The organism is Allobosea sp. P4_H5 (assembly GCF_056400825.1).
The window spans coordinates 165,309-220,415 of the sequence record NZ_JBFUKM010000003.1 but is presented as its reverse complement, the minus strand read 5'-3'; the positions used below and the strand labels follow the sequence as shown (position 1 = coordinate 220,415).

At 67.2% G+C, this 55,107-nt stretch carries 52 protein-coding genes and 1 tRNA gene (1 of these 53 cut by a window edge); 27 read left to right on the top strand and 26 right to left on the bottom strand.

Annotation, left to right across the window (positions count from 1 at the left end; translation table 11 throughout):
* Positions 1 to 295 carry the 5' end (the start) of a flagellar hook assembly protein FlgD gene (locus AC1DS0_RS07565; protein WP_476813759.1) on the bottom strand. 383 nt of this gene lie to the left of the window's left edge, so only the first 295 of its 678 coding nucleotides appear in the window; the start codon lies at positions 293 to 295; its stop codon lies off the left edge, out of view.
* 14 nt (positions 296 to 309) lie between these two features.
* Positions 310 to 1,986 (bottom strand): flagellar hook-length control protein FliK, encoded by a 1,677-nt coding sequence (locus AC1DS0_RS07560; protein ID WP_476813758.1) that lies wholly within the window; start codon positions 1,984 to 1,986, stop codon positions 310 to 312.
* A 249-nt stretch (positions 1,987 to 2,235) separates the two neighbouring features.
* On the opposite strand from AC1DS0_RS07560, the gene mnmA reads away from it, so the two are divergent.
* The 3 genes from mnmA to AC1DS0_RS07545 all read left to right on the top strand — a co-directional run bounded on the left by mnmA (position 2,236) and on the right by AC1DS0_RS07545 (position 4,213).
* The gene (mnmA, locus tag AC1DS0_RS07555) at positions 2,236 to 3,420 is read left to right on the top strand and encodes a tRNA 2-thiouridine(34) synthase MnmA (protein WP_476813757.1); all 1,185 of its coding nucleotides are present in this window, start codon (positions 2,236 to 2,238) and stop codon (positions 3,418 to 3,420) included.
* Entirely contained in the window at positions 3,417 to 4,046 is a 630-nt protein-coding gene (locus tag AC1DS0_RS07550; protein ID WP_476813756.1) for a class I SAM-dependent methyltransferase, read from the top strand. Before mnmA ends, AC1DS0_RS07550 begins: the two co-directional genes overlap by 4 nt.
* Positions 4,047 to 4,136: 90 nt before the next feature.
* Positions 4,137 to 4,213: transfer RNA gene (locus AC1DS0_RS07545), tRNA-Met, on the top strand.
* A gap of 39 nt (positions 4,214 to 4,252) precedes the next feature.
* Here AC1DS0_RS07545 and AC1DS0_RS07540 read toward each other — a convergent pair.
* Positions 4,253 to 5,185 (bottom strand): hydrogen peroxide-inducible genes activator, encoded by a 933-nt coding sequence (locus tag AC1DS0_RS07540; protein ID WP_476813755.1) that lies wholly within the window; start codon positions 5,183 to 5,185, stop codon positions 4,253 to 4,255.
* A gap of 99 nt (positions 5,186 to 5,284) precedes the next feature.
* On the opposite strand from AC1DS0_RS07540, the gene katG reads away from it, so the two are divergent.
* Positions 5,285 to 7,462, top strand: coding sequence for a catalase/peroxidase HPI (gene katG, locus AC1DS0_RS07535; RefSeq protein WP_476813754.1), 2,178 nt, complete (start codon positions 5,285 to 5,287; stop codon positions 7,460 to 7,462).
* Between the two features lie 103 nt (positions 7,463 to 7,565).
* Here the strand turns inward: katG and AC1DS0_RS07530 are convergent, their stop codons facing one another.
* Positions 7,566 to 8,897 carry an ATP-binding protein gene (locus AC1DS0_RS07530; protein WP_476813753.1) on the bottom strand — a complete coding sequence of 444 codons (1,332 nt, stop codon included), beginning with the start codon at positions 8,895 to 8,897 and terminating at the stop codon, positions 7,566 to 7,568.
* Complete coding sequence (locus AC1DS0_RS07525) at positions 8,894 to 9,556, bottom strand: response regulator (protein WP_476813752.1); 663 nt, start codon at positions 9,554 to 9,556, stop codon at positions 8,894 to 8,896. Before AC1DS0_RS07525 ends, AC1DS0_RS07530 begins: the two co-directional genes overlap by 4 nt.
* Positions 9,557 to 9,732: 176 nt before the next feature.
* Between AC1DS0_RS07525 and AC1DS0_RS07520 the strand changes: the two genes are divergently transcribed.
* Together AC1DS0_RS07520 and AC1DS0_RS07515 are read left to right on the top strand one after the other, a co-directional pair.
* The gene (locus tag AC1DS0_RS07520) at positions 9,733 to 10,353 is read left to right on the top strand and encodes a DsbA family protein (RefSeq protein ID WP_476813751.1); all 621 of its coding nucleotides are present in this window, start codon (positions 9,733 to 9,735) and stop codon (positions 10,351 to 10,353) included.
* A gap of 16 nt (positions 10,354 to 10,369) precedes the next feature.
* Positions 10,370 to 11,041 carry a L,D-transpeptidase gene (locus AC1DS0_RS07515; RefSeq protein ID WP_476813750.1) on the top strand — a complete coding sequence of 224 codons (672 nt, stop codon included), beginning with the start codon at positions 10,370 to 10,372 and terminating at the stop codon, positions 11,039 to 11,041.
* A 36-nt stretch (positions 11,042 to 11,077) separates the two neighbouring features.
* Here the strand turns inward: AC1DS0_RS07515 and ccoS are convergent, their stop codons facing one another.
* The 9 genes from ccoS to AC1DS0_RS07470 form a co-directional block, all read right to left on the bottom strand.
* A complete protein-coding gene (ccoS, locus tag AC1DS0_RS07510) occupies positions 11,078 to 11,248 on the bottom strand; it encodes a cbb3-type cytochrome oxidase assembly protein CcoS (protein ID WP_476813749.1) in 171 nt (56 codons plus the stop codon).
* Positions 11,245 to 13,434 carry a heavy metal translocating P-type ATPase gene (locus AC1DS0_RS07505; protein WP_476813748.1) on the bottom strand — a complete coding sequence of 730 codons (2,190 nt, stop codon included), beginning with the start codon at positions 13,432 to 13,434 and terminating at the stop codon, positions 11,245 to 11,247. The genes ccoS and AC1DS0_RS07505 overlap by 4 nt, the downstream gene beginning before the upstream one ends.
* A gap of 1 nt (position 13,435) precedes the next feature.
* Positions 13,436 to 13,981 carry a FixH family protein gene (locus AC1DS0_RS07500; protein ID WP_476813747.1) on the bottom strand — a complete coding sequence of 182 codons (546 nt, stop codon included), beginning with the start codon at positions 13,979 to 13,981 and terminating at the stop codon, positions 13,436 to 13,438.
* A complete protein-coding gene (gene ccoG, locus AC1DS0_RS07495; RefSeq protein ID WP_476813746.1) occupies positions 13,978 to 15,432 on the bottom strand; it encodes a cytochrome c oxidase accessory protein CcoG in 1,455 nt (484 codons plus the stop codon). Before ccoG ends, AC1DS0_RS07500 begins: the two co-directional genes overlap by 4 nt.
* A 1-nt stretch (position 15,433) precedes the next feature.
* A complete protein-coding gene (gene ccoP / locus AC1DS0_RS07490; protein WP_476813745.1) occupies positions 15,434 to 16,318 on the bottom strand; it encodes a cytochrome-c oxidase, cbb3-type subunit III in 885 nt (294 codons plus the stop codon).
* Positions 16,319 to 16,321: 3 nt separating this feature from the next.
* The gene (locus AC1DS0_RS07485) at positions 16,322 to 16,477 is read right to left on the bottom strand and encodes a cbb3-type cytochrome c oxidase subunit 3 (protein ID WP_091837401.1); all 156 of its coding nucleotides are present in this window, start codon (positions 16,475 to 16,477) and stop codon (positions 16,322 to 16,324) included.
* An 8-nt stretch (positions 16,478 to 16,485) separates the two neighbouring features.
* Entirely contained in the window at positions 16,486 to 17,250 is a 765-nt protein-coding gene (gene ccoO, locus AC1DS0_RS07480) for a cytochrome-c oxidase, cbb3-type subunit II (RefSeq protein ID WP_476813744.1), read from the bottom strand.
* Positions 17,251 to 17,259: 9 nt separating this feature from the next.
* Entirely contained in the window at positions 17,260 to 18,873 is a 1,614-nt protein-coding gene (gene ccoN, locus AC1DS0_RS07475) for a cytochrome-c oxidase, cbb3-type subunit I (protein WP_476814020.1), read from the bottom strand.
* 181 nt (positions 18,874 to 19,054) lie between these two features.
* Positions 19,055 to 19,711 carry a helix-turn-helix domain-containing protein gene (locus AC1DS0_RS07470; protein WP_476813743.1) on the bottom strand — a complete coding sequence of 219 codons (657 nt, stop codon included), beginning with the start codon at positions 19,709 to 19,711 and terminating at the stop codon, positions 19,055 to 19,057.
* Between the two features lie 220 nt (positions 19,712 to 19,931).
* Between AC1DS0_RS07470 and AC1DS0_RS07465 the strand changes: the two genes are divergently transcribed.
* A complete protein-coding gene (locus tag AC1DS0_RS07465) occupies positions 19,932 to 20,396 on the top strand; it encodes a hypothetical protein (RefSeq protein WP_476813742.1) in 465 nt (154 codons plus the stop codon).
* Positions 20,397 to 20,597: 201 nt separating this feature from the next.
* Here AC1DS0_RS07465 and AC1DS0_RS07460 read toward each other — a convergent pair whose 3' ends face one another.
* On the bottom strand, positions 20,598 to 20,795 hold the full coding sequence (locus AC1DS0_RS07460) for a hypothetical protein (protein ID WP_476813741.1): 198 nt from the start codon (positions 20,793 to 20,795) through the stop codon (positions 20,598 to 20,600).
* A gap of 247 nt (positions 20,796 to 21,042) precedes the next feature.
* Between AC1DS0_RS07460 and AC1DS0_RS07455 the strand changes: the two genes are divergently transcribed.
* Positions 21,043 to 22,077 (top strand): LLM class flavin-dependent oxidoreductase, encoded by a 1,035-nt coding sequence (locus tag AC1DS0_RS07455; protein ID WP_476813740.1) that lies wholly within the window; start codon positions 21,043 to 21,045, stop codon positions 22,075 to 22,077.
* Positions 22,078 to 22,091: 14 nt separating this feature from the next.
* On the opposite strand, the gene AC1DS0_RS07450 is transcribed toward AC1DS0_RS07455, so the two are convergent.
* From AC1DS0_RS07450 to AC1DS0_RS07440, 3 genes are all read right to left on the bottom strand, one after another.
* Positions 22,092 to 23,177 (bottom strand): SMP-30/gluconolactonase/LRE family protein, encoded by a 1,086-nt coding sequence (locus AC1DS0_RS07450; protein ID WP_476814019.1) that lies wholly within the window; start codon positions 23,175 to 23,177, stop codon positions 22,092 to 22,094.
* Positions 23,178 to 23,310: 133 nt separating this feature from the next.
* Positions 23,311 to 24,024: a ribonuclease activity regulator RraA gene (locus AC1DS0_RS07445; protein WP_476813739.1), complete on the bottom strand. Its 714-nt coding sequence runs from the start codon at positions 24,022 to 24,024 to the stop codon at positions 23,311 to 23,313.
* A 153-nt stretch (positions 24,025 to 24,177) separates the two neighbouring features.
* Entirely contained in the window at positions 24,178 to 25,164 is a 987-nt protein-coding gene (locus AC1DS0_RS07440; protein WP_476813738.1) for a Bug family tripartite tricarboxylate transporter substrate binding protein, read from the bottom strand.
* 205 nt (positions 25,165 to 25,369) lie between these two features.
* Between AC1DS0_RS07440 and AC1DS0_RS07435 the strand changes: the two genes are divergently transcribed.
* From AC1DS0_RS07435 to AC1DS0_RS07405, 7 genes are all read left to right on the top strand, one after another.
* A complete protein-coding gene (locus AC1DS0_RS07435; protein WP_476813737.1) occupies positions 25,370 to 26,074 on the top strand; it encodes a GntR family transcriptional regulator in 705 nt (234 codons plus the stop codon).
* Positions 26,067 to 26,981, top strand: a complete 915-nt coding sequence (locus AC1DS0_RS07430) for a dihydrodipicolinate synthase family protein (RefSeq protein WP_476813736.1) — start codon at positions 26,067 to 26,069, stop codon at positions 26,979 to 26,981. The genes AC1DS0_RS07435 and AC1DS0_RS07430 overlap by 8 nt, the downstream gene beginning before the upstream one ends.
* A 153-nt stretch (positions 26,982 to 27,134) precedes the next feature.
* A complete protein-coding gene (araD, locus tag AC1DS0_RS07425; protein WP_476813735.1) occupies positions 27,135 to 28,865 on the top strand; it encodes an L-arabinonate dehydratase in 1,731 nt (576 codons plus the stop codon).
* Between the two features lie 59 nt (positions 28,866 to 28,924).
* Positions 28,925 to 30,475, top strand: a complete 1,551-nt coding sequence (locus tag AC1DS0_RS07420) for an ABC transporter substrate-binding protein (RefSeq protein ID WP_476813734.1) — start codon at positions 28,925 to 28,927, stop codon at positions 30,473 to 30,475.
* Positions 30,472 to 31,323 carry a metallophosphoesterase family protein gene (locus AC1DS0_RS07415; protein ID WP_476813733.1) on the top strand — a complete coding sequence of 284 codons (852 nt, stop codon included), beginning with the start codon at positions 30,472 to 30,474 and terminating at the stop codon, positions 31,321 to 31,323. Before AC1DS0_RS07420 ends, AC1DS0_RS07415 begins: the two co-directional genes overlap by 4 nt.
* A 78-nt stretch (positions 31,324 to 31,401) precedes the next feature.
* Positions 31,402 to 32,154, top strand: a complete 753-nt coding sequence (locus tag AC1DS0_RS07410; protein WP_476813732.1) for an FkbM family methyltransferase — start codon at positions 31,402 to 31,404, stop codon at positions 32,152 to 32,154.
* A gap of 157 nt (positions 32,155 to 32,311) precedes the next feature.
* Complete coding sequence (locus AC1DS0_RS07405; RefSeq protein WP_476813731.1) at positions 32,312 to 33,652, top strand: nucleotide sugar dehydrogenase; 1,341 nt, start codon at positions 32,312 to 32,314, stop codon at positions 33,650 to 33,652.
* A 21-nt stretch (positions 33,653 to 33,673) separates the two neighbouring features.
* Here AC1DS0_RS07405 and AC1DS0_RS07400 read toward each other — a convergent pair whose 3' ends face one another.
* The 3 genes from AC1DS0_RS07400 to AC1DS0_RS07390 form a co-directional block, all read right to left on the bottom strand.
* A complete protein-coding gene (locus AC1DS0_RS07400; RefSeq protein WP_476813730.1) occupies positions 33,674 to 35,077 on the bottom strand; it encodes a DUF2793 domain-containing protein in 1,404 nt (467 codons plus the stop codon).
* 139 nt (positions 35,078 to 35,216) lie between these two features.
* Positions 35,217 to 35,993 carry an SDR family oxidoreductase gene (locus AC1DS0_RS07395; RefSeq protein ID WP_476813729.1) on the bottom strand — a complete coding sequence of 259 codons (777 nt, stop codon included), beginning with the start codon at positions 35,991 to 35,993 and terminating at the stop codon, positions 35,217 to 35,219.
* A gap of 38 nt (positions 35,994 to 36,031) precedes the next feature.
* Positions 36,032 to 36,793 (bottom strand): GntR family transcriptional regulator, encoded by a 762-nt coding sequence (locus AC1DS0_RS07390; RefSeq protein ID WP_476813728.1) that lies wholly within the window; start codon positions 36,791 to 36,793, stop codon positions 36,032 to 36,034.
* Between the two features lie 117 nt (positions 36,794 to 36,910).
* Here AC1DS0_RS07390 and AC1DS0_RS07385 point away from each other — a divergent pair, with 117 nt between their 5' ends.
* The 6 genes from AC1DS0_RS07385 (at position 36,911) to AC1DS0_RS07360 (ending at position 45,634) form a co-directional block, all read left to right on the top strand.
* Positions 36,911 to 38,170 (top strand): ABC transporter substrate-binding protein, encoded by a 1,260-nt coding sequence (locus tag AC1DS0_RS07385; protein WP_476813727.1) that lies wholly within the window; start codon positions 36,911 to 36,913, stop codon positions 38,168 to 38,170.
* Between the two features lie 199 nt (positions 38,171 to 38,369).
* Entirely contained in the window at positions 38,370 to 39,245 is an 876-nt protein-coding gene (locus tag AC1DS0_RS07380; RefSeq protein ID WP_092156502.1) for a branched-chain amino acid ABC transporter permease, read from the top strand.
* A 7-nt stretch (positions 39,246 to 39,252) separates the two neighbouring features.
* Positions 39,253 to 41,778, top strand: a complete 2,526-nt coding sequence (locus tag AC1DS0_RS07375) for a branched-chain amino acid ABC transporter ATP-binding protein/permease (protein WP_476813726.1) — start codon at positions 39,253 to 39,255, stop codon at positions 41,776 to 41,778.
* A 202-nt stretch (positions 41,779 to 41,980) separates the two neighbouring features.
* A complete protein-coding gene (locus AC1DS0_RS07370; protein WP_476813725.1) occupies positions 41,981 to 42,922 on the top strand; it encodes a 3-hydroxyacyl-CoA dehydrogenase in 942 nt (313 codons plus the stop codon).
* Between the two features lie 37 nt (positions 42,923 to 42,959).
* A complete protein-coding gene (gene kce, locus AC1DS0_RS07365; RefSeq protein WP_476813724.1) occupies positions 42,960 to 43,892 on the top strand; it encodes a 3,5-dioxohexanoate:acetyl-CoA acetone transferase in 933 nt (310 codons plus the stop codon).
* 98 nt (positions 43,893 to 43,990) lie between these two features.
* Positions 43,991 to 45,634, top strand: a complete 1,644-nt coding sequence (locus tag AC1DS0_RS07360; RefSeq protein WP_476813723.1) for a Na+/H+ antiporter — start codon at positions 43,991 to 43,993, stop codon at positions 45,632 to 45,634.
* A 71-nt stretch (positions 45,635 to 45,705) separates the two neighbouring features.
* On the opposite strand, the gene tam is transcribed toward AC1DS0_RS07360, so the two are convergent.
* Entirely contained in the window at positions 45,706 to 46,488 is a 783-nt protein-coding gene (gene tam / locus AC1DS0_RS07355) for a trans-aconitate 2-methyltransferase (protein WP_476813722.1), read from the bottom strand.
* Positions 46,489 to 46,532: 44 nt separating this feature from the next.
* Positions 46,533 to 47,237, bottom strand: a complete 705-nt coding sequence (locus AC1DS0_RS07350; RefSeq protein WP_476813721.1) for an SDR family oxidoreductase — start codon at positions 47,235 to 47,237, stop codon at positions 46,533 to 46,535.
* A gap of 131 nt (positions 47,238 to 47,368) precedes the next feature.
* Here AC1DS0_RS07350 and AC1DS0_RS07345 point away from each other — a divergent pair, with 131 nt between their 5' ends.
* Genes AC1DS0_RS07345 through AC1DS0_RS07330 form a run of 4 tightly spaced genes read left to right on the top strand, consistent with a single transcriptional unit; the run spans position 47,369 to position 49,752 of the window.
* The gene (locus AC1DS0_RS07345; protein WP_476813720.1) at positions 47,369 to 48,238 is read left to right on the top strand and encodes a LysR substrate-binding domain-containing protein; all 870 of its coding nucleotides are present in this window, start codon (positions 47,369 to 47,371) and stop codon (positions 48,236 to 48,238) included.
* Positions 48,239 to 48,285: 47 nt separating this feature from the next.
* On the top strand, positions 48,286 to 48,924 hold the full coding sequence (locus AC1DS0_RS07340) for a TetR/AcrR family transcriptional regulator (protein WP_476813719.1): 639 nt from the start codon (positions 48,286 to 48,288) through the stop codon (positions 48,922 to 48,924).
* Positions 48,921 to 49,457 (top strand): GFA family protein, encoded by a 537-nt coding sequence (locus AC1DS0_RS07335; protein ID WP_476813718.1) that lies wholly within the window; start codon positions 48,921 to 48,923, stop codon positions 49,455 to 49,457. The genes AC1DS0_RS07340 and AC1DS0_RS07335 overlap by 4 nt, the downstream gene beginning before the upstream one ends.
* The gene (locus tag AC1DS0_RS07330) at positions 49,450 to 49,752 is read left to right on the top strand and encodes a DUF6958 family protein (RefSeq protein WP_476813717.1); all 303 of its coding nucleotides are present in this window, start codon (positions 49,450 to 49,452) and stop codon (positions 49,750 to 49,752) included. The genes AC1DS0_RS07335 and AC1DS0_RS07330 overlap by 8 nt, the downstream gene beginning before the upstream one ends.
* Positions 49,753 to 49,905: 153 nt before the next feature.
* Here the strand turns inward: AC1DS0_RS07330 and AC1DS0_RS07325 are convergent, their stop codons facing one another.
* Entirely contained in the window at positions 49,906 to 51,036 is a 1,131-nt protein-coding gene (locus AC1DS0_RS07325; protein WP_476813716.1) for an aminotransferase class I/II-fold pyridoxal phosphate-dependent enzyme, read from the bottom strand.
* Entirely contained in the window at positions 51,033 to 52,208 is a 1,176-nt protein-coding gene (locus tag AC1DS0_RS07320) for an amidohydrolase (protein ID WP_476813715.1), read from the bottom strand. Before AC1DS0_RS07320 ends, AC1DS0_RS07325 begins: the two co-directional genes overlap by 4 nt.
* Before the next feature lie 77 nt (positions 52,209 to 52,285).
* Here AC1DS0_RS07320 and AC1DS0_RS07315 point away from each other — a divergent pair, with 77 nt between their 5' ends.
* Positions 52,286 to 53,110, top strand: coding sequence for an AraC family transcriptional regulator (locus AC1DS0_RS07315; protein ID WP_476813714.1), 825 nt, complete (start codon positions 52,286 to 52,288; stop codon positions 53,108 to 53,110).
* 11 nt (positions 53,111 to 53,121) lie between these two features.
* Here AC1DS0_RS07315 and AC1DS0_RS07310 read toward each other — a convergent pair whose 3' ends face one another.
* Positions 53,122 to 53,832, bottom strand: a complete 711-nt coding sequence (locus AC1DS0_RS07310) for an outer membrane protein (RefSeq protein WP_476813713.1) — start codon at positions 53,830 to 53,832, stop codon at positions 53,122 to 53,124.
* Positions 53,833 to 54,042: 210 nt separating this feature from the next.
* Between AC1DS0_RS07310 and AC1DS0_RS07305 the strand changes: the two genes are divergently transcribed.
* Positions 54,043 to 55,068, top strand: coding sequence for a YihY/virulence factor BrkB family protein (locus tag AC1DS0_RS07305; RefSeq protein ID WP_476813712.1), 1,026 nt, complete (start codon positions 54,043 to 54,045; stop codon positions 55,066 to 55,068).
* Positions 55,069 to 55,107: the final 39 nt, after the last annotated feature.

Below are 55,107 nucleotides of genomic sequence, written 5' to 3'. Positions count from 1 at the left end.
GGCCGACGAAGCCGATCGCGCTCGCACCCGTCGTCGCCTTGCTGACGCCGAGCAGCGCGGTCAGCGTCTCGTTCTGCTTGAGCTGTTGCTCGACGCCGGCGAACTGCACCAGTTGCTGGGTGAACTGGTTGGTGTCGAGCGGATCGAGCGGGTTCTGGTTCTTGAGCTGCGTCGTCAGCAGGGTCAGGAACTGGTCGAAATTATTGGCGATCGAGGTGCCGTTGCCACTTGCGGTGTTGTTCTGGGCGGCCGCGACCTGGGAATTCGACAGCTTGCCGGTATTGGAGACGGTCATGGCGCGTCCCTCCTTTAGATGCTGAGATCGACGCCGCCGAGACGGCTGGCGTTGCGCGGCAGGGTCGCAACATCGGTGACGAGCGCACTGTCGTCCGAGGCCTGGACCCAGGCGCGGCGGCCGCGCGGCGTCTCGTCGCCCTGTTGCTGGCGCCCACCCGCCTGCTGGCCACCCGGATCGCGCAGGCTGAGATCGATTCCGCCCTCGGAGGGCTTCAGTCCGGCCTGCTCGAAGGCGCGCTCCAACGTCCGGGCATCGCGCTGCAGCATATGTAGCGTCTCGACCCGGTCGACGGTCAGCTTGGCGCTGACATCGCCCTTGTCGGAGATTTCCAGGCTGACGTCGATGCGCCCGAGCTCGGCCGGATCGAGCCTGATGTCGAAGCGCTTGTTGCCGGCGAGCGCCTTCGCGCCGATCTCGATCGGCACGACGTGCAGCGGCGTCGGCCGCCCGGCGTCGCCGGAGGTCATCTTGTGGGCCGCCTCAGCCTGGGCACGGGCGGTCGCCTGAGCGGCGGCGTCAAGCTCGGTCAATGGCGCCTGCGGCGCGGTCAAACTCTGCGGCCCGACCGCGAGAATCGCCTGCGGGCTCAAGGGCGCGCTTGCCTGCTGCGCGCCGCTGCTGGCTTCGGTCGACGCAGCCTGCGTCGTCTGCCCGGTGGCCACAGGCGCAGTGGCGGTATCGGCAGCCTTGGTATCGCCGGCCGCCTTCGTATCGCTGCCAGCGGCGGTCGCAGCGACCTTGCCGGCCTCGCTATCGTCCTTGGCGGCGGCCTGCCCCTCGCCCGACTTGGTCTCAGCCGTCTTCGCCGCGATTTGCTCCGCACCGCCGGACTTGGCTTCGCCCGATTTGCCGTCCGTCTTGGCTTCGGTGCCGGCAGCCGGAAGCTGCGGCTTCAGCCCCACCTTGATGTCAGCAGCGGCGGCCTCGCCGCCCGCGCTCGCCTGGCCGTCGGCCTTCGCCGGCAGTGCTGGCGGGACCGGCACGGCGATCGCCTCGCCGGTCGCCTGCGCCGTCGCCCCAGTCGCCCCGGTCGCCGTCACGGCCTTGCCGTCCTCAGTGGTCGCGCCTTCCGGCTTCGCCGGCTCGCCGCCTTGGAGCGCGGCTGCCGTGAGCGCGAGAAATTCCGCGGCGATCGCAGGCGACGGCACGGGCTGCATCACCGCGCCAGCAGCAGCCTGCTCGTCCGGCGTGCCCTTGCCGATCACCGGCGCTCCATCGAGGGCAGCGGCCAGCGCAGCCTTGCGCTCCTCGACCGTCTTGCCACCGGCCGGCTTGTCGCCGGCAGCCGTCTCGCTCGTCTTGGTCTCGCTCGCCGAGGCGTCCTTCGTCGCGGTCGCGTCTGCGCCGGCCTCCGCCTTCGTCTTGTCGGATGTCTCGCTGGCGTCCGCGACCTTCCTGTCCTTGCTGGCATCGTCAGCGCGGGTTGACGGTCTGGCATCAGCCGCGCTCGTCTTGCGGGCGCCATCGTCCGGCTTCGCCTGATCCCGCATGCCGGCGTCATCGCGGGCGTTGCGGTCATCATCGAGACGCCCGCGGGGACGGTCGTCATCCAAGCGCGGACGCGGTCGATCCGCCGGCTCGGGCGGCAGGGTGAAAGCCTGTTCCGAGGCGTCCCGTTCGGGGCCGCGGCGGCTCGGAAACGTGATCTCAGGCAGCGCAGAGGAACGCGAGACCGGCGCAGCTGACATGGGTACTCTCCGGAACAGAACCGTGACGATGTGGCCGCCACTCCGCCAGCAAGAGGCAAGCCAACCAGAAAATCATTATAATTCAATATCTTGAATGAATAGACCTGGCCCCAGACCCGGCAGGAATGACGTCATCGGAGGGCACCACTCGGCAGGAATTGCCGGCCGGATGCTGGCCCGCATCTGTCAAAACCGCTATAGAGCGCCCAAATCCTCGGGCTCTCGCGCCCGAACCCGCCCGGAACCCTGATGACCGTTTCGCTCAACTCGCTCGACATCGCCAAGCCGCCCGCGGCGACACGCGTCGTCGCAGCCATGTCAGGCGGCGTCGACTCCTCGGTGGTGGCGGCGCTGCTGAAGCGCCAGGGCTATGACGTCGTCGGCGTGACCCTGCAACTCTACGACCATGGCGAAGCCGTGCATCGCGCCGGCGCCTGCTGCGCCGGCCAGGACATCCACGACGCCCGCCGCGTCGCCGAGGCGATCGGCATTCCGCATTACGTGCTCGACTATGAGAGCCGCTTCCGCGACGCGGTGATCGAGCGCTTCGCCGAGAGCTATCTCGCCGGCGAGACGCCGATCCCCTGCGTCGAGTGCAATCGCACCGTGAAATTCCGCGACCTGCTCGGCCTCGCCCGCGAGCTCGGGGCCGATGCGCTCGCCACCGGCCATTATGTCGCCAGCCGCGATCTCGGCACCGGCCATCGCGGCCTCTTCCGTGCCGCCGACGAGAGCCGGGACCAGAGCTATTTCCTCTATGCCACCACGCAGGAGCAGCTCGACCTGCTGCGTTTCCCGCTCGGCGGCCTCGACAAGGCGCAGACCCGGGCGCTCGCCGCCGAGTTCGGCCTCGCCATCGCCGACAAGCCCGACAGCCAGGACATCTGCTTCGTGCCGAACGGCCGCTATGCCGAAGTGATCGAGCGCCTGAAGCCGGGCGCCGCCCGCCCCGGCGCCATCGTCCACCTCGACGGCCGCGTGCTCGGCGAGCATGAGGGCGTGCTGCGCTACACGGTCGGCCAGCGCAAGGGCCTTGGCATCAGCAGCGCCGAACCGCTCTATGTCGTCGCGCTCGACGCCGAGAACGCGCATGTCATCGTCGGCCCGCGCGAGGCTTTGAGCGTCAGCCGCGTCGACCTGCGTGATCTCAACTGGATCGGCGACCTCGCGCTCGCCGACCTGCCGCCCGAGGGCATCGAGGTCGCGGTCCGCGTCCGCTCGACCAGAGCCCCGCGCGAGGCCCGCCTGCTCGCCGACGACAAGGGCGTTCATGTCCTGTTGGCGCAGGGCGAGGAGGGCGTCTCGCCCGGCCAGGCCTGCGTGATCTACGACCATGCCGGCAGCGGAGCCCGCGTGCTCGGCGGCGGCGTCATCATGGCCAACCGGGCGCCCCGCCCGGCGCCGCAGCCCGAGCCCGCCTACGCCATCTCATGACGACGACGAACGGTCTCGACGCGCAGCGGCGCGTCTATGCGGTCTGGGCGAAGTTCTACGACCGGATCTATCAGGGCCTGCTTGCCCGCGCCCAGCGCGAGGCGGTGGCGGCGGCCTGCGCCAGCGGCCGCGACATCCTCGAGATCGGCGTCGGCACTGGCTTGACCCTGCCCTATTTCGAGCGCGACAAGCAGGTCGTCGGCGCCGACCTCTCGCTCGACATGCTGCGCGTCGCGCGCGCCAAGGTGCTGAGCCAGAATCTCGATCATGTCCGCGGCCTGATGGTGATGGACGCCTGCCGGCTCGGCTTCGCCGACAACTCCTTCGACGCGGTCACCGCCCAGTTCGTCATCACCCTCGTTCCCGATCCCGAGCAGGCGCTCGCCGAGATGGACCGGGTGCTGCGCCCGGGCGGCGAGATCGTAATCTCCAGCCGTCTCGTCGACGATGGCGGCTTTGCCGCACCGTTCTGGAAGGCGGTCGCGCCGCTGGCCAGGGCGATCGGCTGGAGCAGCGATTTCAAGGTCTCGCGCCTGACCGACTGGGCCGCGCGAACCGGCCGCTACGAGACCGTCCATGTCGGCCAGGGTTATTTCAAGGTGGTCAGGCTGCGGAAGCTGAGCTGAGCGACGTCATCAAGGCTTGACGCCGACGCCCCCCGCCCCCTATATCCGCGCCGTCGCGATTGACCGCCGTTCACGGCGCGTCGCCATCGGGGCGGGGTAGCTCAGCTGGTTAGAGCAGCGGAATCATAATCCGCGTGTCGGGGGTTCGAGTCCCTCTCCCGCTACCATCTCATCGTACAGCGCCAGTCTATTCCAGGCACTTGCCGCTACGGCTTCGCAAGGCCGTTGCCGTGCGCCCCGCGCAGCGCGCCGGCCGATTGCCGCACCACCTCTGCGATCTCCAATAACTGCTTCGCCAGCGGGCTGGTCTTGCGCCAGACCATGCCGATGGTCCGGGACGGCTCCGGCGCCCTGAAATGCGAGATCGCGACCGAGGCCGAGCGCGTCTCGACCGCTACCGCCATTTCCGGGATCAGCGTGACGCCCAGCCCGGCATCGACCATCTGCACCAGCGTCGACAGCGAGCTGGCGTCGAGCAGGTCGCGCGACTGCACCGTGCGCGGCTTGGTGCTGCAGAACGACAGGGCCTGCTCGCGGAAGCAATGCCCCTCCTCGAGCAGCAACAACCGCATCTCGCGCAGCGCCTCGCGATCCGGCGCCGGCTTGCCCTCGTCCGCACGCGGCCGGACCAGGACGAAGCGTTCGGTGAACAGGGCGACTTCGGTCAGCGACGGCTCCGACACCGGCAGAGCAACGATCGCCATGTCCAGGCGCCCCTCGCTCAGCTCCTGGACCAGCTTCGGCGTCAGCGTCTCCCGCACATTGAGGTCGAGCTCGCCATGCAGGCGGGTGAGATCGCCGATCAGGCCGGGCAGCAGATAGGGCGCCACCGTCGGGATGACGCCGATGCGCAGGCGCGTGACCTGCCCGTCCCGCGAGGTGTGCGCATAGCCTTCGAGCTCGTCGAGCGAGCGCAGGACGTCCCTGGCCCGCGCCGCGATCTCCTCGCCAAAGCGCGTCAGCCGGACCTGACGCCTGTCGCGTTCGAACAGCTCGGCGCCGAGCTCCTCTTCCAAGGCCTTGATCTGCTGCGACAAAGCCGGCTGCGAGATCGCGCTGGCTTCCGCGGCACGGCCGAAATGGCCGTGCCGTGCCAGCGCCTCGAAATAGCGCAGCTGCTTGAAAGTCAGATTTGTCATAATCACAGCTTATCGTCGCGATCAGAAAATCGGAATTAAAATAATGAAATGGCCCTGCTAAGACCCACCCCGGAACCCAGCCGAGCTTCGGAGAGAGACATGAACGCGAAGACTGAGGACAGCACGGGCAAATGCCCTGTCGCCCATGGTGGCGGCACCCGCCAGAACCGCGACTGGTGGCCGAGCCAGCTGCCTGTCGACCTGCTGAACCAGCACTCGGCCAAGTCCGATCCGCTCGATCCGGCCTTCAGCTATCGCGAGGCCTTCAAAAAGCTCGACTTTGACGCGCTGAAGAACGACCTGCGCAAGCTGATGACCGAGTCGCAGGACTGGTGGCCGGCGGACTTCGGCAATTACGGCCCGCAATTCGTGCGCATGTCCTGGCACGCCGCCGGCACCTATCGCCTCGCCGACGGCCGTGGCGGCGGTGGTCGCGGCCAGCAGCGCTTCGCCCCACTCAACAGCTGGCCGGACAATGTCAACATCGACAAGTCGCGCCGCCTGCTCTGGCCGATCAAGCAGAAATACGGTCAGGCCATCTCCTGGGCCGACCTCCTGATCCTTACAGGCAACGTCGCGCTGGAGACCATGGGTTTCCGCACCTTCGGTTTCGCCGGCGGCCGCGAGGACACCTGGGAGCCCGATCACGATGTGAGCTGGGGCACCGAAACGGCCTGGTTGACCCATCGTCCGCTCGACAAGTTCGACGCACCGCTGAGCGCGACCGAAATGGGCCTGATCTACGTCAATCCGGAAGGTCCCAGCGCCAATGGCGACCCGATCTCGGCGGCGCATTTCATCCGCGAGACCTTCGCCCGCATGGCGATGAACGACGAGGAGACGGTCGCGCTGATCGGCGGCGGCCACACCTTCGGCAAGACCCATGGCGCGGCGCCGGAGTCGCATAAGGGCCCGGATCCGGAAGGCGCCGAGCTGGAGGCGCAGGGCCTCGGCTGGGCCAGCAATTTCGGCACCGGCCATGGCGCCGATGCGGTCGGCAGCGGCATCGAGGTCACCTGGACGCAGACGCCGGCGCAGTGGAGCAATTTCTTCTTCGAGAACCTGTTCAAATACGAATGGGTCCAGACGCGCAGCCCCGGCGGCGCGATCCAGTGGGAGGCGAAGGACGCCGAGGCGGTCATCCCCGACGCCCACGACCCGTCGAAGAAGCACAAGCCGACCATGCTGACGACCGACCTGTCGCTGCGCCTGGACCCGACCTATGAGAAGATCTCGCGTCGCTTCCTCGAGAACCCGCAGGCCTTCGCCGAGGCCTTCGCCCGCGCCTGGTTCAAGCTGACCCATCGCGATCTCGGCCCGCGCTCGCGCTATCTCGGCCCGGAAGTGCCGAAGGAGGAGCTGATCTGGCAGGACGTGCTGCCGGCCGCCGACCATCCGCTGGTCAACGCCGCCGACGTCGCCGCGCTCAAGGAGAAGATCAAGACCTCCGGCCTTTCCGTCTCCGAGCTGGTCGGCACCGCCTGGGCCTCGGCCGCGACCTTCCGCGGCGGCGACAAGCGCGGCGGCGCCAATGGCGCGCGCCTTCGCCTCGCGCCCCAGAAGGACTGGGAGGTCAACCAGCCGGCCCAGCTCGCCAGGGTGATCGAGGTGCTCGACGGCATCCGCCGCCAGTTTAACAAGGAGGCCGATGGCGACCAGAAGGTCTCGCTGGCCGATCTGATCGTGCTGGCCGGCAATGTCGGCGTCGAGCAGGCGGCCAAGGCCGCCGGCCATGATGTCAGCGTGCCGTTCACCCCGGGCCGTACCGACGCCAGGCAGGAGCAGACCGAGGTCCATTCCTTCGCTGTGATGGAGCCCGTGCTCGACGGCTTCCGCAACTACCAGAAGCCGGGCGCCAAAGTGCCGGCCGAGGTGGCGCTGATCGACCGCGCCCAGTTGCTGACGCTGACTGCCCCCGAGCTGACGGTGCTGATCGGCGGCCTGCGCGCCATCGACATCAACGCCGACGGCTCAAGGCACGGCATCCTGACCAACCGGCCGGGCGCGCTGACGAACGACTTCTTCGTCAACCTGCTCGACATGGGCACGCAGTGGAAGGCGATCTCCGAGGCCAAGGACGTGTTCGAGGGCACCGACCGCAAGACCGGCGCCGCCAAGTGGACCGGCACCCGCGTCGACCTCGTCTTCGGCTCGAACTCGATCCTGCGCGCTCTGGCCGAGGTCTATGCCAGCACCGACGCCAAGGCGAAGTTCGTCAAGGACTTCGTTGCGGCCTGGACCAAGGTGATGAACCTCGACCGCTTCGACGTCGCCTGATCGCAAAACCGCTCGGCCGCCGAAGGGCGGCCGAGCATGCTTTAGTGCACTGCGATTGGCGGCCGGCCGCAGGCAAGTCGCTACGCCATCCCCATGGATTGGGCTATTGGCGGCCAGCTGGAAGCGTGATCGTCGCCCTGAATCCTGCGGCCGCGGTGCGATTCTCCAGCGTTAGCGTGGCACCCAGCCGCGCGAGGGCAGTTTCGACGATCGAAAGTCCAAGGCCAGTCCCGGCGGTCTTGGCACTGCGTCCCCGATAGAAGCGCTGTGTCACCAGCGAGATCTCCTCAGCCGGAATACCGGGGCCGTCATCCTCGACGGCGAGGATATTCTCGGCGACGCGGAACCAGCGCACCTGCCCGCCCGGGAAGCTGTGTCCGCAGGCATTTTCATGCAGGTTGCGCAAGGCCAGCCGCAGATTGTCGGTCTCTCCCGACAGAACGACGTCATCGAGAGCCGGATCGATCGCGACGTTCAGTTCGGGCCATCTTCGTTCGCCATCGATCTCGCGCAGCAGCGGACCGACGCGGATGCGTTGCCGATCGGAGCCGGCTGCAGCAGCATCGAGCCTGGCAAGCGCCAGCAACTGGCTGATCAGCCGAGCCGTCCGATCCACGCCCTGCACGATCCTGTCGAGCGCCAAACGGCGCATCGCGTCGTTGTCGGCTGCCTTCGCGATCTGCGCCTGCATGCGGATGCCGGCAAGCGGGGTGCGCAGCTCGTGCGCGGCGAAGGCGGTAATCTCGCGCTCGTGCCGCCTGGCCAAATCGAGACGCCGGAACAGCCCGTTCAGCGCGTCGGTGAGCGGGCGGATTTCCCTGACCGCGTTGGCACCGACAGGGCTCAGATCATCGGCCGGACGGTTCTGCAGGTCACTGGCGATCTGCCGCAGCGGGGCAAGTCCCCTGCCGACGCTGAGCCAGATCAGCCCGGCGAACAGCGGCAGCATCAGCAAGGTCGGCGCCACCAGCCCGAGCACGAGATCCTGCACGAGTCGTTCGCGCAGGCCGAGGCGGTCGCCGACCAGCACCCGCACACCCTTGGTGGGATCCTCGATGGCATAGACACGCCACAGCTCGCCATTGATCACGCTGTCATGGAAGCCGCTGCCATGCGCTGCAAGCCGTTCGGCGGGCGCCGTCGTCGATGCCGCGACGAGGCGCCCGCCCAGCGACCAGATCTGGCAGGAGAGCTGACGCTCGTAGCCGCTGTTCTCTGGCGGGGCGACCTGAGGCGCAGCCGCGATCGCCGCCTGGGCGGAGGTGTCGTCGTGCACCAGCGAGGCGACCATGCGCGCCGCTTCCTGCAAGCGCGTATCGAGCACGCGCTCAAGCTCGTTCTTGGTCCCGAGATAGATCCAGCCTGTCGCGGCGAGCCAGATCAGGCTCGTGGTCACGACCAGGATCAGGAACAGCCGGCCGCGCAGTGAGCTCATGACGCACTCTTGAGACGGTAGCCGAGGCCGCGCACCGTCTCGATCAGCTCGCGTCCGAACTTCTGCCTGAGATTGTGGATGTGGACTTCGATCGCATTGCTCTCGATCTCCTCCTGCCAGCCATAGAGCCGCTCCTCCAGCTCGGCGCGTGAGCGGATGACGCCCGGCCGCTCCGCCAGCGTACGCAGCACGGCGAATTCCCGCCGCGTCACGTCGATCGTCGTGCCGTCGCGCACCACCGCATGGCTCGCAGGGTCGAGGACGAGGCCGGCGGCCTCGATAGCGGGCGCTGCCCGGCCCTCGCCGCGCCGTCCGATCGCGCGAAGCCGTGCCGCGAGTTCGTCGAGATCGAAAGGCTTGCCCAGATAGTCGTCGGCGCCACGGTCGAGCCCGGCGATACGGTCGCGGGTCTCGTCGAGCGCGGTCAGCAACAGGATCGGGCAGCGCTCGCCCTGCGCCCGCAGGTTCCGGAGCAGATCGAGGCCCGAACCGTCCGGCAGCATGATGTCGAGCACCATCGCATCGAAGGCGCCAGCCGCCAGCGCATGCCGCGCATCGGCGCAACTGCCGACCAGCTCGGCGTTCATGCCGTGCAGCCTCAGCCCGACGGCGAGACCGTCGGCGAGAAGCGGGTCGTCTTCGACGATGAGCACGCGCATGTGACCTCCTCGGCCCAGCATCACCGCCGAGCTTAAGGCTGGCTTAAGCTGGGTAGCGCCGATGGCTCGCATCCGTCCACAGCCGGGGACGCGACGATGCGACCGCCGCGAGCAGCCATGACGCGCTCGGCGATCGGCACGGCGCAATCCTCGGCCGCCGAGAAAGCCGCAAGTCCATGCACCATGACCGCCGCACCATCCTGTTCGGCTTTTCGCTTCTGGCGGCCGTGCTGTCCGGGCCCGCTTTGGCCGAAGAGAGCAAGATCGACGTCGAGGCGATCCTGAAAGACCCGGAGGCACCCGTTTCGGGCAACTCCGCCGGCGATGTCACGATCGTCGCCTTCCTCGATTACAACTGTCCCTACTGCAAGACATCGGCCCCGGACCTCGCCCGCATCGTCAAGGAGGATGGCAAGATCCGGCTCGTCTACAAGGACTGGCCTGTCATTGCCGAAACCTCGGTCTATGCCGCGCAGCTCGCGCTCGCGGCAACCTATCAGGGCGCCTATGAGCGCGCGCACCATGCACTGATGGCGGTCAAGGGCCGGCTGAGCAAGGCGCAGATCTCGGCGGCGATCCAGGGCGCGGGCATCGACATGGCGCGTCTCCAGGCCGATCTCGACGCCAATGGCGAGAAGATCACCGCGCTGCTGCGCCGGAACATGGCCCAGGCTGACTCGCTCGGGCTGCAGGGCACGCCGACCTATCTCGTCGGCCCATTCCGGACCTCGACGCTCGATTACAAGGGCTTCAAGCAGGTCATTGCCGATGCCCGCGCGAAGCCGGCGTCGCAGTGAGGCGGGCGCACGGATCATGGCCGACCATTCGCTCCCGACCCGCCGCATGGCAGGTCTGACACTCGCTCTGCTGGCGGCGGGCTGCACGACTGTCGCGCAGCACACTGCGCCGCCGCCCGCACCTGCATCACGGTTCAGCGCCCTCGACCTCAAGCGCTATGGCACCGTCGAGGACGAGCCTTTCCGCGTGCCCGCCGTCTCGCTGGAGGATCTGCAGCCGCGCAATCTGCGCCAGCTCGTCGACTATCCGACGAGTCACGCGCCGGGCACGCTGGTCGTCGATCCCGGAAGCCGCTTCCTCTATCTCGTCCAGGAGGGCGGCAAGGCCTTGCGCTACGGCGTCGGCGTCGGGCGCGAGGGACTCGAATTCACGGGCACGGCGACCGTGCAGCACAAAGCGCAATGGCCGCGCTGGACGCCGACACCCGACATGATCAGGCGCGAGCCCAAGCGCTACGCCAGATGGGCCGGCGGCATGACGGGCGGCGAGAACAACCCGCTCGGTGCGCGCGCGCTCTATCTGTTCAAGGACGGGCGGGACACGCTCTATCGCATCCATGGCACCAATGAGCCCGATACGATCGGAGAGGCCGTCTCCTCGGGCTGCATCCGGATGATGAATCAAGACGTGATCGACCTCTACAACCGCATCCCGAAAGGCGCAAAGGTCGTCGTCTTGCCCACCTGATCGAAGACCGCCTCCCGATGCCGCAGCGCCAAGGTGCTAACCCTTTTCGCTGCGGTGCTCCGCCCCCGCATCGTCATCCTGCAGAATTCGCCAGGCCGCGCCGTCGAGATCGGCATACTGGCCGCTGCGCATGCACCAGAAAAAGGCTCCGAGCCCCAACAGGCCTAGGCCGAGCGCCAAGGGGAACAGGATCACGATGATGTTCATGGCCGAGCCCCCGACGCGCCCCGGGCGCGCAGCGCATTGAGCGTCACCACCAGCGAGGAGCCGGACATGGCGACGGCGGCAACTAGCGGCGTCGCCAGCCCGGCGATGGCGATCGGCACCGCAACCGCATTGTAGAGCACCGCGAACCAGAGGTTCTGCAGCATCAGCCGGCGCGCCTTGCGGGCGATTCCCAGCGCGGCCGCGACCGGTGCCAGGCTCTCGCCAAGGAAGACGATGTCGGCCGCCGCCTGCGCCAGATGGGTGGCGCTGACCGGCGAGAGCGAGACATGCGCGCCCGCCAGCGCCGGCGCATCGTTGAGCCCGTCGCCGACCATCAGCACCTTGCGGCCGACAGCCGCCATCTGATCGAGCAAAGCGAGCTTGTCGCCCGGCATCAGGCCGGCATGCAGTTCGGTGACGCCGAGTTCGGCGGCGATCGGCGCAACCGCCTCGAACCGGTCGCCGGAGAGGATCGCGACCTCAAGCCCGGCCTTGCGCAGGGCGGCGATCGTCTCTCGCGCCTGCGGACGCAGCGCCTGCCCAAGGGCCAACACCGTGCGGAAGGAGCCATGGCGATAGGCGATCAGCGAGGCGCCGGGATGCAGCGCCGCGACCATGGCCGCCTCCGCCTCGGCCCGGCAGAAGGCGACGCTGCCGAGACGGCGCTCGTCATCTCCGTCCCCCACGGAGAGGCCCTGCCCGCGCTCCTCGTGCACGTCCTCCGCCGCACGCGAAACACCAAGCGCCCTTGCCAGCGCCTGCGCCAGCGGATGTCCGCTCGCCGCCGCGAGCGCGCCGATCTCGGCCCGTCGCTCGGCCGGCAGCACCTGCGGGTTCAGTATCTCCGGCTCGGGCAGGGTCAGCGTACCGGTCTTGTCGAAGACGGCGATGTCGGCCTCGGCCAGGCGCTCCAGCGCATCGCCCTCCTTCAGCATGATCTTGCGCTTGAACAGGCTGGAGGCCGCGACGACCTGCACGGCGGGGATGGCGAGGCCGAGCGCGCAGGGGCAGGTGATGATCAGCACGGTGACGGCGATCATCAGTGCCTCCGGCCAGGCGAGCCCCCATGCCAGCCAGCCAAGAAAGGTCGAGGCCGCCAGCGTGTGCACGACCGGGGCGTAGAGCCGTGCGGCGCGGTCGGAGAGGCGGACATAGCCCGAGCGGTTGCCGACGGCCTGGTCCATCAGCCGGTCGATCTCGTCGAGCAGCGTGCCCTGCCCGGCCGCCTCGACCCGCACGGTCAGAGCGCCGGTCAGGTTGAGCGTGCCGGCATGGACGCGTTCGCCTTGCCCGATCATGGCAGGCGCCGTCTCGCCGGTGACGAGGCTCTGGTCGAGCTCCGAGCGGCCGGTCTCGACGATGCCGTCGACGGAGACGCGCTCGCCCGGCCGTACCAGCACGAGATCGCCCGACGCGATCGCGGCGATCGGCATCACCGTCGCGCTGCCGTCGGCGGCGAGTTTCGTCGCCGTCTCGGCCTTGAGCGCAGCGAGGTTGCCGGCGAGGTCGCGGGTGCGCCGTCGCATCAGCTGGTCGAGGTAGCGCCCGATCAGCAGGAAGAAGAAGAGCATGACCACGCCGTCGAAATAGGCGTGGCGGCCATGGTTCCAGGTCTCGGCGACCGACATCACCAGCGCCAGCACGACGCCGATGGTGATCGGCACGTCCATGTTGACGGCGCCGGCCTTCAGCGCCCTGAGCGCGCTCTCGAAGAAGGGCCGGCCGGCATAGGCCGCGGTCGGCAATGCGATCAGGGCCGAGAGCCAGTGGAAGAAGTCGCGCGTCGTCGGATCGATGTCGCCGCCATTGCCGGACCAGACCGCGACCGAGAGCAGCATGATGTTCATCGAGGCGAAGCCGGCGACGCCGAGCGCACGCAGCAGATAGCGCTCCTCGGAAGCCACCGCGTCTTTCTGGCGCTCCAGCGCGAAGGGATAGGCCTTGAAGCCGAGCGCCGCCAGCCTCTCGACCACGGCTTCGGGCCGCAGCAGCGCCTCGCGCCATTCGACCGAGACGCGCTTCAGCGCGAGGTTGACGCGGGCGCCCAAAATAGCCGGCTCGCGGGCGAGCCCGCCCTCGATCGCCTGCATGCAGCCGGCGCAGCGTATGCCGTCGACCGCCAGCTCCATGCTGGCGATGCCATCATCGCGATGACGGACGAAGACGGAGAGGTCCTGCGCCGCCATCTCAACGCTCCCGGAGGCTGACGCGGCTGCGCGAGACGAAGACGACCTCCTCTCCGCGCCTGGCCTGCAATTCGAGGATCCAGGAGCCGGCCTCGATCGTCTCGAAACGGGCCTCGTAGCGCCCCGGCCGGCTCTCGCTCAGCGTCAGGGCATAGTCGCGGGCGGCGGTCGCGGGGTGACGCAGGCGGGCGCTGGTGGCGAGACCGGCGAGCGGCTCGCCGCGACGATCGGCCAGGCTCACGGAGAGGGTCGCGCCCTCGCTTTGCCGGGCCAGCGTCGTGGTAGCGGACCAGCCGCGCGCATCGCGCTCGTGCTGGCGGGCGATCTCCTCGTTGAAGCGCTGGCTGTCCTCATAGGCGCTGCGGGTCTCGACGCCCGGCATGGTCCGCAGCGCCATCGTCAGGATCGTCGCATTGACCGAGACGATCACGCCGAAGAACAGGATCAGCATGGCCGCGACCATGCCGCCGGTCAGCTGGAAAGGTCGGCGCGGTGCAGCCGGTGCCGGATTCTCATAGGGCATGATGATGACTCCGCAGCAGCTCATCGATGGATCTCCGGCGCCATGAAATGGTCGTCGGCGCGCACTGTCTCGCCGGCAAAGAGATCCGAGGCGGTGATGGTGATCGCCTGCGAGGCTGCGAGCGGCACGCCGGCCGGGACGGTGACGAGCACGCGCACCTCGCGCGAGGAATCGGGATCGACGGTGACGACGGGGCGAAGATCGGCGCTGGGCGCGACACCCACCGCTTCGATCCGGATGCCCGGCAGGCCAGCAACTGTCAGGGCGAAAGGCCGGTGCTCCGGCCGCTTGTTGAGCAGGCGTACCGCATAGGCGTTGCGGATCGATCCATCGCTCAAGGTGACGAACAGCGGCGTGCGTTCATGCAGCAGGGAAATCCCGGCAGTGCTGCGGGTCGCGAGCTGCCAGAGCATGGCACCGCCGACGACGGTGATCAGCGCCAGATAGATCAGAGTGCGCAGGCGCACCAGCCGGTAGATCGCAGGCTTTCCGGCGAGGCGGCGCTGGACATTGTCGTCGGTATCATAGGCGATCAGCCGCGTCGGACGGCCAATCTTGGTCATCACGGTGTCGCAGGCGTCAATGCACAGGCCGCACTGGATGCAATCGACCTGCGCGCCGTCGCGGATGTCGATCCCGGTCGGGCAGACGGCGACGCATTGGAAGCAGTCGATGCAATCGCCCGCCGGCGCGCCCTCGGCCCGCAGCTTTGCCGCCTGCTTCACCGAGACCCGCGGCTCGCCGCGATCGTAGCGATAGGTGACGTTGAGCGCCTCGTCGTCGGTCAGCGCCGCCTGGATGCGCGGCCAGGGGCACATGTACTTGCAGACCTGCTCGCGCATGATGCCGGCGAGCGCGTAGGTGGTGAAGGTCAGGATCGCGATCCAGACATAGGCCGAGAGCGGCGCGGTGAAGGTCGCAAGCTCGCGCACCAGGGTCGGAGCATCCGCGAAGTAGAGCACCCAGGCACCGCCGGTCCACCAGGCGATGACGAGCCAGACCGCGTGCTTGGCGCCCTTGCGCCAGAGCGTGTCGAAGCCCCAGGGCTCGGCATCGCGGCGCGTGCGCTCGCGCCGGTCGCCCTCGAAGAAGCGCTCGACCGCGAGGAAGAGGTCGGTCCAGACCGTCTGCGGGCAGAGATAGCCGCACCAGACCCGGCCGGCGACAGCGTTCATCAGGAAGAGGACGAAGGAGGCCAGGATCAGGAGGCCGGTGAAGTAGTAGACCTCCTGCGGCCAGATCTCGATGAAGAAGAAGTAGAAGCGGTTGTTGGCGATGTCAGCCAGCACCGCCTGGTTCGGCAGGTACGGGCCGCGATCCCAGCGCAGGAAGGGCAGGAGGTAGTAGATGCCAAGGCACAGGACGAGGATGAGCCACTTGGCGCGCCGGAACGGGCCCGACACGCTCTGCGGATAGACCTTCCGCGACGCCGCGAAGAGCGGAATGTCGTCTTGGTCGGTCCCGGTGCTGCTCACGCTACTGCCCTCCCCCCAGCGAGTGGACATAGACGGTCAGCGCCTTGATCGTGGTCTCGTCGAGACGCCCGGCCCAGGCCGGCATCACCCCGCCCCGGCTGTTGGCGATGGTCTCGGTGAGCGAGGCCATGTCCATGCCGTAGAGGCTGATCGCGTCGGTGAGGTTCGGCGCGCCGAGCTCCTGGTTGCCCTTGCCCGCGGCGCCATGGCAGGCGGCGCAATTGTCGGCGAAGACCTTGCGCCCGAGCGCAAGATCCACCTTCGGCTCGGTCGGCAGGCCGGCGAGTTCGCGAACATGGCTGGCGACGGCGACAATCTCTTCGCGCTTCAGCACGCCATCGCGCCCGAAGGCCGGCATCTGGCTGACGCGGGTATCGTTGTCGCCGGCAACGCGGATGCCGTGGCGGATCGTCTGCTGGATCGCTGCGGGCGAGCCGCCCCAGAGCCAGTCGTCATCGTTGAGGTTGGGATAGCCCTTGGCGCCGGCGCCGCCGACACCGTGGCAGGCCGCGCAATTGTCACCGAAGGCGGCCTTGCCCTGCGCCATCGCGATCTGGAAGAGGGTCGGGTCGGCCTTGATCTGCTCGGGCGTGGCGTCCGCCATGCCGGCTGCCTGCGCGGCGCGCTGCGCCTTGAGCTTGGCCATGTCCGCGCTGATCTCGGAACGGCTGGCATAGCCGATCACGCCTTTGGTCGTGTCGGTCAAAAGCGGCCAGGCGGGGTAGACGATCCAGTAGCCGATCGACCAGAGGATGCTGGCGTAGAAGATGCCGAGCCACCAGCGCGGCAGCGGCGTGTTGAGCTCACGGATACCGTCCCACTCATGCCCGGTCGTGCTGTAGCCGGTGGCGGCATCGACATGGGGATCGTCGTGCTTCTGGTCCATCGGTCAGTCCTCGCGCAGCGGATTGAGCGCGGCTTCCTCGAAGCGGGCGCGGTTCTTCGGCCAGAAGGCGTAGACGCAGACTCCGAGGAAGACGGCGACGAAGTAGAGAAGTCCGGCGGACTGAGCGAAGCCGGCGAGCCAGTGATAGGTCGTTTGCATGGTCGGGCTCAGCGGATGTTGGCTTTGTCGTCGTAGAGCTTGAAGTCGACCATCGTCCCGAGCGCCTGCAGATAGGCGATCAGAGCGTCGGCTTCGGTGACGCGCTGCGGATTGCCGTCGAAATCGCGCGACTGCGCCTTGGGATAGCGCTTCTCCAGATCGGCCTGGCCGGGATGGTCCGGCGTCGCCTGCGCCTTCAGATCGCTCGCAGCCTGCGCGATCATCTCGTCGCTATAGGGCACGCCGCCGGCGCGGTTGGCGCGCAGCTCGTCGGCGATGTCCCCGAACGAAAGCTCGGTCTTCTCCAGGAAGGGATAGCCCGGCATGATCGACTGCGGCACGATCGCGCGCGGCTCGGAAAGATGCGCCCGCTGCCATTCGTCGGAATACTTGCCACCGACGCGGGCAAGGTCCGGCCCGGTCCGCTTCGAACCCCATTGGAACGGCTTGTCGTACATGCTCTCGGCCGCGAGCGAATAGTGTCCGTAGCGCTCGACCTCGTCGCGCAGCGGCCGGATCATCTGGCTGTGGCAGTTGTAGCAGCCCTCGCGCACATAGATGCCGCGTCCGGCGAGCTCGAGCGGCGTATAGGGCCGCATGCCCTGCACCGTCTCGATCGTGTTCCGGAGGTAGAAGAGCGGCGCGATCTCGACGAGACCACCGATCGAAATCACCAGCAGCGTGCCGATGACCAGGACGATCGAGTTGGTCTCGAAGATCTTGTGCTTGGCCCAAAGCGAGCGGCGCGGCGGCTTCTGTTCGATGCTCGTCATGACGGCTCCTCAGGCGGTGGCGAGCTGGCGCGGCGGCAGCGCATGGGCCTGCGGCATGTCGGCAGCCTCCTCGCAGCGCACGGTCATCCAGAGATTGAAGGCCATGATCAGCGCGCCGATCAGGAAGAGTGCGCCGCCCAGCGCCCGGATCACGTAGAACGGGTGCATCGCCGCGACGGTCTCGATGAAGGCGTATTCGAGGAAGCCGAGCGAGGTGTAGGCCCGCCACATCAGGCCCTGCAGGATGCCCGAGACCCACATCGCCGTGATGTAGAAGACGATGCCGAGCGTCGAGACCCAGAAGTGCCAGCTCACCAGCCTGAGCGAGTAGAGCCCCTTGCGGTTCCACAGCCAGGGCACGAGGCAGTAGATCGCGCCGAAGGAAATATAGGCGACCCAGCCGAGCGCACCGGCATGGACGTGGCCGATGGTCCAGTCGGTGTAGTGCGAGAGCCCGTTCACCGCCTTGATCGACATCAGCGGCCCCTCGAAGGTCGCCATGCCGTAGAAGGCGAGCGAGACCACCATCATCCGCAGCACGGGGTCGGTGCGCAGTCGGTCCCAGGCGCCCGACAGGGTCATGATGCCGTTGATCATGCCGCCCCAGGAGGGCATCCACAGCATGATCGAGAAGGTCATGCCGAGCGTCTGCGCCCAGTCGGGCAGCGCGGTGTAGTGCAGATGATGCGGGCCGGCCCAGATATAGATGAAGATCAGCGCCCAGAAATGGATGATCGAGAGCCGGTAGCTGTAGATCGGCCGTTCCGCGCGCTTGGGCACGAAATAGTACATGATTGCGAGGAAGCCGGCGGTCAGGAAGAAGCCGACCGCGTTGTGGCCGTACCACCACTGGAACATCGCATCCTGCACGCCCGACCACAGCCCGTAGGACTTCGGTGACAGGATCGAGACCGGCACGGCGACATTGTTGCCGATATGCAGGACCGCGATGGTCAGGATGAAGCCGAGATAGAACCAGTTCGCCACATAGATGTGCGGCTCCGTGCGCTTCCTCAGCGTGCCCAGGAAGACCAGGAGATAGGCGACCCAGACGAAGGTCAGCCAGAGATCGGCGTACCATTCCGGCTCGGCGTATTCCTTGCTCTGGGTGATCCCGAGCAGATAGCCGGTGCCGGCGATGACGATGAACAGGTTGTAGCCGAGTACGACGAACCAGGGCGAAAGATCGCCGGCAAGGCGGGCCCGGCAGGTGCGCTGGACGACATAGAACGACGAGCCGATCAGCACGTTGCCGCCGAAGGCGAAGACCACCGCCGAGGTATGCAGCGGCCGCAGCCGGCCGAAATTGGTCCAGGGCAGGTCGAAGTTCAGCCCGGGAAAGGCGAGCTGCAGCGCGATGATCAGCCCGACGGCAAAGCCGGCGATGCCCCAGACCATCGAGGCGACGGTCGCGAACTTGACCGGCCCCATATTGTAGTTGGGCTTGCCATCGATCTCCTGCGGCGGGACCGTCGGCGAGCCGTCGAAGCAGCGATTGCCGATCAGGATCATGCTGGCCGCGGCTGCGGCTGCGCCGAGCATGGCGTGGAAGGCATAGCCGGAGTTTTCGGTCAGTGCGCCGATCAGGATCAGCGGCAGCACGCTGGCGCCCGCGATCAGCATCCCGATCATCTCGCCGACCGTCATTGCCCGGACAGGGCTCGTCGTCGCCGTCACCGCTGACTCCCGCTTCGTCGCAGGCGCTGGGATGCGCCCTCAGCGGGAGGCTTAGCGGCCGGCTGGGCGGGGGGCTTTGATCCAGGTCAAGAGCAGGACAGGGCGGGCTGCGACGCGAAGGCGCAGCTCACGCCGCGACGGCGTGCATCCGTTCGGGGTTCATCACGCGCACGCCGCCGGGCACGATCAGGATCGTCTTCTCCTTGGCGAGGCGGGTGAAGGTGCGGCTGACCGTCTCGATCGTCAGGCCGAGGAAATCGGCGATGTCCTGCCGCGTCATCGGCAGCGGCACCGTCACCGAGGGCTTGCCGAGCCGGGCCCAGCGCTGCTGCATGCCGAGCAGGAAGCAGATCAGCTTCTCCTCGGCGGTGCGGCGGCCGAGCAGCATCATCTGCTCATGGGCGAGCGTCAGCTCATGCGTCGCGAACTCGTGCAGGCGCTTGAGCAAATGCGGCTTGGCGTCGACCAGCGCCGTATAAGCGGAGCGCGAGAAGGCGCAGACCGCGACGTCGCCGATCGCATCGGCCGAAAAACCATAGGCATCGCGCATGGCGAGCCCGAGGAAATCGCCTGGCAACGCGAAGCCGACGACCTGGCGGCGGCCGTCGGACAAAAGCTTGTAGAGCCGGATCACGCCGCCCGTGACGTTGTAGACACAGTGCGCCTCGGCCCCTTGCGAGAACAGCGTGTCGCCGGAGGCAAAATGCGTCGGCATCGCCAGCTGCTCCAGCAAAGCGAGCTCGTCATCTGTCAGAGAGGCGCAGACGCTGACCAGACGGACCATGCAGTTGCGGCATCCGCTCTCGCCGTGGGCGGCGGCGCTACACACCGAGGGCTGACAGTTCACAATCGGACCTTCCTATTCATGTCTGGACCCTACCCCATGCCTGCAGGCTGACAAAGCGTGCGCCGTGCCGAAAGGCTGCGGATTTGATCCAGATCAATGCGGCAATAGGCCCGACGACACGAGGTTGCTGCCTGGAAATTCGGGAGAGCCGCACGTGATGGGCGATGACATCTTCGAAGTCGCGCGCATCCTGCCGGGCAGCGCCGACACGGTCTACGGGCTCGTCACCCTGCTGCATCCCGAGCTCACGCCGGATGGTTGGGCCGCCTTTGTGCGCGACCATTCGCAGGACGGGGCGCAGCCATCAGGCGTCTTCGCCCTGCGCGACGCGCGCGGCATGCCGCATGCCCTGTTCGGCTTTCGCATCGCGCGGACGATCACGGGCGGCACGACGCTGGAGATCTCCGAGATCGCGATGATGCGGCTGCCCGGAACCTGCCTCGTCGATGCATTGCTGCGCTTCGCCAATCAACTCGCCGCGCAGCTCGACCTGCCGCGTATCGCGATCTCGCTGGAGCGCTCGGCCGCCTGGCCGCAAGATCACGACGCCCTGCAGCGCTGCGGCTTCCAGATCGACCGTGTCATGGTCCTCGGCCGGGCCAGGCTCGAGCCAGCGGCGTGATCGTCCAAAGCCGTTCCAGCGAAAGTGCGCAGCGGTTTCGCGTCCGGAACTGCGCAAAACAAAAAGCTGCGACATATCCGGCAAAGCGGCTTCGCCGGATATGGTCGAGCGACGGCCGCGTCTAAAGCCGCCACCGGGTCGTCGCCCACCATGCGCCCACCGCAATGGCGACCATGGCGAGCGCTACTAGAATCGCCTCGCCTATCGGGTCGGCTCCTTCCGTGCGCTCATGAAACTCGCGAACCAGGCGCCGTCGACGGCCTCCGCGCTGCCCTCTCGCCACACCGCCGTCACCCGGCACAGCAGCTCGATTTCCTCGAAGGACAGATCATAGAACGGCAGCAGCATCGGATTGCCGACGATCGAGCGATCGCTCTCGGCCACAGCTTCGCCGTCCATCAACCTCTCCCCCCTTTGCGACTGCGCGCGAATCCGTTTTCCGGAGCTTGCCGAAGCAACAGCAATCGTCAGCGCCCCGCCACACCCAAATGGGGGGTGAGGCGGATATTATTGTTCCTCATGGTACCGATTTCGGCGAATTCGCATAGACCCCTCGGCGCCGGCGCATCTTGAACGGCGGCGATGCCAGCGCCAGATGGCGCGGGCGCCGGCAAAACGGCGTGCTGCACCAGCTTCGGACCCGACCATGCCCGCCTCCCTCCAGCTCGGCCTCGACACCTTCGGCGACGTCACCGCCGGCCCGGACGGGGTCCTGCTCCCGCATGCGCAGGTGATCCGCGACCTCATCGAGCAGGCGGTGCTCGCCGACGAGATCGGCATCGACTTCTTCGGCATCGGCGAGCATCACCGCGGCGATTTCGCAGTCTCCTCCCCAGAGACCGTGCTCGCCGGCATCGCGACCCGCACCAGCCGCATCCGCCTCGGCTCGGCCGTCACCGTGCTGAGCTCGGACGATCCGATCCGCGTCTTCCAGCGCTTCTCCACGGTCGATGCGCTCTCGAACGGCCGCGCCGAGGTCATCCTCGGCCGCGGCTCCTTCACCGAATCTTTTCCGCTCTTGGGCTTCGACCTCAGCCAATACGAAGTGCTGTTCGAAGAAAAGCTCGACCTCTTCGTCGAGTTGATCCGCAAGAAGAACATCACCTGGGAAGGCAGCCTTCGTCCGCCGCTGCGTGACCAGCAGGTCTTCCCGCCATTGGAAAAGGGTGAGCTGACGACCTGGATCGGTGTCGGCGGCAGTCCGGAATCGGTGGTGCGGGCGGCGCGCTACGACCTGCCAATGATGCTCGCCATCATCGGCGGCCCGGCCCAGCGCTTCGCGCCTTACGCCCAACTCTACCGCGACGCGATGGGGCGCCTTGGCCATGCCGAGCGCCCGATCGGCGTGCATTCGCCCGGCTATGTCGCGGCGAGCGACGAGCAGGCAGCCGAGGAATTCTTCCCCGCCTTCAAGGCGATGCGCGACCGCATCGGCGCCGAGCGCGGCTGGGGTCCGCTGTCGCGCGAAGAGTTCGAGCGCGAGGTTTCGGGGGGAGCGCTCTATCTGGGCTCGCCGCAAACCGTCGCCCGCAAGATCGCGGCGACGGTGAAGGCGCTCGGCCTCCAGCGCTTCCAGCTCAAGATCAGCGCAGGCCCCCTGTCGCAGGACAAGCTGCTGCGCTGCATCGAGCTCTACGGCCGCGAGGTCATCCCAATGGTGCGGGAGTTGCTGGCGGCCTGAAGCGCGTCGAGGCGTCACACGGCGCCGTGCGCCTCGACATAGAGCGCGTAGAGCGAGTGCGAGCTTGCCATATAGAGCCGATTGCCCTTCGGCCCGCCGAAGCAGAGGTTGGCGCAGCGCTCCGGCAGGCGGATGAAGGCGAGCGGCTTGCCGGCCGGGCTGAACACCATCACCCCGTCGAGGTCCTCCGACTTGCCGCGCAGGCCATAGACTTTGCGCCCGCCGACATCGCTCGGCTCGGCATTGAGCGCGCCATTGCTGCCATAGCCGCACCAGAGGTTGCCGTCGCGGTCGACACGGAAGCCGTCGAGCGCGCCGAAATCGGCAGCGTCGACCAGCTTGACCTTGTTCGAGACTCTGCCGTCGGCGTCAACGTCGTAGCTCCAGATGCTGCGGTTCGGCGTGCCCCGCCATTCGACGACGTAGAGCTTCTTCTCGTCGGGCGAGAAGGCGAGCCCGTTCGGGTTGACCAGATCGGTGATCACCGCAGTCAGCTTGCCGTCGGGAGCGAGCCGGTAGACGTTCGTCGTCGCCTGTTCCGGCTTGGCGCGTGAGCCCTCCCATTCGCCATTGATGCCGAAGAGCGGGTCGGTGAACCAGATCGTGTCGTCCGAGCGGACGACAATATCATTCGGAGCGTTGAGCCGCTTGCCCTCGAACTTGTCAGCGAGAACCGTGATCCGGCCGTTCTTCTCGGTCCTGGTGATGCGCCGCGTCACCGAATGCTCGCAGGTGATCAGCCGTCCCTGCCGGTCGCGGGCATTGCCGTTGGCGTAGTTGGCGTTCTCACGGAAGACGGTGAAGCTGTTCTTCACCTCGTCATATTTCATGATCCGGTTGTTCGGGATGTCGCTGACGAGGAGATAGCGCCCATCCGGGAAATAGACCGGCCCCTCAGCCCAGCGCATGCCGGTGCCGAGCTGCTCGACCGTACTCGAATAGATCCGGTACTTGGCGAAGCTCGGATCGAGGATCTCGACCGCCGGGTCGGGATAGCGTTGGTTCGGCTTGAACGGGAAGGCCTGTGCCAAAGCGGGCGTGGCCAGCGCCGAGCCGGCCGCGGCGGCGAGTCCACCCTTGAGCAAATGACGGCGAAACATGTCGATCATGGCATTTCCCCCTGTGCTCGTATTGTCATGGTTATCCGTTCGGGCGCCGCACTGACGGCGCCCGTTTTCAACCGCCCTCCGGCGGATTTTCCATCGTCGCTTTGGCGACGAGAGCGGTCTCAGGTCACTTCCAGTCCGGCCGCCATCTCGCGAACTCGGCCTTGGTCTCGGCATTTGCCGGGTAGAGGCCGAAGATGCCGCGCCCTTCCCGCACCTTCATCTCGACGAAATCCTCATAGGCCGTCTGCTCATAGGCCTCGGCCGCGACCTCGTTGGCGAGATGGGCCGGGATCACGCAGACGCCCTCGCCGTCGCCAACGATGATGTCGCCGGGATAGACCGGCACGTCGCCGCAGCCGATCGGCGCGTTGATGTCGAGCGCATGGTGATGAATCAGGTTGGTCGGCGCGCTCGGCCGGCTGTGATAGGCGGCAAAACCGAGCGCGGCGATGTCGGGGCTGTCACGGAAACCGCCATCCGTGACGATGCCGGCGGCACCGCGCTGCATCAGGCGCGTCACCAGAATGCAGCCGGCCGAAGCCGCGCGCGCATCTTTGCGGCTGTCGATGACCATGACATGGCCCGCCGGGCAGGTCTCGACCGCGACGCGTTGCGGATGCTGCGTGCCCTCGAACACGCCGAGATGGTCGAGATCCTCGCGCGCCGGGATGTAGCGCAGCGTGAAGGCCTCGCCGACCATGCGCGGCGCGTTGGCTGAGAGCGGGCGCACATCCTGGATGAACTGGTTGCGCAGGCCTCGCTTGAACAGCGCCGTAGTCAGGGTCGCGGTCGAGACGCGCTTCAGCTTCTCGCGGTTTTCGGAGGTCAGTGCGGTCATGCGGCTTTGTCCTGTTGATCTATCGCTTGCAGTGATGGTCCCGGCGCCGTGCTGGCCGTCATTCTCGGGCTTGACCCGAGAATCTCATGACCAGATGCCACTGGTTTCCGAGATGGTCGGGTCAAGCCCGACCATGACGCCGACCAGCCTCGCTCACTCGATCTTCACATTCGCCTTCTGCGCAACCTCCGCCCACCGCTTGGTCTCGCTGGCGATATGGGCGGTGAACTCGGCCTGGGTCGAGCCAACCGGGTCGACGCCGAGCTTCTTGAGCTGCTCGATCACCGCAGGCTCGCGCATGATCGCCTGCGTCTCGGTGGAGAGCTTGGCGACGATCTCGGGCGGCACCTTCGACGGCGCGAAGATGCCGTGCCAGGAGCTGGCGTCGTAGCCCGGGATGAACTCCGACAACGCCGGCAGGTCGGGCGCGACGGCGAGCCGCTTCGGTGTCGCCGTCGCCAATGCACGGATCTTGCCGGCTTCGACATGCGGCCAGGCGATGGTGATGTTGTCGAAGGTGAGCTGGATCTGGCCGGAAAGCAGGTCCTGCGTCACCTGCGCACTCGACCGGTAAGGCACATGGACCATGTCGGTGCCGGTCGAGACCTTGAACAGTTCGGCCGCCATATGGGTCGAGGTGCCGGCGCCCGAGGAGCCGAAAGAGTACTTGCCGGGGTTCTTCTTCAGCAACTCGATCAGCTCCGGCACGGTCTTGGCCGGCAAATCGAGATTGACCATCAGGATGTTCGGCACACTCGCCACCTGCGAGATCGGCGCGAAATCCTTGATATGGTCAAAGGGCATCTTGGCATAGACGGCCGGGTTGATCGCATGGCTGGAGACCGTGCTCATGGTCAGCATGTAGCCGTCCGGCTCGGCCTTCGCGACTGCCGCCACACCGGTATTGCCGCCCGCGCCCGGCCGGTTCTCGACGATGAACTTGCCGCCGAGACGCGCGCCAAGCCGGTCAGCCAGGATGCGGCCGAGCAGGTCGGTCGTTCCGCCTGCGGCGAAGGGCACCACGATGGTGACGACCCTGCTTCCGGGATAGCCGCTCTGCGCCCAAGCAGGGGTCAAAGCCGGTGCGGCCAGCATGGCGCCGGCTCCGGCGAGCAGGCCGCGGCGTGTGATCGATGTCATCCAATCCTCCCTCGTCATTGTCCATCCGGCCTTGCCGTTCCGGCGTCTTGCGGCCGTCTTGCTTGACTCCATAGCACGCAATTCCAGATTTGAAATCTGAAATTTCACACTTGATGTCGCTTGCGCTTTGTGGTGTCTGATGAGGCAATGGCGACAGGCCGGCGCCTGAGACGAATCGTGCCGATGCCCCGCCAGAGGACCTGGGATGTCAAACGCGCTCGCCATCGAACCCGTCTCGCCGCATCTGCTGCGCTCGCTGCGCGAGCATGTGCACGAGCGCCTGCGCCGGGCGATCGTCGCGGGAAAGTTCCACGAGGGCGAGCGGCTGAACGAGCGCCAGCTCGCCGACATGCTCGGCGTCTCGACGACGCCGGTGAAGGACGCGATCCGCATGCTGGAGAGCGAGGGCCTGGTGCGGACGGAAGCCCGCCGCGGCGTCTTCGTCGAGTTCTCCGCCCGCCAGGCGCTGGAGATGGCGCTCGGCCGCGCCGCGCTCGAAAGCGTCATGACGCATATCGCCGCCAACCGGATCGACGCCGGCGAGATCGCCGAGATGGCTCGCCTGATCGACGAGATGGCGCATGCGACCGCGCACGGCGACCTGGAAGACCTCGTCAATCTGAACGAGGCCTATCACGGCATGATCCACCGCATCTCAGGCTGCAGCTATCTGGAGCGCCGGCTCGACGGCCAGCGCATGTACGACCATGCCCAGCGCATCGCCCTGTTGGGCGAACCCAGCGAGCGCGCCCGGGGCTTCGAGGAGCATCGCAGCATCTTCGAGGCGCTGCGCGCGCATGAGCCGGCACGGGCCGAGCAGCGCATGCGCAGCCATATCGTGCGCTCCGCCAAGAGCCATGTGCGCCAGGTCTTCGGCGCCGACGCGGAAGGATTGGATTACGATGAGTGACAGGGTTCGCAGCGGCCTGCGCGGCATCTCCGGCGTGCACGTCACCGCCTGGAAAGGCGATGGCGAGGCCGATTGGGCGCTGACCGGCCAGATCGTCGCGCGCATCGCTGAGGCCGGCATCCACAACATCGTCTCGGCCGGCAACACCGGCGAGTTCTACCCGATGACCACCGACGAGGTGGTGCGCAGCCACGCTGTTGCCGCGGAAGCCGCTGCCGGCAAGGCGCTGGTCACCGCCGGCATCGGAAGGTCTTTGCGGGAGGCCGTCGCGACCGGCAAGCTCGCCGCCAAGGCCGGCTGCGACGCGGTGATGGTGCATCACCCGCTCGACCCCTTCGCCGCCCCGCAGAGCCAGGCCGACTACATCCTCGCCATCGCCGAGGCACTGACGATCCCGCTCGTCGCCTATATCCGCTCGGATGCGATCGGCGTGAAGGACCTCGCCCACGTCGCGACCCATCCCAATGTCGCCGGCGTCAAGTTCGCATCGCCGAACATGATGCTGCTGGCCGAATGCGTCCGTGCCACGCAAGGAACCAGCGCCAACTGGATCTGCGGTCTCGCCGAGGGTTGGGCCGCGCCCTTCCATGCGCTAGGCGCCCGCGGCTTCACCTCTGGCCTGGTCAATGTCGCGCCCGAGCGCTCGCTCGCAATCTGGCAGGCGCTGGAGAACAACGACTACGACCGCGCCCGCCGCCTCGTCGACGAGATCGCCGGCTTCGAGACGCTGCGGACGAAGTATGGCAACGGCGCCAACGTCACCGTGGTCAAGGAGGCGCTTGGCCTGCTCGGCACCCATGTCGGGCCGGTCCGCTTGCCTGGCCTGCCGGAGCTGAACGAGAGCGAGCGCACCGAACTGCGCGGGATCGTCGGAAGCTGGGGCAGCCAGCGAGCAGCGGCGGAGTAAGGCCAAGGGCGTCATTCTCGGGCGAAGCGAAGCGCAGACCCGAGAATCTCAGGACCAGCTAGCTGGTTTCCGAGATGGTCGGGTCAAGCCCGACCATGACGCTTCTCCGGCCCGCTTATCCAGTTAGAACACCAAGAATTCGAGGAAACGCCGATGTCCCATCCCCGCAAGACGCCCGACACGCTGCGCTCGAAGCGCTGGTTCGGCGCCAGCGACCTGCGCTCCTTCGGGCATCGCTCGCGGGCACTGCAGATGGGCCTCAACCATGACGAGTTCATGGGAAAGCCGGTGATCGGCATCCTCAACACCTGGTCCGAGATCAACCCCTGCCATACCCATCTGCGCGACCGCGCCGAGGCGGTGAAGCGCGCGGTCTGGGCAGCCGGCGGCTTCCCGGTCGAGATCCCGGTGATGTCGGCTTCGGAGCAATACCAGAAGCCGACGACCATGCTCTATCGCAACTTCCTGGCGATGGAGGCGGAGGAATCGATCAGGTCCCATCCGCTTGACGGCGCGGTCCTGCTCGGCGGCTGCGACAAGTCGACCCCGGCCCTGATCATGGGCGCCTGCAGCGCCGGCCTGCCCTTCATCTTTGTGCCGGCCGGGCCGATGCTGCGTGGCAACTGGGCCGGCAAGACCCTCGGCTCGGGCGCCGACGTCTGGAAGTACTGGGCCGAGAAGGAGGCCGGCAACATCTCCGACGCTGACTGGCGCGACATGGAGAGCGGCATCGCCCGCTCGCACGGCACCTGCATGGTGATGGGCACCGCCGCGACCATGATGAGTCATGCCGAGGTGCTCGGCCTGACCTTGCCCGGCGCCTCCGCCATCCCCGCCGCCGACGCCGCCCATCCGCGCATGGCCGCCGCGGCCGGCAAGCGCATCGTCGAGATGGTCTGGGAGGACCTGACCCCCGACCGCATCCTGACCCGCGAGAGCTTCGAGAACGCGCTGACCGTCCACATGGCGGTCGCCGGCTCAACCAACGCCATCATCCATCTCGTCGCCATGGCCGGCCGTGCCGGCGTGCCACTGACTCCCGACGATTTCGACGCCTTCTCGCGCAAGGTGCCGGTGATCGCGAATCTGCGCCCCTCCGGCGACTTCCTGATGGAGGATTTCTTCTATGCCGGCGGGCTCCCAGCCCTGCTGAAGCAGCTCGAGAGCAAGCTGCATACCGGCGCGATGACCGTGACCGGCAAGCCGCTCGCCGAGACGATCGCGCTCGCCCAGGTCTATGACGACAACGTCATCCGCCCGCTCGACAAGCCGGTCTCGACCGCCAACGGCCTTGCCGTGCTGAAGGGCAACCTCGCCCCCGGCGGCTGCGTCATCAAGCCCTCGGCCGCCGAGCCTCGCCTGCTCAAGCACTCCGGCCCGGCCCTCGTCTTCGAGGACTATGATGCGATGATGAAGGCGGTGAACGACGAGACTCTCGATGTAACCGCCGATCACGTCATGGTGCTGAAGAATTGTGGGCCCGTGGGCGGTCCCGGCATGCCGGAATGGGGCATGCTGCCGATCCCGAAGAAGCTGCTGAAGCAGGGCGTGCGCGACATGCTCAGGCTCTCCGACGCCCGCATGTCCGGCACCAGCTATGGCGCCTGCGTGCTCCATATTGCGCCCGAGGCCTACATCAAGGGCCCGCTCGCGGCGGTGAAGACCGGCGACATCATCACAGTCGACGTCGAGGCGCGCAGCATCTCGGTGAACCTGTCAGACGCCGAGATCGCCGAGCGCCTGAAGAGCTGGATGCCGCCGAACCGCGACTACCCGCGCGGCTGGGGCAAGATGTCGGCGGCACACATCCAGCAGGCCGACAAGGGCTGCGATTTCGACTATCTCGCCGGCACCGCGAAGGTAGCCGAGCCGGAAATTCATTGACCACCGTCACATCGCTGTAACCGCGGGCGACCAGCGTCGCGGCTCCCTAAGGAGCCGCCATGGTCACCCGCCGCAACCTTCTCGCTGCCGGTCTCGCCGCGCCCGCCTTCCTGCCCGGATTGGTGCGGGCGCAGGCCGATGCGCGCCCGGTTCTGCGCGTCGCCGTGCAGGCGCTGCCGCCGACGCTGGAGCCGTTCGAGGCGATCTCGAATGTCGGGTTGCGGTCGACCTGCAATGTCTTCGACACGCTCTGGCGCCGCGACTTCAACCGTGAGGCTGCCGAAGGTGGCCAGCATTTGCTGCCGCATCTTGCGACCTCGCTGCAGCAGCGCGAACCGCTGACCTGGGAGGCCAAGCTGCGCGACGGCGTACGCATGCATGACGGCAGCGTGCTCTCGGCCGAGGACGTCCTCTCGACCTTCTCGCCGGAACGCATGTACGGCAAGGAAGTCCAGCACCATGAGGGCCGCGTCAATTTCGGCCACCTCACCGCGGTGGAGGCAGAAGGGCGCGACACTGTCGTATTCAGGACTGCAACGCCCGACGTGGCGATGCCGCAGCGCCTGGCCTCCTATGGCGGCTGGATCCATTCGGCGAAATTCTACAAGGAGCAGGGCCTCGCCGGCATGCGCCAGAAGCCCGTCGGCAGCGGCCCCTACCGCATCGCCTCATTCCAGCGCAACCAGCGCCTCGTGCTCGAAAGCCACGACGAATACTGGATGAGCCGCCCTGCCGCGCGCCAGATCATCCTGATCGCCGTGCCCGAAGCCGCGACACGCCTCGCCGGCCTGCACGCGGGCGATTTCGACCTCGTCACCAACCTGCTTCCCGAGCAGGCCGAGACCTTCAGAGGCAGCCCGACGCTGGAAGGCGTCGAGGTCGTGCTCGATCTCGCCCATATCCTCTATTACGACACGCGCAACCCGATGGTCAGGGATGCGCGCGTCCGGCGCGGGCTCAACCATGCCGTCGACATGGAAACGCTCGGCAAGTCGCTCTGGGGGCCGAACTTCCAGCGCATGGCGGCGCTGCAGACACCGGCCTTCGGCGATTATTACGACGCCGGCCGCCGCGGCCACGCCTATGACCCCGACCTCTCTCGCAAGCTCCTCAAAGAAGGCGGCTACAAGGGCGAGGAGGTCGTGATCCGGATCGCGCCGGGCTACTACCTGCAGATGGACCTCGCCGTGCAGGTGGTCCAGCAGATGTGGGAGGCGGTCGGCGTCAGGAGCCGCCTCGAAACCGTGGAGAACGTCGCCCAGGTCATTCGCCCGGGCGCCGACGTACGGCCGATCTCGGTCTCGTTCCGCTTTCCCGATCCCCTCGGCGGCGGGCTGATGGTCAATTTGTCCAAGGACTATTCGACCCAGAAGAGCGGCTTCTGGCAGCCGGTGAAATTCAACGCGATCAGCGACGAGCTCAAGCTCGCGACCGATCCGGCCGAACGCAAGCGGCTCTGGCTGGCGCTGATGGACGAATACGAGGCGGAGGCACCAGCGCTGACGCTCTATCAGGTGCGGGAATACTTCGCGAAACGCCGCGATGTCAGGTGGAACCACTACCCGCTCTACTACATGGATTTCCGCCCCTTCAATCTGAGCTTCGCATGACCCGCGTCGTCGTCCTTTCCGATCCGCATCTCTCCCCGACGCACGGCTTCTTCTGGCCGAACTGGCAGCTCGCCTGCGACGCAGCGAGTCGGATCGAGGCCGCCTGCACCATCGTCAACGGCGACCTCTGCATCGACGGGCCCGACAGCGACGCCGAAATGGAATTCGCCGCCAGGGCGCTGGCCGTGCTGCCCGGCACCGTGCTGCCACTGCCCGGCAATCACGACATCGGCGACGAGCCGCCGGGTCAGGACCCGAACCAGATCGTCGATGAGCCGCGCCTCGCCCGCTGGGACAACGCCATCGGCGCCGATCGCTGGCGCTTCCAGCTCGACGGCTGGACCCTGCTCGGCGTCAACGCACAGCTCTTCGGCTCCGCGCTTGCCCGCGAAGCCGAGCAGAACGACTGGCTCGACGCGATGCTTGCGGAAAGCAAGGGCGACCGCGTCGCGCTCGTGCTGCACAAGCCGCTCTTCGTCGAGAGCCCGGACGAGGCCGAGCCCAGCCCTGCCTGCCTCTGCCCAGCCCTGCGTGGCGAGCTGATACAGCGTCTCTGCAAGGCCGATATCCGGCTGGTCGTCAGCGGCCACCTGCACGCGCACCGCGACCGGAGCATCGACGGCCTGCGCCATCTCTGGGTGCCCTCGCTCGCTTTCTCGGGCAGCCACGGGCAGGGCGGCGACGCGCGCTGCGGCTTTGCGGTGCTGGACTTCGCCGGCGATGATGTCGGTGTCGAGATCATCCGGCCGGCAGGCCTCGTCTCCCACGATCTTGCCGCCATCAAGCAGCATGGCCGCTACCGCTTCCTGCGCGAGATGCCGCCCTCCCCGCCGCAGATCGCTGCCTGATTCCACCGAGGCGGGCGCATCTGGCGCCGGTGCCGAGCACCGACTACTTTGCCACCGGCAATCTGGCAGCTGGAAACAATGGCGACGACCGAACTGAACGAGCAGGTGCGCTTCGATCCAGCGATCGCCTATGAGATGCCGACCAATTCGCAGATCGAGCAGGAGCGCTGGGTCTTCGCCATGTGCAATGGCCGCCGCGACGGCCGTTTCGCCGAGATCGGCGCCTTCGACGGCGTCCTGCACAGCAACAGCTACTTCCTCGAAAGCGAGCATGACTGGAAGGGTGTCTGCGTCGAGCCGAACCCCGCCCTCTTCGCTCGCTTGCGCGAAAGCCGCAGCGCGATCTGCCTGGAACGGGCGGTCTATCGCGAGACCGGCCAAATCCTGTCCTTCATACCCTCCCAGGAAATCGGGACACTGGCTGAATTCGCGGACCATGACCGCTATGCCGACGACCGTGCTCGCGCCGCCGCGACGCATGGACTCATCCAGGTCGAAACGATCAGCTTCGCCGCGATCGCCGAGATGGCAGACTTCGCCGAAACCGGCTTCGACTATGTCTCGCTCGACACTGAAGGATCGGAACTGGAGATTCTGCGCACGATCGACCTCGCTCGCCACCGTATCGCGCTCTTCACGATCGAGCACAATTTCGTCGAGCCTCGGCGCGACGAGATGCGAATTCTGCTGGCCGAGGCCGGCTATGAGCGACTCAATGTCGGCTTTGACGACTGGTACTGGCACCCCGCCTTCCTGATCGAGCGGAACCGCGGTGTCGTCGTCGACGATGGCGCGATCAACCGGCATTTCAAAAGCATTTTCAAAGACTAAAGCCAAGCGCAGGTAAACGCCTGTCACAACAGATGCACATGGGGCCAGACCGCATCACGAAGGCCTCAGCGGATGTTGACGCAGTTTGGCAACTCTGGAAAAAGCTCGGGCGAGGATTGGGCCGCTGGCCGATGCTGCCGCAATTTCAGGATGCACCGTGACGTCGCCAGCAGCCCAGCAATTCATTGAACGCGTCAATGACCGCTCGCTCGTCGTTGGAATCATCGGCCTCGGCTATGTCGGCATTCCGCTCGCGCTCGCGACCCTGCGGCAGGGTTTTCGCGTCATCGGCTTCGACATCGACGCCAGGCGCGTCGACGACATCAATGCCGGTCGCAGTGCGATCAAGCACATCCCGATGGAGTCGATCGCGCAGGCCGTAGCCGCCGACCGCTTCGTTGCGACCGCGGATTTCGACCGTCTGGGCGAGCCGGATGCGCTGCTGATCGCCGTGCCGACGCCGCTGACCAGGCATCGCGAGCCGGATCTGTCCTATGTCGTCAGGACGACGGAGGCGATCGGCCGGCGCCTGCGCCGCGGCCAGCTCGTCGTGCTGGAATCGACCACCTATCCCGGCACGACCGACGAGATCATGCGCCCGCTCCTGGAGAAGGCGAGCGGGCTGAAGAGCGGCGAGGACTTCTTCCTCGCCTTTTCGCCCGAGCGCGAGGACCCCGGCAACCCGGATTTCGGCACCTCCAGCATCCCGAAGGTCGTCGGCGGCGACGGCGCCGACGCACAGGCGATGGCGCTGGCGCTCTACGGAGCGCTCGTCGTCAAGACCGTGCCGGTCTCCTCGACTGCCACCGCGGAGGCGGTCAAGCTGACCGAGAACATCTTCCGCGCCGTCAACATCGCCCTCGTCAACGAGCTCAAGACGGTCTACTCGGCCATGGGCATCGACATCTGGGAGGTGATCGAGGCGGCCAAGACCAAGCCCTTCGGCTTCATGCCGTTCTATCCCGGCCCCGGGCTCGGCGGCCACTGCGTCCCGATCGACCCGTTCTACCTGACATGGAAGGCGCGCGAATACGATGTCGCCACCCGCTTCATCGAGCTCGCCGGCGAGATCAACACCCGCATGCCCTATCTGGTCGTCGATCGCCTCGCGACCCTGCTCGACGTCCACGGCCGCAAGAATCTGAGCGACGCCTCGATCCTGATCCTCGGCCTGGCCTACAAGAAGAATGTCGAGGATACCCGCGAGAGCCCCTCGCTCAAGCTGATCGAACTGATCGAGAAGCGCGGCGCCCGCACCGCCTTCCACGACCCCCATGTCCCGGTGCTTCCGCCGACCCGCGAGCATCCGACGCTCGCAGGCCGCAGGAGCGTGCCGGTCGATGCCGCCTCGCTCGCCGCTTTCGACGCCGTGCTCATCGCCACCGACCACGACGACGTCGACTATGCGGCGATCGTTGCCGGCTCGAAGCTGGTGGTCGACACGCGCAATGTCTGCACGCGGGCCGGCATCAAGGCGGACAACGTCTTCAAAGCTTGACGGAACGCGGCCGGCGGCGGCTCAAAGCTCGGCGCTGAAGGCGATGTCGTTGAAAATGGCATAGGCGCGGCCGAGCGTCGAAATACGGATCATCGCCAAGGCAGCGACATTGGAGCTCGACGAGATCGAGCGCTCGCCGCCGAGTATGTTGGCTTCTGTCGTGACGGAATAGCTTGCCGTCGGCACGGCCCGCATCGCGGTCGGGAAAGCGAGGATTTGCTGCGAGTATGCACCGGCCACCTGATAGCAGTCGATAAACCACTGAAGACCGGGCCGCCAATAGTAGCGCTCGCAGAGCTGCCGTTCCTGCGTCTGGCTGCGCGCTAGCCAGGAGCTGGGCGCCGCGCCGGTTTCAAGCTTGATCGCGCGGAAGGTTACCGCCCCCGCCGCCGGCGCGAGCTGGACCGTCAGGTTTCCGGTGTCGCCGGCAGCCGGCGTCAATGCGACGAAGCGGCGGCCGCCTCCCGCGGTGATCGTTCCGGAGACGCTGCCGACCGTCACATCGAGGCTGCCGCCACTGAGATCCTCGACCGACAGGCATAGCGGCGTCGATGCGAAGGACGTCACTCCCCAGAGCGCCGGCTCGACGATCTGGCGGATTGCGCCGGAGGTCAGCGTCAGGTCGAAGCCGCTGCAGCTGAGGCTGGCGCCGCCGGTATGTGCCTTCCAGCGGTCATAGCCGAACGCTCCGGCCGCCAATGAGCCGCCGGCAAAGCCGCGCTGGTTGATCTGCCAGTCGCCATTGACGAGCAGGTTCGGCCGCGGCGTCTCGCGCGCCCAGTTGCTGGCTGGGAGCGCGACCAGCCCGCTCGTCCGGTCGACGACCAGCGCCTCGGTCCAGCTGCTCCCGTCCGGGCTGACCTTGATCCGGAGCTGGTCGTCACCGGCGAGGCCGATCTCGGCCCGGCCGGACCAGTTGTCCTGGAAGAGCAGGCTCGCCGTGCGCGCGGCGCTCGCCTTGTTGAGCTTGAGGCGATGGTCGGTGCCCGCGTGATTGAACAGGGTCGCATCGGCGGAGACCGAGAGCCGGTTCGTCGTATCGGCGGCTGCATTCACGCCCCAGAGCGCGGCACCGAGACTGCTCGCCGGCTGCGAGCGGCGCCATTGCGTGCCGGTCCAGACATGATGCTCGGCCTCGTCGCTCACCCAGGCCTGCCAGCCGGAGCGCGGGTCGAGGAAGCTCCAGGCACCGTCCTCGAAGATCGCAAGATCGTCCTGGTGACCGACGAAGACACCGGTGCCGGCAGCCGGCACGATATAGGCGGCGGTCTCGCCAGGCGAAGCCGGCGGGACGGTCTGCGTGCGGCTGGCGACGACGAGGTGCACGAGCGCATCGAGCCGCATCAGCGCATCATTGTGTGTCACATGTTTCTGCGCCTGCCCGGCGGCGAGCAGGGGCAGGCCAAGACGCGGCGTATCGCTCATGGAACCTCGCTGGATCGGAGCAGCGCGCGGAAGGCGCGCCATGCCGGCCGATTATGCGGGCTCCGCAAGCAGCGGGGATCGATTGCGAATCTATCCCCGCTCCGGGTCGATCGAGCCGGAAAAACGCGTCCGCGGCGCGTCAGCTCAGCATCCGCGTATCGCCGCAGACCGAGATCTCCTGCCCGGAGATCGTCTTGGCAAAGGGCGAAGCCAGGAAGACGATCTGCTTGGCAATGTCGCTGGGATCGACGAACTGCTTGATCGAGACGCCGGCGAAGAGCCGGTCCGTCATCTCGTCATGCGAGACATTAAGCGAGCGCGCCTTGTTGGCGATCACGCTCTGGATGCGCGGCCCGTCGACCAGGCCCGGGCAGATCGCGTTCGCCCGGATGCCGAACTCGCCGAGCTCGGCCGAGAGCGCCTTGGTGAAGCCGATCACGCCCCATTTCGCCGCGGCATAGGGCGAGCGCAGCGGGAAGCCGTGCTTGCCGGCCTGGCTCGAGAGATTGACGATCGAGGCGTTCTTCGACTGCTTCAGGTGCTCGACCGCGAGCCGCGTGCAGTTGAACTGGCCGGTGAGGTCGATGGCGACGCAGGAATCCCAGTCCTCCGGCGCGATCTCATCGACGCGGCCGGTCGGTCCGGCGACGCCGGCATTGTTGACCAGGCAATCGAGCCCGCCGAGCGCCGCCAGCGTCTCCTTGAACAGGCGCGCCACCGCCTTGCGGTCAGAGACGTCGCAGATAGAGCGCGTGATCGCAGGATCGCTCTCAGCCATCTCGGCGAGCGCCTTCTCGTCGACGTCGCAGATATGGACCCTGGCGCCCTCCGCCGCGAAGGCACGCGCCGTCGCCCGTCCGATGCCATTGGCGCCCGCCGTCACCAGCACGCGCAATCCCTTGATCGTCAGATCCATCGTTTCCGTCCCTTTTCCTTCGTTCTCAAGCAAGCCGGCTATTCCGCCAGCCGCGCCGTCCGTTCGATATGCTCGGCCGCGGCGCTGATGTCCTCGACCAGCGCCTGCCGCGCCGCTGCCGGATCGCGCCGCCGCAGGGCCGCCAGCAACTGGGCATGCGCGACGACGGCACTGCCGCCGTCGAGCCGCTTCGGCTCGTGCCGCATGTCGAGATTGAGGACCGGCCCGGCCTTGAGCCAGAGCCGCCCGATCATCTCGACCAGCGAGGGCATGCCCGCGGCTTCGTAGAGCGCAAAATGCAGGTCGCGATTGGCGCCGACCGCGGCGGCAGGGTCCGGCGGGTCCTTTGCCGCGGCCAGGAACGCCGCCTCGTGCCGGGCGACCACGGCGATCTGCGCGTCGGTGATCACCTTCGTCGCTTCCTCGGCCGCAAAGCCCTCGACCACCAGCCTGATCCGGGTGAGTTCGCGGAACTGCACCAGCGTCAGCACCGGCACGCGCACCGCCCGCCCCGGCAGGACCTCCAGCGCCTTGTCGGCGGCGAGCCGGCTGACCGCCTCGCGCACCGGCATCATCGAGACGCCGAGCGCCTCGGCGACACGGCGCAGCGACAGCTTCTCGCCCGGCGCCAGCCGCCCGGCGATGAGCAGCGCCCGAAGCTCGCCGGTGACCCGTTCGCCCAGCGTCTCGTGCAGGAGCGAGCCGACCTCGTCGAGCGCCGACGCTTCACCCGCCTTGCTGGGGGCGGAGGAAGCGAGCCGCGCTTGCAGCGCGTCAGAGGGCTGGACTCGGGCAACCATGTCTGCCAACCTAACTGTGATCACAGATCACGACAAGCGGTCCGAGACCGCAGAGTGAAGAAGACGATCCATGCAATCCGACGCCGAAGAGCGCGGGAGAGTTCTGGGAGGAACGGAATGTCAGAGCAGTCAAGGATCAAGGGCCTCTCACGTCGTCAGACGCTGGTCGGACTCGGCGGGGTGGCCACCGGCCTCATCGCCAGCCCGGCGGTCATTCTCGCCCAGACGTCGGAAGCGATCCGCTTCGGGCACCTGACGCCGCGCACCGGCTTCCTCGGCCCGCTCGGCGAATACGGCGTCATGGCCGCCGATCTCGCCGCCGAGGAGATCAACGCGGCCGGCGGCATCAACGGCCGCAAGCTCGAACTGCTCAAGGAGGATTCGGTCAATCCGCAGACGGCCTCGACCAAGGCCGAGCGCATGATCGAGCGCGACAAGGTCGCCTGTATCATCGGCGAGATCTCCTCGGCCTCCTGTCTGACGATTTCGCAGGTCGCGGCCCGCAACAAGACGCTATTCTTCAACACCGGCGGCAATTCCGACGCGCTGCGCGGCGAGAGCTGCAACCGCTACATGTTCCATGTCGAGCACCAGAACTCGATGTATGTGAAGAGCGCCGGCCGCTCGCTGCTGGCGCAGGGTCTGGTCAAGGGCAAGAAGTGGTTCTCGCTCACCGCCGACTACGCCTTCGGCCATGACCTCAGCAAGGTCGCCAAGCGCTTCATGGAGGCCAATGGCGGCCAGTTCGCCGCCGACAAGCTGGTGCCGACCGACGCGACCGACTTCTCGGCGCTGCTGCTGGAGATCCGGGCGGCGAAGCCCGATCTCGTCATCTCCAATCTCGCCGGCAACCAGATCACCAATTTCCTCAAGCAGTATTCCGAGTTCGGCCTGACCTTCCCGGTCGCCGGCTTCGGCTTCGACACCGCTCTCGCCTGGGCCGCCGGCAAGGATAATTTCGGCGGCATTTGGCCCTGCGTCTGGCATCATCTGATCGACACGCCCGCGAGCAAGGCCTTCGTCGCCGCCTTCACCAAGAAATACGGCAAGCCGCCGGAGAACCAGGCCTGGGGCGACTATGTCGGCGTCAAGGTCATGGCCCAATCGATGAACGAGCTGAAGTCGACCGATACCGCCAAGATCCTCGAGCATCTCGAGAAGGGCGCGAAGTTCGACGTGATGAAGCCGCGCCAGGGCTATTTCCGCGCCTCCGATCATCAGCTGATCAGCGAGATGTACACGATCACCGCCTTGCCGGCGGCGCAGGTCAAGAACCAGTGGGACCTCTTCACCTCCTCGGCTCCGGTGCCCGGCCCGAACGAGGACATGGAGGTCATCGCCACCCAGGGCGACGAAGCCGTCTGCAAGATGAGCTGAGGCGCCAGAGCCGCGACCTGTCCTCTCCCCCCCTGTGGGGGAGAGCTAGAGAGGGGGGTAGTCAGCCGTGAGGCTGATCATGAGCGAAGCCTCGGCGCCGCTCACCCAGTCACCCCTCTCCCAACCCTCCCCCACAAAGGGGGGGAGGGCTCCCGCGCCCTTCGCCCCGGCCAATAGCACTCCTGACAAAGGCCATCCCTTGCTCACCCTTTTCATCCAGCAGGTGCTGAACGGGCTGCTCGACGGGGTCTATTACCTCCTGATCGCGCTCGGCCTGTCGCTGATCTTCTCGCTCGGCGGCATCGTCAATCTGGCGCATGGCGCCTTCTATGCGATCGGCGCCTATCTCACGATCGTGCTCGCCCCGCATATCGGCTTCGGCGGCGCCATCATCGCTTCGCCGGTGCTGGTCGCCCTGATCGGCATCGTCATCGAGCGCGGGCTGTTCCAGCGCTTCTATCGCTCCGACCCGATCCTCTCGCTGCTGCTGACCTTCGGCCTCGCCATGGTCGCCGAGCAGTCGCTGCGCATGATCTTCGGCGCGCCGCCGCTCTCTTTCTCGATCCCGCCGGCGCTGCGCGGCCAGCTCTTCATCGGCGACTTCATCTATTCGCGCTATCGGGCCCTGCTGATCCTGATCGCGGCGGCCTGCGTCCTCGGTCTCTGGTTCCTGCTGCAGCGCACCGCGTTCGGCCGCGTCGTGCGCGCCGGCGTGCAGAACCCCGACATGGTCGGCGCGCTCGGCATCTCCCTGCAGCCTTACATGATGACGGTCGCCGGCATCGGCATCGGCCTTGCTGGCCTCGCCGGCGTGCTGCTCGCGCCGATCTACTCGATCCATCCGGCCATGGGCCAGGAGATCATCACCCCGGCCTTCGTCGTCGTCGTCATCGGTGGCCTCGGCTCGTTCTGGGGCGTCGTCGTCGCCGCGCTGATGGTCGGCCTGGTCAAGGGCATCACCATCGGCCTTGGCCTGACGCAATGGTCGACCGCGGTGATCTACCTGATGATGCTGCTCGTTCTGCTCTTCCGTCCGCGCGGCCTGTTCGGCGAGCGCATCCAGCGCTTCGAGTGAGGCCGACATGACCAACTCCCAGCGCGACTATCTCCCGCTCGCCCTCGCCGCCCTCGGCCTCAGCCTGCTGCCCTCGCTGATGCATGCGGTCGGGCTCGGCACCACCTCGGCCACCGAGGTCGTGGTCTTCGCCATCGCCTGCATGGCGCTCAACGTACTGGTCGGCACGACGGGCCTCGTCTCCTTCGGCCATGGCGCCTGGTTCGGCATCGCCGCCTATGCGGCCGGCCTGATCCAGCGCAACTGGCTGCCCGGACAGTTCGCCTTGCCGATCCTGCTCGCGGTCGCGCTCGTCGCCGTCATCGCCTTCGCCTTCGGCGCGCTGATCCTGCGCCGCCGCGGCGTCTATTTCTCGCTGCTGACGCTGGCGCTCGCCGCCATGATCTATTCGGTCGCCTTCCGCTGGACCTCGGTCACCGGCGGCGAGGATGGCCTGGGCGGTATCAAGCGCCCGCTCTTCGCCGGCATCGATTTCGAGACCGCCCTGCCCTTCTACATGCTGGTGGCGACGATCGGCTTCGCCGTGGTCTACGGCCTCTGGCGCTTCCACCGCTCACCGGTCGGCACCGTCCTCGTCGCGATTCGCGAGAACGAGCAGCGCGCGCGTTTTCTCGGCTATGCCACCACCCGCTACAAGCTCGTCGCCTTCACCGTTTCGGCGGCGCTGACGGGCTTGGCCGGCACGCTCCTCCTCTTCAACAACCGCATGACCTCGGCCGAGCCGATCTCGGTCGCGTTCTCCGGCGAATTGCTGGCGATGGTGGTGATCGGCGGCATGCGCTCCTTCCTCGGGCCGGCGCTGGGAGCGCTCTTCTTCGTCGTCTTCCGCGACTTGCTCTCCAGCGTCACCGAGAACTGGCTGTTCTGGTTCGGCCTGCTTTTCGTCGCCTTCATCGTCTTCTCGCCGGACGGCCTCGTCGGCGTCGGCCAGCGCCTGCTGAAGCCCTTCCGCAAGCAGGCGGCCGAGGACGCGGCGATGTCGGCCCGCAGGGCCGGCGCGGTCGAGCTTCCCGCCTTCATGAAGCCGCAGGATGCCGGCGACGGCGCCATCCTGACCGCGACCGGCCTCGCCAAGAGCTTCGGCGGCATCAAGGCGGTCGAAAACGTCGATATCGCCATGCGCGACCGCAAGCTGCATGCGCTGATCGGCCCGAACGGCGCCGGCAAGACCACCGCCTTCAACCTGATTTCCGGCATGTTCGCGCCCGATCGCGGGCAGGTCCGCCTGCGCGAGCGAAATATTGCCGGCCTCTCGCCCGAGGCGATCACGCGGGCCGGCATCGGCCGCGCCTTCCAGATCACCAACCTGTTTCCGACCCTCTCGGTCGCCGAGAATGTCCGCCTCGCCGTGCAGGCAAGGGCGCCGGAGCGCTTCGGGTTCTGGCAGGCGGCTGGCGGACTGGACCAGGTCAATGACGAGACCCGCCAGGTCATCTCGACCATGGGCCTCTCCGGCATCGAACAGGCGGAAGCCGGCTCGCTCAGCTATGGCGGCCAGCGCCTGCTCGACATGTCGCTCGCGCTCGCCACCAGCCCGCGCGTGCTGCTGCTCGACGAGCCGCTCGCCGGCCTCGCCGCGGCCGAGCGCGAGCGCGTCGGCAACCTGATCAAGTCGATCTCGACCGACCTGCCGGTGCTGCTGGTCGAGCACGACATCGACCGCGTCTTCGCCATCGCCGACCATGTCACGGTGATGAACGAGGGCTCGGTGCTGATCGACGGCACGGTCGAGGACGCCCGCTCCTCGCCGAAGGTCCAGGAGGTCTATATCGGCTCCGGCGCCCATGCACTGGCCGAGAAGCCGCGCGAGAGTGCGGCGGGCGAGAAGGTCCTGCTCGGACTGGCGGACGTCGACACCTTCTACGGCAAGAGCCACATCCTGCGGCAGGTCACCTTCGACGTGCACGAGAACGAGATCGTCGCCTTGCTCGGCCGCAACGGCGCCGGCAAGTCGACCTTGCTCAAGACCGTGACCGGCATCGCGCCGCCGGCCTCCGGTTCGATCAGCCTCGCCGGCAGCGACATCGCCCGCCTGCCCCCGGCCCAGATCGCTCGTGCCGGCATCGCCTATGTCCCGCAGGGGCGCGGCCTCTTCGCCGGCATGAGCGTCAAGGACAATATGGAGCTCGGCCGCCTGCGTCGCCGCACCGGCAACGGCACCCATTGGGAGGACGAGAAGATCTTCGCCTTCTTCCCGCGCATTAAGGAGCGCTGGCAGTCGCCGGCCGACTATCTCTCCGGCGGCGAGCAGCAGATGGTCGCCGTGGCGCGCGCGCTCTCCGGCGACACCCGCGTGCTGCTGCTCGACGAGCCGTTCGAGGGGCTGGCCCCGGCAGTGGTCGAGGAACTGTTCGAGGCCTTCGACAAGCTCAGGAAGGAGATCGCCATCGTCATCGTCGATCACCATCTCGACCTGGCCCTGGCGCTCTCCGACCGCACCGTCGTGCTCGAGCGCGGTCAGGTCACCCATATCGGCCCCTCGCGGGCGCTGAGCCAGGACCTCGCCCTGAGGCGGCAGGTGCTCTGGCTGTGATGATGGTTCTCCTCCGCCGTCATTCCGGGGCTTCGCGCAGCGAAGAGCCCGGAACCCATAACCGCTGCCGGCTTCGGAAGAACCGTTGCCCTTGCCGCACCTCATCTTTGACCACCTGCGGTTATGGGTTCCGGGCTCACGCCTACGGCGTGCCCCGGAATGACGGCGTGGTTTCTACACCTCTGAACCGGAACTCTCCCGCATGACCAAGATCGCCATCGTCGGCTCGGGCCTGATCGGCCGCGCCTGGGCCACCGTCTTCGCCAGCCACGGCTTCGAGGTCGCGCTGCACGATGTGAAGCCGGAAGCCGCCAAGGCCGCGCGCATCCATATCGGCAAGAACCTCAAGGAACTCGCCGGGCACGGCCTTGTCGACGATCCCAAGGGCTCGCTCGCCCGCATCCGCGTCGCCAAGGACCTTGCCGATGCGCTGAAGGGCGTCGCGCTGGTGCAGGAGAACGGGCCGGAGACGGTCGAGGCCAAGCGCGAATTGTTCGCGCAGATGGATGCGCTCGCACCGGCCTCGGCGATCCTGGCGTCCTCGACCTCCTTCATCATGGCCTCGACCTTCTCGGAAGAGCTGAAGGGTCGCGCCCGTTGCCTCGTCGCCCATCCGGTCAACCCGCCGCATCTGGTGCCGATCGTCGAGCTGGCGCCGGCGCCCTGGACCGATCCCAAGGTCGTCGCCAGGGCCAAGCGTATCTACGAGCAGGCCGGGCAGGTCGCGATCATGCTGCGCAAGGAAAAGCCCGGCTTCGTGCTCAACCGCCTGCAGGCGGTGCTGCTGGCCGAGGCCTTCCGCCTCGTCGGCGAAGGCGTCGCCAGCGCCGAGGATGTCGACAAGACCATCCGCGACGGGCTCGGCCTGCGTTGGTCGTTCATGGGCCCGTTCGAGACGATCGAGCTCAATGCGCCAGGCGGGATCCCGGACTACTGCGCACGCTATTCCGAGTCGCTCGACCGCATGGTCAAATCCTCGGAAGGGCTGGGTAACCCGTTCAAGCCGGAGACGGTCGCCGAGGTCATGCGCGAATGGCGCGGCGCGCAGGACGCCACCCGCATCAAACGCGTCAGCGACTGGCGCGATACGCGCCTCGCCGCGTTGCAGGCGCATAAGCGCGCCGCGAAGCGCAAGCCGGCGTGAGTTTCAGGATTAGGGATCAGCGAAGGACTTAGATCGCATGGCCAAGAACCGCAAAGTCATCATCACCTGCGCCGTCACCGGCGCGATCCATACCCCCTCGATGTCGCCCTATCTGCCGGTGACGCCGGAGGAGATCATCGATGCCGCCGTCGGCGCGGCCGAGGCCGGCGCGGCTTTGGTCCATGTCCACGCCCGCAACCCCAAGACCGGCCAGCCCGACCAGTCGCCGGAGGCCTTCGAGCCCTTTCTCAAGGTGATCAAGCAGCGCTCGAACTGCGTCATCAACATCACCACCGGCGGCGCCCCGACCATGCTGGTCGAGGAGCGGCTGCAGCCCTGCGCCCATTTCAAGCCCGAGGTCGCCTCGCTCAATATGGGCTCGATGAATTTCGGGCTCTACCCGATGCTGAACCGCTTCAAGGAGTTCAAGCACGACTGGGAACGCCCGTATCTCGAGGGCTCGAACGACCGTGTGTTCAAGAACACCTTCAAGGACATCGAGAACATCCTGACCACCTGCGCCGAGAACGGCACGCGCTTCGAGATCGAGTGCTACGACATCGGCCATCTCTATACGCTCGCCCATTTCGTCGACCGCGGGCTGGTGAAGCCGCCCTTCTTCGTCCAGTCGGTTTTCGGCCTGCTCGGCGGCATCGGACCTCATCCCGAGGACGTCGTCCATATGAAGCGCACGGCCGACCGGCTCTTCGGCGACGACTATCACTGGTCGGTACTCGGCGCTGGCCGCCACCAATTGCCGATCGCGGCGATGGCGGTCGCGATGGGCGGAAACCTGCGCGTCGGCCTCGAGGATTCGCTCTGGCTCGGCCCGGGCCAGCTCGCCAAGTCGAATGCCGACCAGGTCCGCGCCGCGCGCAAGATCATCGAGGGCCTCGGCTTGGAAATCGCGACTCCGGACGATGCCCGCGAGCAGCTCCAGCTCAAGGGCGCCGACAAGGTCGCGTTCTGAAATTACGTCCCCCAGCCTCCGGTAAGCTTGGCTCATCGGAGGCCGAACGATAAACCTCGCGACCGACCCCAGAGCGAACCGGGCCGGCCGCGCAGTCCATGCAGACTTTCACCTTCATCCTGATCCTGGTCATCGCCGTGGTGGCCTCGCAGCCGCTGACCCGGCTGCTCAGGATCATCCCGCTGCCGATCGTCCAGATCGCGCTCGGCGCCGCCCTCGCCTGGCCGACCGCCGGCTTCCATCCTCATATCGAGCCGGAGCTCTTCCTCCTGCTCTTCATCGCCCCGTTGCTCTTCGCCGACGCCTGGGAGGCGCCGAAGCGCGAATACCGCAAGCTGCTCCGGCCGATCCTGTCGCTCGCCTTCGGCCTGGTCTTCTTCACCACGCTTTTCTGCGGGCTCGCTCTGCATTGGCTGGTGCCGTCCATGCCGCTGCCGGTCGCTTTCGCGCTCGCCGCCGTGCTCTCGCCGACCGATGCGGTCGCCGTCTCCGCCATCGTCGACAAGGAGAGCGTGCCGAAGAACCTGATGCACATTCTCGAAGGGGAATCCCTGCTCAACGACGCGTCAGGCCTGGTGATTTTCCGCTTCGCCGCCGCAGCTGCCCTGACCGGCAGCTTCTCACTTTGGCAGACCTCGCTCGCCTTCCTCCTGGCCGTCGCAGGCGGCGTCGCCGCGGGCCTGCTCGCGGTCGTGGTCGTCTCCTGGGCGCTGAAGCTGCTGGCGAAGTTCGACCGGATCGCACCGGAAACGCAGGTGCTGGTCGTGATGTTCCTGCCCTTCGCCGCCTTCCTGGCGGCGGAGGCCGTCCATGCCTCGGGCGTGCTCGCTGCCGTCGTCGCCGGTCTGACCGTCGGGCGCACGCGCACCGCCAACCAGCTCAGCGTTTCCGCCTACATGCTCGCCCATTCGTTCTGGACGATGCTCGCCTTCCTCCTCAACGGCACGCTCTTCGTCCTGCTTGGCCTGCAATTGCCGGCGATCATCCGCACCGTCCCGCCCGCGCTGATCGACACGCATTGGCTCTGGCAGCCGCTCGGCATCATCGCCGCGCTGACGCTCTGCCTGATCCTGCTGCGCTTTGTCTGGATCAGCGCCGCCATCGCGCTGAGCCGCGTCATCAGCCGGCGCCTTCGCCTGGAGCAGTTTCATACCACGCTGCGCACGCGGCTGGCTGGCTCGATCGCCGGCGTGCGCGGCGCGGTCACGCTCGCCGGCGTGCTGTCATTCCCGGTGCTGGCGCTCGATGGTTCGCCCTTCCCAGGGCGTGACGTGGCGATCTTCCTGGCAGCCGGCGTGATCCTGCTCTGGCTGGCGATCGCCAGCCTCGGCCTGCCGCCGATCGTGCGCGGGCTGGCTGTCGGGCATGGCGCCGCGCAGGCCACCGAATTGCGCCGGGCGCGGATCACGGCGACCGAAGCCGCCATCGCGCGACTGGAGGGCGTCGCCCATCGCGGCGGCACCGATGGCGCCGCGACCGTCGACCAGGCCGTGGCGGAGGGACTGATCGCGACCTATCGGCGGCGCCTTGCCCTGCTCGACGACGGCCAGACGCCGCGCGAGGAAGCCGTGGCGCTGCAGCGCTCGGAAAGCACCCTGCGGCAGACCGCTTTGGCGGCGGAGCGCGAGGCCTTGCGCGGCCTGCTCAGGAGCGGCGAGATCGACGATACGACCTACAACGCGCTGGCGCACGAGCTCGTCCTGCACGACGTGCTCGCCGAGTCGAAGGCCGGATCGCACTGACCGCCGGCTGCCAAAGCAATTCCAGCAAAAGTGCGTAGCGGTTTTGCGTCCGGAATTGCGTGAAACAAGCTCTATGCCTGAGTCGCGAGGATGAACAGGCGCGGGAAGCGCAGCAGCACCTTGCCGTCCGGCTCGACCGGATAGGCGGCTGCGATCTTCTCACGATAGCTGGCGAGGAAGGCCTCGCGCTCACCCGCCGGCAGCGGATCGATATAGGGCTTGAGGCCCGTGCTCTTGAACCATTCGACGATCGCATCGTGCCCGGCGAGCGCGTGGACATAGGTCGTCTGCCAGATATCGACCTGGCAGCCGGCCTGCATCAGCCAGCGCCGGTAATCCGAGAACGAGCCGATCACCGCCTTCGAGGACCGCGCATTGGCGAGGCGGGCCGCCCACGGCCCTTCGGCCGCGGCCTCGTCCATCGAGACATGCGAGGGTTCGCTGAGATTGTTCGGCATCTGCACAGCGAGCACCCCGCCCGGCGCCAGCGATCGCGCCAGCCGCGCGAACAGAGCGGGATGATCGGGAATCCATTGCAGCGCCGCATTGGCGAAGACCAGGTCGTAGCGGCCATCCGCCGACCAGCTCTCCAGATCGGCCAGAGTGAAGGAGAGCTGCGGCAGGCGCTTGCACGCCTTCTCCAGCATGTCCGGCGAGGAATCGAGACCTTCGACCTTGGCATCCGGAAAGCGGGCGGCGACCAGCTCGGTGCTGTTGCCCGGCCCGCAGCCGAGATCGATGCAGCGCTGCGGGTCGGTGAGGCGAACGCGCTGGATCAGGTCGAGCGGCGGACGCGTCCGCTCGTCCTCGAAGCGCAGATACTGGTTCGCGTCCCAGTCGACCTTGCCCGTCATCGCACCTGCTCCGTCGCGTCCATCTGGCGCGACGGCCTACGCCTCTACAACGAGCGCATCAAGCCGCCATCGACACGCAGGTTCTGGCCGGTGATGTAGCCGGCGCCGTCCGAGGCGAGGAAGGCGATCGTCGCGGCAATCTCCTCGCTGGTGCCGTAGCGCTGCATCGGCACCCCGGCGCGGCGCTCCTCGGTGGCCGGCAGCGAGTCGATCCAGCCGGGCAGGACATTGTTCATGCGCACGTTCTGCGCCGCATACTGGTCGGCGAAGAGCTTGGTGTAGGCGGCGAGCCCGGCCCGGAACACCGCCGAGGTCGGGAAATTGGCGGCCGGCTCAAAAGCCCAGGCGGTCGAGATGTTGATGATCGCGCCCGACCTCTGCGCCGCCATCACCGGCGCGACCAGCCGCGTCGGCCGGATCACGTTCATCAGGTAGACGTCGAGCCCGGTATGCCATTGCTCGTCGGTGATCTCGGTGATCGGCGCGCGCGGGCCATGGCCGGCGCTGTTGACCAGCACGTCGATGCGGCCGAAGCGCGCCATCGTCTCGTCGACCAGCCGCTTCAGGTCGTCGTTCGACTGGTTCGAGCCGGTGACGCCGAAGCCGCCGAGCTCCTTGGCCAGGGCTTCACCCTTGCCCGAGGAGGACAGGATCGCGACCTTGCAGCCGTCCTGCGCCAGCCGCTTCGCCGCGGCCGCGCCCATGCCGCTGCCGCCAGCGGTAACAATCGCGACTTTTTCTCCTGCCATGGGACGCTCCATTTTTCTGCCGAAGGTATCGTGGCGCCGCCAACAGCGCCGCTCATTCTCGCCTTTCTCGCATTAGCCGCGTAAACTCTCCAGCGAATTGGCCAGCGTCATATCGATAGAAAAACTACTGCATGACTGAACCGCAGCAGCGCCTGCCGTCGCTCAACGCGCTACGCGCCTTCGAAGCGGCGGCGCGGCATCTCAATTTCCGCGCTGCCGCCGATGAGCTCGGCGTCACCCAGGGCGCCGTCGCCCAGCATGTCCGCGGCCTCGAAAGCGAGCTGCGGCTGAAATTGTTCGAGCGCCAGCCGCGCCTGCTCGCGCTGACCAGTGCCGGGCGCAGCTATGCGACCCATGTCGCCCGCGCCTTCGCCCTGCTGGCCGAGGCGACCGATAATCTACGCCCTCAACCGCTGCGACTGACGATCAGCGCGACGCCGAGTATCGCGGCGAAATGGCTTGTGCCGCGCCTGCCCGAGTTCACCGGCGCCCATCCGCAGCTCGAACTCAGCATCCTCGCCAGCGACGCGCTGGCGAACTTCCAGTCGGATGGCGTCGACATCGCGATCCGCCAGGGCCGCCCGCCCTTCGGCCCCGGCCTGACTGCGGACCTCTTGTTCGAGCACGACATCGTCGCAATCTGCCAGCCGGCCCTGCGCCCTGACGAGGAGGAGTTGGCGCGCCTGCCGCTGCTGCGCGACGGGCATGATCTCTGGCCGGAATTCTTCGAGCGTGCGCTCGGGCGTTCCATGCCGCTGACAATCCGCAGCACGCGCTTCAACCAGACAGCGCTCGCAATCGATGCCGCGATCGCCGGCCAGGGCGTCGCACTTGCCAGCCGCTTCCTGGTCGAGCCCGATCTCGCCGCCAGACGCCTCGCTTTGGCGACGACGGCGAGCATGCGCGGCGGCCTCGACTTCTACGTGGTCAGCGCCCGCAAGCCGCGGCATGCCGAGCAGACCGCACTGGTCAGGGCGTGGCTGTTGAGCCAGCGCGGCTGATCAAAGGAAATGCTTGCAACATACCAACTGAATGGTATGTATTTCCCATGGCACGCCCCACCAAGCAATCTCCCGAGCGCGGCAATGCCCGCACCCGCCTGCTCGAAGCGGCGCGAGACGTCATCCGCGCCAAGGGCTTCGCCGGCACCAGCGTCGATGATCTCTGCCGCGCCGCGGATGTGACCAAGGGCGCCTTCTTCCACCATTTCGAGAGCAAGGAGGCGCTCGGCGTCGCAGCGGCCGAGTTCTGGACGCAGGAAGTCACGCCCTTTTTCGCGGCTGCCCCCTATCACGAGCCGGCCGACGCCCTCGACCGCGTCCTCGCCTATGTCGCCTTCCGCAAGGCGATCATCGCCGGCGACCTCGCAGAGTTCACCTGCCTGGTCGGGACGCTGGCGCAGGAGGTTCATGCCAGCGCGCCCGATATACGCGACGCCTGCGGCCGCAGCATCTTCGGCCATGCCGCGACGCTGGAGGCCGATATCGAACAGGCCCGCCGCGACCACGGCATAACCACGGCCGGCTGGAGTGCCGAGAGCCTGGCCAGGCACACGCAGGCTGTCTTGCAGGGCGGCTTCGTCCTCGCAAAGGCCGGCAACGATCCGGATCTGGCGCGCGAAAGCCTCGACCATCTCGACCGCTACATCCGCCATCTCTTCCATATCGCTGAGGAACGCGCAGCATGAGCCAAACCATGACGATCGGCTGCGCCTGCGGCCATACGCGGCTCCGGGTCCAGGGAGCGCCGATCCTTGTCTCCGAATGCCTGTGCGACAGCTGCCGAGCCGCCGCGGCGCGGCTCGCCAGGCTGCCCAGTGGCAGCGACATCCTCACCGCCTATGGCGCGACGCCGTCAGCCGAATACCGCAAGGACCGCGTCGAGATCGTCTCAGGTGCGGAGAGCCTGCGCGAGTTCCGATTGAAGCCCGAAGCGGGCTCGCGCCGCATCGTCGCGACCTGCTGCAACACGCCGGTCTTCCTGGAGATGAAGGGCGCGCACTGGCTCAGCCTCTATCTCCATCTCTGGCCTGAAGGCACCCGGCCCAAGCCTGAGCTGCGGACCATGACCGGCGACCTGCCCGACGCCGCCGCTTTGCCCGCCGACATCCCGAACCTGAAGACCCACACGGTCTCATTCTACCTGAAGCTGCTCGGCGCCTGGATCGCCATGGGCTTCCGCAACCCGACGATCACGACAGCGGGAACGATCGATGCCTGACGACAAGATCGAGATCGAGAACGTCAACAAGCCCGGCAAGTCCGAGCGGGTCGACCGCGCCAAGTACCAGGCGATGCGCAAGGCGCTGCTCGCGGCATTGCCGGACGAGGCGCCGGGGCTGACTGTCCCCGACGCGAAGGAGGCGCTGCTGCCGCTCCTGCCGGATGAGCTTTTCCCGCAGGGCGCCACAGCCGGCTGGTGGCTGAAAGCCGTCCAGCTCGACCTCGAGGCGAAGGGCGTGATCAAGCGCGCCCCACGCAAGCCGGTGCATCTCTACCGGCTCGCTGCGAGCTGAACGCTTCGAAGCCTTTGATTTGCGCGAGTCATCCCGGACAAGCGGCGAAGCCGCGCCGATCCGGGATCCATGCCTGAACCGTTCCGGAATGGATCCCGGGTCTTCCCTTCGGTCGCCCGGGATGACCAAGGTCGGAATCGGCCTTCTGTAACCTTAGCCCGTCTCGGCAAACGCCGTCGCCAGCGCCGCCGCCGCCTCGTCGAGCTCGGCCGTCTGATGCGCGGCGCTGACCTGTAGACGCAGGCGCGCCTCGCCCTGCGCCACGATCGGAAAGGCGACCGCCGGGGCGAAGACGCCGGCCCGCGTCAAGCGCGCGGTCATCGCCCGCGCCCGCTCCTCGCCGCCGACCTTCACCGCGGTGATGGCGCTGTCGCTATCGTGACAGGCGAGCGCATAGAAGCGCAGCGCCTCGCGCAAATGCGCGACATTGCGCCAGAGCCGCTCGCGCGGACCGGCATCGTCGCGGCAGATTTTCAGCGCCGTCAGCGCCGTCGCCGCATTGGCCGTCGTCATCCCCATGGTGAAGATCCAGCTGCGCGACTTGCCCTTCAGCGTCTCGATCATCACACGCGGCCCGGCGACGAAGCCGCCGCTGGCGCCGCCCAGCGCCTTCGACAGCGAACCGGTCAGCAGCATATCCGCCGCGCCATTGGCGAGCCCGCAGAGTGGCGCGGTGCCGCTGCCGCCCGGCCCGACCACGCCGGTCGCATGCGCCTCGTCGATCATCAGCAGCGCGTCGAACTCACGCGCCAGCGCCTGGATCTCCGGCAATGGCGCCGCGCCGCCCTCCATGCTGAAGATGCCGTCGGTGACGATCAGCCGACGCTTCGCTCGTCTCGTTCCCTCCAGCGCCCGGCGCAGGCCGGCGACGTTGCGGTTCTCATAGGTCTCGACCTCGGCCCGGCTGAGCCGGCAGCCATCGATGATGCTGGCATGGTTCAGCCGGTCGGAGATGATGACGTCGCCGGCGCCGACCAGGGTCGTCAGCACCCCGCCATTGGCGCTGCCGCCGGAGGAGAACAGCGCCACCGCCTCGACGCCGAGGAAGGAGGCGAGATTCTCCGCCAGCGCCTCGTGCAAAGGCGTCGTCGCGAAGACCGGGTAGATCCCGGTGCCGCTGCCATAGAGCCGCAGCGCCTCGTTGGTCGCCGCCAGCACGCGCTCATCGGTCGAGAGGTCGAGATAGTCGTTGGCACCGAGCATGATCGTATCGACGCCATCGAGCAGAATGCGCCCGCCAGATCGACGCTCGATCACCCTGCGGGTGGTGACATGCGCGTTCATGGCGCCACCTTCGGTAGCGCGCCGGCGACGAGGCTCTGCCAGTAGCGCAGCACATGCGGAACGATCGCATCATTGAACACGTAGCGGTCGCCGTGCAGGCCCTCGCCAGGGCCGACCTCGCCGGCGCCGATCCAGGCATAGCAGCCGCCTGCGGCGCGGATCATGAAGGCGAAATCCTCGCAGCCCAGGCTCGGCTTGAACTCGGCCATGACGTTCTCCGGCCCGACCGCCGCAGCCGCCGCCCGCGCCGCCAATGCCGCCGGCTCGGCGGTGTTGATCACCGGCGGATAGCCGCGTTTGTAGTCGAGCGCCGCAGTGACGCCATGCGAGGCGGCGACACCAGCAGCGATCTCGCCGATCAGCCGCTCGCACAGATCCGACAGCGCCGGATCGAAGAAGCGGCAGGTGCCCTGCAGCCAGACCTCTTTCGGCACGATGTTGCCGACATTGCCGCCATGAACCTGCGTCAGGCTGACGACGATCGGCGTCTGCGGGTCGACGGCGCGCGAGACGATGCGCTGCACGCTCTGGATGAAGGCCCCGGCGGCGAGGATCGGGTCGTCGCCGAGATGCGGCATGGCGACATGGGCGCCGAGGCCGGAGAAGCGCAACTCGAAATTGTCCACCGCGGCCATCTGCGCCCCGGCGCGCGCCGCGATCATACCGAAGGGCACGCCAGGCCAGTTGTGCACGGCATAGACAGCCTCGACCGGGAAGCGCTCGAACAGCCCGGCCTCGATCATCTTCATGCTGCCGCCCTCGTTCTCCTCGGCCGGCTGGAAGATGAAGTGGACGGTGCCGTCGAAAGCCCGGTTCTCGCTGAGCAGCTTGGCCGCCCCGAGCAGCATGGCGCTGTGGCCGTCATGGCCGCAGGCATGCATCACGCCCTCGGTCTTCGAGGCATAGGGCAGGCCGGTGCGCTCGATCACCGGCAGCGCATCGAGCTCGGCGCGCAGGCCGATGGCGCGCTTGCTGGAGCCCGCACGCAGCGTGCCGACGACGCCGGTGCCGCCGATGCCTTCCTGCACCTCCAAGCCGAAGGAGCGCAGCTTGTCGGCGACGAACCGGGCGGTCTCGATTTCCTGGAAGCCGAGCTCGGGATTGGCGTGGATGTGATGGCGCCAGGCGACGACCTCTGGCGTCAGCCTGGCGATCGGGTCATTGTGCAGCATGGTTCTCTCCTGTTCGTGCTCAGGATTAGGAGAGCGGGCCGGGCAGCGTCTTGAACCAGATTGACTCAGATTGACCCATGAGCGAGCCGCGACAGGAGAGTCAGGCGTTCTGGCGCCACGCCGCCTTCCGGGAGCTCGGCCTGCTCGCGGCGCGCTTTCGCGAGCATCGCTATGACCGCCACACCCATGACGGCTACGTCATCGCGTTGATCACCGAGGGCTGCGAACGTGTGCGCGTCGGCCGGCAGGAGGTGCTGGCCCCGGCCGGCTCAGTGCTCGTCGTCAATCCGGAGGAGTGGCACGATGGCGAGGCCGGCGCCGAGGAGGGCTGGGCTTACCGGACCTTCTACCCGTCGGTATCGCTGCTGTCGGACATCGCGACCGAGCTCGGTCAGACGCATCTGCCGCTCTTCCCGCGGGCGCTCCTCGATGACCCCGAACTGGCCCGGCTGCTCGCTGCTGCCCATGCGGAATCGACCTCGCCGGAAGCCACCCGCGCGGAAACCTCCCTGCTGACCGCGCTGCGTCGGCTGATCCTGCAGCATGTCGACACCGATCGACCGGCCGAGCCGCTCGATCGCTCAGGCTCGCAACGCCGCTTTTCGCGCTATGAGGAGGTGATCGAGGAAGGACTCGCTGGCGAGATCGACCTGCAGGCCCTCGCCGCAGCCGCCGGCGTCACCCGTTTCCAGGTCATCCGCGACTTCAAGAAGCTCACCGGCTCGACGCCGGCCACCTTCATCCGCGACCGCCGCCTGCGCCACGCCAACCGGCTGATCCAGCAGGGCGCCGGCCTGGCCGACGCCGCCTTCGCCGCCGGCTTTTCCGACCAGAGCCATCTCTCGCGCAGCTTCCGCGCCGTGCACGGGATCACGCCCGGCATGTTCCGCAAGGCGGGTTAAAGCGCGAAACCTCAGAACTTGTAGGCGAGACTGGCGCGCACCGCATGGGCGGAGGGCTCGTGCTCGACGGTGCGGCCGAGATAGGCGCCGGCCCCGACATGGTCGAAGCGGCCATAATCGGTGTAGCGATAGTCGAGGCCGAGGATGATATTATCGGTCAGGGCGTAGTCGACGCCGCCGCCGACCGTCCAGCCGGTCCTGGAGGAATTGATCGTCTCCGTCAGGCCCGCCAGCGGGCTGGCATAGGCATATTCGAGTTTGGTGAAGGCCACGCCGCCAGTGGCGTAGATCATGATCCGGTCGAGGCTGTAGCCGAGGCGGGCGCGTACCGAGCCCTGCCAGTCCTGTCGCACGCGAACCGTGCCACCAAGATCGCCCTTCCCCTCGTGGACATTCATGCCCTCGATGTCGCCCTCGACACCGACAACGATCGCGCCAAGCTGATAGTTGAAGCCGACACGGGCGCCGCCGATGAAAGAGGACGGGCTGTAATCGAAGGAGCGGCCGAGCGGGACACGGCCGGCGCTGGCGAATTCGCTCGCCCGGTCCGAGCCCCAGGAATAGCCGACCTGGCCGCCAAGATAGACGCCGCTCCAATTGTAGAAGGTCGGCAATTCCGGCGCCGGCGGCAGGACGCCCCTGCCACGCAGGTCGGCTGCCAGCGAGGCTCCGGCACTGAGCAGGGCGATGGCTGCAACGGCGGCTTTGAGCAGGGTCTTCATCGAAATCTCGGGCTCGAACGGGGCTGCTTCCGGACGGGCGACCCGACCGGCGCCGCGATGGCGTCAGGAGCGCGATTATGAAAATGTTAAGGTTAATGAACCGCTAAGCGAACCGGACTTCGCCTAGCCTGCCGGAACGAAAACGCCCACCGCAACGTTGCCAGCACGACGGAGCTGTCTAGGATCGACGGCCTCTGCACCGGAGCGCGCATGGCCTATTTCAAGCGACTGACGGGCGCTGCCGGGCTCGCGGCTGTGGTCGCCGGCTACGTCCACGGCTTGGTCTCGCGCCGAGTCGGAGAGCCCCTGCGCCAGGCAAGGCGCGGGCGTGGCGCCAGGAGCCCGATCTCCCTGCCCTGGCGCGGCTGGAAGGACGTGCTGCTGCGCTTCGCCGCCCGCATCCAGGAAGCGCGGGTGCTCTCGCTCGCCGGCGCCGTCGCCTTCTTCACCCTGCTCTCGCTGGTGCCGGCGCTGTCGCTGCTGGTGACACTCTATGGCATGCTGACCGATCCGGTGACGATCGTCGGCCAGCTCGACGACATCACCATCGTCTTCCCGCTGGCGGCGCGCGAATTAATCCGCGAGCAGGCGATTCGGCTGTCGAGCCAGGATACCGCCAATCTCTCCCTCACCTTCCTGATCAGTTTCCTCGTCGCAGTCTGGAGCGCCAATGCCGCGATGAAAGCAGCCTTCGATGCGCTCAACATCATCTATGGCGTGCGCGAACGCCGCGGCTTCATTCGCCTCAACCTGGTCTCGCTGGCGACGACGCTGAGCGCGCTCGTCGTGCTGATCCTGGCGCTTGTCCTGATCGCCAGCCTGCCGGTGGTAACCGCGCTTTTTCCTTTCGGCCACGAACTGGAAGTCCTGGTCCGCTGGCTGCGCTGGCCCGCCTTCTTCCTCGTCGGCATCACTGCGATCGGCTGCCTCTACTGGATCGGCCCGAGCCGCAAGGCGCCGCGCTTCGCCTGGGTGCTGCCCGGCGCCATCGCCGCCGCCCTGCTCTGGGTCGCGGCCTCGATCGGCTTCTCCTTCTATGTCAGCACGCTCGGCCGCTACACCGCGACCTATGGCTCGCTCGCCACCATCGTCGTATTCATGACCTGGCTCTGGCTCTCGGCGACGATCGTGCTGGGCGGGGCCGAGCTCAATGCCGAGCTCGAGCACCAGAGCCGCTATGGCTCCGCCCCAGCGCCGGTGACGCAACTCAGCCGCAACGCGCCGAGCGGACGCTGAACTCGCGGCTGGAGCATGATGCCACAGCCGCACCCGCTT

Coding starts and splice junctions, on each gene's coding strand:
- AC1DS0_RS07340 (WP_476813719.1), top strand. CDS start 48,286: ATGGCACGCCCCACCAAGCAATCTCCCGAGCGCGGCAATGCCCGCACC.
- tam (WP_476813722.1), bottom strand. CDS start 46,488: ATGACGGGCAAGGTCGACTGGGACGCGAACCAGTATCTGCGCTTCGAG.
- AC1DS0_RS07485 (WP_091837401.1), bottom strand. CDS start 16,477: ATGCAAACGACCTATCACTGGCTCGCCGGCTTCGCTCAGTCCGCCGGA.
- AC1DS0_RS07540 (WP_476813755.1), bottom strand. CDS start 5,185: ATGACAAATCTGACTTTCAAGCAGCTGCGCTATTTCGAGGCGCTGGCA.
- AC1DS0_RS07305 (WP_476813712.1), top strand. CDS start 54,043: ATGGCCTATTTCAAGCGACTGACGGGCGCTGCCGGGCTCGCGGCTGTG.
- ccoP (WP_476813745.1), bottom strand. CDS start 16,318: ATGGACCAGAAGCACGACGATCCCCATGTCGATGCCGCCACCGGCTAC.
- ccoN (WP_476814020.1), bottom strand. CDS start 18,873: ATGCTGATCGCGGGCGCCAGCGTGCTGCCGCTGATCCTGATCGGCGCA.
- AC1DS0_RS07350 (WP_476813721.1), bottom strand. CDS start 47,237: ATGGCAGGAGAAAAAGTCGCGATTGTTACCGCTGGCGGCAGCGGCATG.
- AC1DS0_RS07455 (WP_476813740.1), top strand. CDS start 21,043: ATGCCCGCCTCCCTCCAGCTCGGCCTCGACACCTTCGGCGACGTCACC.
- AC1DS0_RS07435 (WP_476813737.1), top strand. CDS start 25,370: ATGTCAAACGCGCTCGCCATCGAACCCGTCTCGCCGCATCTGCTGCGC.
- araD (WP_476813735.1), top strand. CDS start 27,135: ATGTCCCATCCCCGCAAGACGCCCGACACGCTGCGCTCGAAGCGCTGG.
- AC1DS0_RS07325 (WP_476813716.1), bottom strand. CDS start 51,036: ATGAACGCGCATGTCACCACCCGCAGGGTGATCGAGCGTCGATCTGGC.
- AC1DS0_RS07550 (WP_476813756.1), top strand. CDS start 3,417: ATGACGACGACGAACGGTCTCGACGCGCAGCGGCGCGTCTATGCGGTC.
- AC1DS0_RS07370 (WP_476813725.1), top strand. CDS start 41,981: ATGACCAAGATCGCCATCGTCGGCTCGGGCCTGATCGGCCGCGCCTGG.
- AC1DS0_RS07520 (WP_476813751.1), top strand. CDS start 9,733: ATGCACCATGACCGCCGCACCATCCTGTTCGGCTTTTCGCTTCTGGCG.
- AC1DS0_RS07345 (WP_476813720.1), top strand. CDS start 47,369: ATGACTGAACCGCAGCAGCGCCTGCCGTCGCTCAACGCGCTACGCGCC.
- AC1DS0_RS07375 (WP_476813726.1), top strand. CDS start 39,253: ATGACCAACTCCCAGCGCGACTATCTCCCGCTCGCCCTCGCCGCCCTC.
- AC1DS0_RS07430 (WP_476813736.1), top strand. CDS start 26,067: ATGAGTGACAGGGTTCGCAGCGGCCTGCGCGGCATCTCCGGCGTGCAC.
- AC1DS0_RS07360 (WP_476813723.1), top strand. CDS start 43,991: ATGCAGACTTTCACCTTCATCCTGATCCTGGTCATCGCCGTGGTGGCC.
- ccoO (WP_476813744.1), bottom strand. CDS start 17,250: ATGACGAGCATCGAACAGAAGCCGCCGCGCCGCTCGCTTTGGGCCAAG.
- AC1DS0_RS07470 (WP_476813743.1), bottom strand. CDS start 19,711: ATGGTCCGTCTGGTCAGCGTCTGCGCCTCTCTGACAGATGACGAGCTC.
- AC1DS0_RS07400 (WP_476813730.1), bottom strand. CDS start 35,077: ATGAGCGATACGCCGCGTCTTGGCCTGCCCCTGCTCGCCGCCGGGCAG.
- AC1DS0_RS07330 (WP_476813717.1), top strand. CDS start 49,450: ATGCCTGACGACAAGATCGAGATCGAGAACGTCAACAAGCCCGGCAAG.
- AC1DS0_RS07450 (WP_476814019.1), bottom strand. CDS start 23,177: ATGTTTCGCCGTCATTTGCTCAAGGGTGGACTCGCCGCCGCGGCCGGC.
- AC1DS0_RS07445 (WP_476813739.1), bottom strand. CDS start 24,024: ATGACCGCACTGACCTCCGAAAACCGCGAGAAGCTGAAGCGCGTCTCG.
- ccoS (WP_476813749.1), bottom strand. CDS start 11,248: ATGAACATCATCGTGATCCTGTTCCCCTTGGCGCTCGGCCTAGGCCTG.
- AC1DS0_RS07385 (WP_476813727.1), top strand. CDS start 36,911: ATGTCAGAGCAGTCAAGGATCAAGGGCCTCTCACGTCGTCAGACGCTG.
- AC1DS0_RS07395 (WP_476813729.1), bottom strand. CDS start 35,993: ATGGATCTGACGATCAAGGGATTGCGCGTGCTGGTGACGGCGGGCGCC.
- katG (WP_476813754.1), top strand. CDS start 5,285: ATGAACGCGAAGACTGAGGACAGCACGGGCAAATGCCCTGTCGCCCAT.
- AC1DS0_RS07440 (WP_476813738.1), bottom strand. CDS start 25,164: ATGACATCGATCACACGCCGCGGCCTGCTCGCCGGAGCCGGCGCCATG.
- AC1DS0_RS07390 (WP_476813728.1), bottom strand. CDS start 36,793: ATGGTTGCCCGAGTCCAGCCCTCTGACGCGCTGCAAGCGCGGCTCGCT.
- AC1DS0_RS07335 (WP_476813718.1), top strand. CDS start 48,921: ATGAGCCAAACCATGACGATCGGCTGCGCCTGCGGCCATACGCGGCTC.
- mnmA (WP_476813757.1), top strand. CDS start 2,236: ATGACCGTTTCGCTCAACTCGCTCGACATCGCCAAGCCGCCCGCGGCG.
- kce (WP_476813724.1), top strand. CDS start 42,960: ATGGCCAAGAACCGCAAAGTCATCATCACCTGCGCCGTCACCGGCGCG.
- AC1DS0_RS07505 (WP_476813748.1), bottom strand. CDS start 13,434: ATGGCGGCGCAGGACCTCTCCGTCTTCGTCCGTCATCGCGATGATGGC.
- AC1DS0_RS07530 (WP_476813753.1), bottom strand. CDS start 8,897: ATGAGCTCACTGCGCGGCCGGCTGTTCCTGATCCTGGTCGTGACCACG.
- AC1DS0_RS07310 (WP_476813713.1), bottom strand. CDS start 53,832: ATGAAGACCCTGCTCAAAGCCGCCGTTGCAGCCATCGCCCTGCTCAGT.
- AC1DS0_RS07410 (WP_476813732.1), top strand. CDS start 31,402: ATGGCGACGACCGAACTGAACGAGCAGGTGCGCTTCGATCCAGCGATC.
- AC1DS0_RS07460 (WP_476813741.1), bottom strand. CDS start 20,795: ATGGACGGCGAAGCTGTGGCCGAGAGCGATCGCTCGATCGTCGGCAAT.
- AC1DS0_RS07415 (WP_476813733.1), top strand. CDS start 30,472: ATGACCCGCGTCGTCGTCCTTTCCGATCCGCATCTCTCCCCGACGCAC.
- AC1DS0_RS07420 (WP_476813734.1), top strand. CDS start 28,925: ATGGTCACCCGCCGCAACCTTCTCGCTGCCGGTCTCGCCGCGCCCGCC.
- AC1DS0_RS07465 (WP_476813742.1), top strand. CDS start 19,932: ATGGGCGATGACATCTTCGAAGTCGCGCGCATCCTGCCGGGCAGCGCC.
- AC1DS0_RS07320 (WP_476813715.1), bottom strand. CDS start 52,208: ATGCTGCACAATGACCCGATCGCCAGGCTGACGCCAGAGGTCGTCGCC.
- AC1DS0_RS07500 (WP_476813747.1), bottom strand. CDS start 13,981: ATGAGCTGCTGCGGAGTCATCATCATGCCCTATGAGAATCCGGCACCG.
- AC1DS0_RS07560 (WP_476813758.1), bottom strand. CDS start 1,986: ATGTCAGCTGCGCCGGTCTCGCGTTCCTCTGCGCTGCCTGAGATCACG.
- AC1DS0_RS07525 (WP_476813752.1), bottom strand. CDS start 9,556: ATGCGCGTGCTCATCGTCGAAGACGACCCGCTTCTCGCCGACGGTCTC.
- AC1DS0_RS07315 (WP_476813714.1), top strand. CDS start 52,286: ATGAGCGAGCCGCGACAGGAGAGTCAGGCGTTCTGGCGCCACGCCGCC.
- AC1DS0_RS07515 (WP_476813750.1), top strand. CDS start 10,370: ATGGCCGACCATTCGCTCCCGACCCGCCGCATGGCAGGTCTGACACTC.